Consider the following 56,618-nt stretch of genomic DNA (forward strand, 5'->3'; position numbering starts at 1 on the left):
TGGCTTCCAGAGCCTGGCCCGAGGCATTGGCGTATTCCGTGGCCTCTTCGATCCGGGCCACGGCGTCGTCCACCGAGGTCGTGCTCTTGGCCGTGCTTGCCTGAATGGCGCTGATGGCGTTGCCCACATCCTGGGTGGAGCTCATGGTCTTTTCAGCCAGTTTGCGCACCTCGTCGGCCACCACGGCAAAGCCGCGCCCGGCGTCGCCCGCGCGGGCCGCCTCAATGGCGGCGTTGAGCGCCAGCAGGTTGGTCTGGTCCGCGATGTCGGAAATCACGTTCATGATCCGGCTGATATCCTGGGCGTGTTCGTTGAGCTGTACCATGTCAGCTTTGAGTTCCACGGAAACCTGGTGCACCTTGTTGATGCTCTGCAGGGATTTTTCCACAATGCGCGCGCCGTCCTCGGCCTTGGCCTTGGTTTCGGCGGAAGCGCCGGAAGCCGCGCCGGCGTTTCTGGCGACTTCCTGCACGGTGGCGTTCATTTCGTTCATGGCCGTGGCCGCTTCGGAAAGGCGCTGGGCCGACTCCGCCGCGCCCCGGTCGGATTGCTCGATCTGGGCCGAAAGTTCGGTGGAGGCGGAAGAAACCACGCCGGCCACCTCTTCCAGTTTGTCGGCGGCGATCAGCATGGCCTCGGTCTTGGCCTGGGCCTGCTCTCCGGCGGCTTCCGCGCGGCGCATGGCCTCCTCGGCTTTGCGGGATTGTTCCCTGGCGTTTTCCGATTCCCGGCGGGCGGTTTCAATATGGCCCTCCAGGGCTTTGACCATGGCCACAATGGAGCCGTACACGCCGATTCGGGGGCTGCCGTCGTCAATATTGTAGTCGCCGTGTTCCACGCGCATGGCGATGTCGTTCAACTCGCCGGGGTCCTTGCCGAGCTGGCGGATGACGTTGCGCACGATCAACACGATCAGCACGATTGCGGCAAGGATGGCCGCGATGGTCAGGCCGATGCCGATGTTCCGGGCCTGGGTGTAGACCTCGTCGCCCCGGCGGTTGACCCTGTCGGCGTTGTCCGTGGCGTAGGCCACCAGGGCATTGATGGTGTCGCAGAGTTCGAGATATTCCTTGTTCGATTCATTGATCAGGAAATTCACGGCCTGCTCGTTTTTCTGCTCCCGCGACATGGTGAGCATTTTGTCCGAGCTGGCGAAGTAGTCCCGGCTTTCCTTCTTGACGTTATCCAGCTTTTCCCTGCCTTCCGGGGTGTGGATCAGGCCTTGCAGGGTGTTGAGATACGCGGAGAGCTTTTCCCGCCCTTGGGTGATTTCCTTGTCAAGGCGGGCGATGACCGCCGGGTCCGTAGCATAGATGTGCCGCACTTCGGCGATGCGGTGTTCCGACATGTCGTTGTTATATTGACCGGCCACACTGATGGTGGGGATGTTGCGGTGGGCCAGGGTGGTGACGAAGTCGTTGACCCTGTCCAGTTCCATCAGCAAAAATCCCGCCAGAATTGTCATCAGGATCGTCAGTACGGCCATGCTCAAACAGATTTTTGTCGACAGCTTCATGGCTGTTCCTCGCTAGAGTATATTTTATTGGGATATAGTGCCTTTTCAGCCGGGAAAGCGTGCGCTTCCCGCTGCGCCTCTTCTCCATCGGTCGGAAACGGTCTTTTTTATTTGCGGTGTTCACAAATGCCGCATGTCCCGCCCGGATATCAGAGCATTTATCGCTTGAAACGCTCTAAAAACAAAAAACACGGACGCATGGTCCGTGTTGTGCATGAATTTTCATAAAGACAAACAACCAGCCTCAGCCCGCCCCGGCGCTCGCCGCGCAAGGCTGTTCGCGCCGTTTTTTTCTTCGGCGTCTCTTGCTGGATACCACAGCGCCTGCCGCAAGACAACGGCATCCCTTAGCGGCCGGTCCGCGCGTGGATTCCATAAAAAACCCGCTGAAGTGAAACCTCAACGGACGCATAGGAGTCGAATATACAAGTTATTACATTGATATTATAAAATAAAATCATTCAATTTTTCTTTTATACCAACATATTCTATTGCTTCCCACTTTGCGGGAACACTCCCCGCCGTATGGTTGATTTTGTAAAATAACCCCTTAGAACCGGTCATAGGCGTCTGTTTTGTTGTGGGGAGTGGTCATCTGCTTACTCCTCACAAATATTCACCCAAGCGCGGATAGCCGGTGCGCGCCCAAGCGCTGTACTCCAGCGCGCCGAGTACCTTCGCCATATTGTCGGAATCAATATCGTCGGCGCTGGACTTGCTCAGGATAGCGGTGAGGGCGCAAAATGGGTCCAGAGCTTTTGCCAGAGTTTCCCTGTCGATGCCGCACGGTAGCGAATTTTCATCATTCTCCTTGTGCCGCCGGATCTCCCTGCCAATCAGCCCGGCGATGCTGAATGTTGTGGCATTACCGGGAATAAAGTTTTTCGAAGCGTCAGATTCTAAAAGCTCTGTTTTTTTTGAAACTCGTTTTCAGCAAAATCCATAATGGCTTGAAGATGGTGATATTCTTTTGTTTCGCTCACTGCTCGCACTCCTTTGTGGGCTCGGGATGATGTTTTTCCAGGAGCTGCATAAGCGTGTACGCGCCGTAGCCGCCGACCCTCTGAATTTCTAATTCCTTGCGCGCGCCATGTACCATCAAGCCAAGGAGGTTGCCGACGCTTCGGCAAAATTCCGCATCTCCCATGGAGAAGCCCCCTTCATCCTCATCATGAACGGTGGTTAACAAGCCGGCCAGCAGCCCAAAGGGATTGATGATTTTTCCGTCTATGCTTGTGGCCATGTCAGCGCGAGCTTCGTCTTCGGCTTTGGCAATGGCTCTGTTTCGCTCTATTTCGGCGGGAGTGGGGTTGGTGGACTCGACAGCGTCGATGGCGATGGAGACTCGTGCGTCCTCGCTGTACGGGGTGCGCTCAGAAGCTGTCTTTCCGGTGTCCATTATGCGCACACCTCCGGCGTAGCGGTTTGAAGCAGGGGGAGCAGAGTTTTAGCCTGTGCGATAAGGTGCGTCAGAGCAGAGGCGACCTGTCGCATGTCGTCGGTGGGCAGGGAGGCTTGCCGGTTTTTGTGAACAACCTTGCCGGTAGGTCCGATGGTCAGAGCAGAGAGAAAGGCCACAGCTTCATCCATTCTGGACTCGGGAAGAAGCCGGTGCTGTGGGATGGAGAAGTTCCGATTGAAAGCCGTCCAGGCTGATTTCCATGCCAGGGCGGCCGGAACGTGGGTCAGTTTGGCGAGCAGCAGTTCGGCAAGCTGTTCTCGTCGCGCCCTGGGGAGAACCTTGACCTGAAGAAAGGGGGTGAGGAGCGGAGGTTTGCGTGTGGCAACTCCTTTGGTCCAGTCATTCCACAGGGCGTCATCGCACTCGGCTTGATAGAGTTCGATTTTTTCCCGAAGTTCGGGGCGTACCTTCTTGGAGTTGATCGAAGCCATGAACGCGGGAAGCTTGCGCACGGGCATGCAAAGAGTCTGCTGATCTCCGCCTTCGGAAGGTAGCACCATCATGGTGATACCCCATCGCTCGTTGTTATCGGTGAGCTTGCGTTGTTGCGTCTGCCATGCCAGCCCCATGTTTTCAACAATGGGCTTCATGGGCGCCAAGGGTTCACCACCATGGGGAATGACGAAAATGATATCGCCGTGGAAAGTGACGGGGGAAAGGCTAGACATGATGCACCTCACTGGTTTGGGATTGGGAACAAAAAAGGCAGAACAACGCTCCCCGGCCCAGTGAGACCGCCGGGGCCTCTCGGACACCCGGACGTTGTTCCGCCAATATGTAACCAACGCCCGTTGAGGCGCTTTGGTGGCAGAAACTGAAAACGCCGCGATTTTCACCCGCTTGGGACGGGTAAAGGCTCCGGCAATGCCTCACTGGTTTAGGGAAGTCCAGCATGCCTTCCACCGTCGAGGCTGTCAGGGGGGCCGTCCGGGCGCTGAGGGTCGTGAGTTTTACGACCCTCCTCATGTGTTGTGCGCAAGAGTTGACCACGAGGGGATGCCTTGGATTCGTGCCGCCGAACTTGCCCGCGCCTTGGGGTATAAACGCGAAGACAAGATTGGCCGCCTTTACCAGCGCAACGCCGATGAATTCACGCCGGGCATGACGCAAGTCATTGAAATCCTCGCGGAACCCCATTTTGGAACACAGGGCAACATGATGTCTCATAGTGCCCTCCCTACCAGCCGGCCGCGGCAAACAGCGTAACGGGAAAGTCGATCCCGGCAGCTACGCCGTAATCATCTTCCTCCGCCTCGGGCATATAGCGGCGTATAACCTGGACCACAGTACAGGCGTCGCCGTCGTTGGTGTAATCGGTGACGCAGCTCTCAATCTCGTCCAGGCTGCGGGCCGGGCCGTTGAAGTCGCCGTCATCGGTCAGATTGTAATAGCCGGGGGCAAGCTCTTCGATCTGCTCGCGGCGAGTATCCAGCAAATGCCGGAGGCGGAGGTTTTCCGATTCAAGCTGTCGGATGCGCTCGTGAGCCTTCAGCAGGGAGGGGGGAATTGACGATTCCGCAGGGGTGTGGGAACTTGCCGTAGCCATTATTCGCGCCTCGCTAGTGTGGTTGATGGTTTGCCCGGTTGGTGTTCCAGCACCGCCGGGCGCTTTTATTTTTCGCCCTTGCTAATCCCGCCTTATGGCTTCTCTCGCACCTTCCTACTGATCCGCGTCCCCCGTATAGGGCTCCGCGTCGTTCGGGGCTCTGGAATCCTGCCCGGCGGGTTGCCGCTGGGGTTGAGCTTGGCACTCTGCCTGCTGGCGCTGTGACGAGCCTGTTTCCCCGTTGGCAATGTCATATTGCGTAATCGTAAAAATAAAGTCAATATAAATTTGTTTTTTCGTAAAAAATGATATAAAAAATCACGCCGGGAATTTCGGCGTGATGGCGGCCCGGTCAGCGGGCGCAAATTAAGGAGGACGAAGATGAGCGCAGAAACGAAAGCACCTCGGGTGAGGGGCGGAAAGGAGGAATGATGAAACTGGATCAGTTTATGAGAACGCTGAAAGAAACAGCGGCTTATGTGCGGCAGGGAGAGGGGGAAGAACGAAGGGACGGCATTGCTTGCCAGTTATGCCTGACTGCTGATGGTGAGGTCAGCAGCGAACAGACAGCCATCACCATCAGCTTTTTTGTGCGGGGCGCTATCTAAGGCCGATTTTTTTCGGCAATCGCATTTGAGTATCCTACGATTTTCTTTGCTTTCAATGTAGGCTGCCAAGAGTGCACAGACGCCTTCAACCTGAAATCGACAGGAAGGTTCTTTGCATTCCCAAAAGGCTCCCATTGGGACTTGATTCTGTTTGTTGACCAGTGGGCAGGTACGCATACTGTACATAGAAAATTCTCCTGATTAAAAATTGTCGGATACCCTTTCATATCAGGAGGCCCGGCCTTGGGGCAAACTCGGGGCCGGGCACAAAAGCCCCTCGGGAGAGGGGCTTAATTTCTATTGTGAGACACGCTTTAAAGCCAGTTCAATTAATCGTGGTGGAAAGTATTTTAATTTTCGATCTCCCCATCCTTCTTGATTATCTTTCCATTTTGCTAGTGCATCTATAATCTTTTCCTGTTCGGGTTCAACATGGTCATGAACAATAAGCCAATGGACTGTGGCTAGCAACTCGAGCCCAAGTGGGTTTTCAAAGCCCATAAATATCTTGTCAATTTTTTCAAGCGCAGCTTCGTAGTTATCTGGCAGAACAGTATTTTTCGCAACCTTTGCTGCAGGTAGTAAGGAAAATGTTTCAAATGCCTTTCGTGTTCCATCGCCAAAACCGTCAATCCAGATGCCCTCCATGTCGCCAAGAATATGTCCCATGTTACGAGCCCACGGACCATATTTCCAAGCTTTAAAGTCTAGGCGCAGATCAGCTCCGCAAGCGCATTGGAGCAAATAGCCAAGCTTGTGAGCTTCAACAAAGGTAATTTCAACAGAAGGGACAAGATTCATATATTTTTCAAAGCAACGAAGGAAAAGCGCTTTTGCATTTGTCATCTTTGTCCTAGTGCTGACGACAGGTGATGGATTTTTGCCCTTAAGAGGTGCAAAAACTATAATATCTGCTGCATCAAAGTCTGAAAATGTCATGTCTATTTCGCGCTTAACAATGTTCCAAGAGAGTCCACCAAGGCCGCAGCCCAACGGTGGAATGGCAACACTTGTTATTCCAAGGGACACTATTTCTTTTTTGAGAGCCTGTAAACCAGAAACAATATCTTCAATTTTGCTTTTATTTCGCCATGAGACTTTGGTGGGAAAATTGATGAGATATTTAAGACCTTCAAGGCCATTGTAGGGTACTATAAACATTTTGCCTATTTTGACTTCGTTGCGCTTGCAAGCAGCGGCATAAGCTAGAAAATTTTCAGGAAAGCGCCTTTTAAATTGAAGCGCTAACCCTTTGCCCATTATTCCTTCAGTATTGACCGTATTCACTAGAGCCATTGCGTCAGAAGCGAAGATGTCGCCATTTGTATATTTCAGCATGGCAATCTCCTCAAAAATACCAATCATTTTTTACTATTACGTCTTTGCGTTGTGATTCACACATCATATCATAAACTTTAACTTTTGCTGCTTCATTATAAACGGCGACACCTAAAAAGTCATCCCATGCTACTCGTTCGTAAACTAGGAATTCTGCCATCCTGCGTTCCATTCTGTCAGGATATGCATCTGTATTATTCCAATATTGTGTAGAAAATATTTCCCAAGATAACTCTTTTTCAAGGTCTTCAACTGTTTCAAAAAAACTGGTATCGTTTTTTGCTGCATTCATATTGCTACAACACCATTTATATTTAGGTATTAAGTCATGCGCATTTGCAACAAGATATATTGTTTCATCATTTTTAATGATATCATTTTTAAATTGTGTATACATCATTGGGGATCGAGGAGCAAAATAAAATGGGACATAATTCGCAACATATCCACCGAATGGGACAGACATTGTCTTTCGTCTGTTTTTTATTTCTACATTTCCTATATTTTTATATTTATCACAGTCAATACTAGCGTCGGCCCATAATCCTTCATTGAGGATAGCGGGGAAATTATCCACATGGGTGAAATGGAATATAAATACTTTTTTTGCGTTATACGCCATGTTCTCACTTCTCCCGCACGTCCGCCCAGGCCCAGATCACGCGGCCCACAATGGCCTTGTCCCAGTCGTCACAGAAGTCTTGCTTCAGGCTGTAAATCATAGGCGGCCATTTTGATCCGTTATCACTGTAATAGGTGACCTGGAAGTCATCTTTTCGTTCTGTGACACTGACGCGCTTGATCATGCCTGACCCGTCGTCAGGATCAAGCACCAACATCATATGGCCGGGTTTGGTCACGTCGCGATCATCGCGGTCAACAAGCACGATGTCGCCGGGGTTCAGCGTGGGCTGCATGGACGTGGACGTCGGCCCGATTTCCACGGCGATCAAATTTCTGCGGTGCCGGATAGCGGGAAGGTTCTTGTAGGCCAGGAACCAGCTCTTGACCTCATCCTCCGGCAAATAGCCCGGTCCGGCCCCCACCTCACCCACCATAGGGGCCGCAATATAGTCTTCGGCCACCGGTGGTGTGGCATATTGCCCAGCTGGAACCACCTTGGCGTTGACGAAGCAGACGTCGCGGGATGCTTCGGCGTCTGGTTTTGTAATGTTTATTTTTAACACATCCAAAAGAGGAGAAATCTCTGACATTCTAGGGGATTGTATTTTGTTGATCCACCTACTCAAATTTGCATTAGAGACGCCAGCAGCCTTCGCAAGCGCTGTTGCGCTCCCATACTGAGTTACGCCTTCTTTCAAGACCCGCAAAATTTTTTCCGAAAAAGTATCTTCTTTCATACCAACCATTTTACTTGAAAGTAAAAAAGCTGTCTAGTTACGTTTTTATTTTTATTGCTTGATTTTATTTTTCGTTTTCGTAAAATGGGCCGCATGGAAACACGTATCGCTATAGAACTCAGAGCTTTCTTGGCAAGGACCTCTTTTAGCCAATCTGAATTAGCTCGCGCGTCCGGCGTAAATCCAACCTACATCTCTCGGCTAAAAACTGGCGTGCAAAGAGACATTTTTTCAGCCTACGCCGACGCCCTCCGTGATGCCATGCACCACCTCATAACCAGCCCCGCTACTCAACCCGAACCGCCCGGCGGTGAAGAAGGCAGCCATACTTCGTAGCCTATTCGAGCCCTGCGCATGGGCCGCTGCCGGACTGTATGCCCTTAGCCTCCTGATGGCGCTGTGGTGGCTGCGGGAACAATGGCGGGAACGACGGAAGCACAAAAAACATCAATAAATAATAGGAGGCGTAACAATGAACACAGAGCGTGTTGAAAGTATCGTCACCGAGTATCACGGCAACAATAACGCTTCGCTCAAGGCTCTGCTTATTGATGCCTGCACCATCAGTGCCGGAAGTCCTTCCATCACCGTGGCCTCGCGCCTGGCCCTGCAATGGGCCAAAGGGCAGCCGGAAGCCTTCAGCGAACGCACGGGCAAACCGGACACGCGCGGGGCCTATGGCCTGCTGGGTCAGGAGATGATCGGTTGGGTGACGCCGTTGCAACACATCGGCAGCCGCAACGTGTGGTTCGTGGGCCTGCTGGACGAAAAGCGCGATGACTTCAACCGCCCCTACTACGAGCCGCAGATCGAAGGGAGCAAGACCGGCTTGGAACTGCCCGGCATTGTGGACGAGGTTGTCACCATGACCGAGCTGAAGCCGGAAGGCGAAAACGTACAGCCGTACCGCGCTGTTGTCTGCTCACGGCCCAATCCCCGGGGCTATCCGGCCGGGGACCGCGGCGGCAAACTTGAGCAGGTGGAAGCGCCGCATCCGGGGCGGCTCATGGCCAAGATACGCGACGGGCGGCGGCCCGCCGCAGCGGACTATACCTATAACATCCAGTAATGAGGAGAAGAGCCATGCATGATTTTAATACCGCGGACCGCCAGCAGAACGGTTTCGACCTCATCCCGTCGGGCACGGTGTTGCCCCTGGTCATGACCATCCGGCCCGGCGGCGCGGGCGAAGGCGGCTGGCTGTGCGACTCGCAGTCTTCCGACGCGCAGATGCTGGACTGCGAGTTCACTGTGGAGTCCGGCCCCTACGCTAAGCGCAAGGTCTGGCAGATGTTCACCCTGACCGGCGGCAAGCTGAACGAAAAGGGCGAGTCCATAGGGGGCAACATCAGCCGCGCCACGCTGCGGGCCATTCTGGAAAGCGCGCGGAATATCCAGCCCGACGACATGAGCGACGCGGCGCGCGCGGCCCGCTGCATCAACGGCTGGCAGGATTTCTGCGGGATTACGTTCTGGGCCCGACTGGGCGTGGAAAAGGACAAGACCGGCCAGTATTCCGACAAGAACAAGATCGCCTGCGTGCTGACGCCGGACATGAAGGACTACGGCAAAATGGGTGAAGCCCCGGCCGGAGGGCGGACGGGCGGATCGTCCAGCGCGGCAGCGGTTCCGGCCCCCGCCTGGGGCGCGGCCGCCCCGGCAGTATCCTCCGCCCCGGCTCCGGCCCCGGCGCAACCGGCGGTGCAGCCTTCGGAAGCGGCAGCCGTTGCCCGCGCCAGCGGGCTTACGGATGGCGACAGCGGAGCTAACGCGGCCCCGGGCCAGATGCCGCCCCCGCAGCCCGCCCAGGGAGCGCCCGTGCCCGCTTGGGCGCGCTAGCCGTTGCGACGAAGGAAGCTACGGATGGCGACAGCAGAGATGCGCTAGCCGTTGCGACGAAGGAAGCTACGGATGGCGACAGCAGAGATGCGCTAGCCGTTGCGACGAAGGAAGCTACGGATGGCGACAGCAGAGATGCGCTAGCCGTTGCGACGAGGGAAACTGCGGCTGGCGACAGCAGAGATGCGCTAGCCGTTGCGACGCAGGAAGCTGCGGCTGGCGACAGCAGAGATGCGCTAGCCGTTGCGACGCAGGAAGCTGCGGCTGGCGACAGCAGAGATCAGCTGGAATCTTCTCCTCCAACCCTGTAACCCCTGCCCGCCCATGAAGCGGGCAGGGCCACCCCGACACGGGCTTGAGCCCGCAAACTTCAAGGAGTTGTTATGAGCCAAAACGTTGAAAACCCGCAGACCCCGGCCAACGGCCTGTATGTGGGCGAAATCCGCCTGCTGCCCTTTCGGCATGACGAATTGCCCTTCGGCTGGCACTTCTGCAACGGCGAGCGCTTTCTGCTCACCTCGCCCCAGGGCGAAGTCCTGAGCGGCCTTTCCGAGAACTTCCGCGCCGACTGGGGCCTGGAGGAAGATCTGTGCAGCATCAGCCTGCCCAACCTGTTCCACGAGGACGGGCGCGGCTGCTTCTTGCGGCCCGTGGACGGCCTGACGCGGCAGGTGGGCGCGGTGGAAGGGGATGCCATCCGGAATATCACGGGCGAGCTTTCCGATGACTCGGCCTATGGTCCCCTGCTGGCCGTGAACGTCCCGGAAGATCCGAACAGTGCCATCTATGCGAAACAGAAAGGCAAGGGCGCTTCTCTCAACGGGTCCAACGGTTGCTGCAACCTCTACTTCGACGCCTCGCGCGTGGTGCCCACGGCCCCGGAAAACCGCCCCCTGAACCTGGGCATGACGCCTGCCATTTACCTGGGGGTGTAATCATGAACCACTACTTCACTGAAGACGGCCTGTATTCGCATTCCCTGCCCGAAGGTAAAGGGCGCATCCCTCGCAATGCCCGCCGCGCATCCCTGCCCGCCGATCCCTGGACCGGAGTCTGGCCCCGCTGGAACGGCAAGGTATGGGAAATGATTGAAGATCACCGCAAACGTGACGGCGCGCATGCGCAGGAGGGCACGCTGTACTGGCTGGCAGGCGATACGGCGGACACGCCGCCCCGGTATATGACCACGATCGGCCCTCTGCCCGAAGGCGCTCTGACCACCCGGCCTGAAGGCGAGCCCGAAAACGGCTAAGGCCGTCGGCCCCTTCCTTCCCCCTGACCTGCCGGGCGCAAGCCCGGCAGCCAACGGGCGAGGGATGCAACCTCTTTTCTTGCAAAGGACTACGCCGTGATTCTCCGCCCCTATCAACAAGCAATGGTCAAGCGCGCCGTGGACGCACTGGCCGCGCGCGGCAACACTCTGGCCGTGGGCAGCACCGGCTGCGGAAAGACCATTATCTTGTCCGCCGTGGCCGGAAAGATCGGCGGCAAGCAGTGTGTGCTCCAGCACCGGGACGAGCTGGCAGCCCAGAACCTGCGCAAGTTCCGCGCCGTGAACCCCAGTCGCTCCACAAGCCTGTACACCGCCGACGCCAAGAGCTGGCGCGGAGACACCACTTTCGCCATGACGCAGACCTTGACGCGGCATTTGTCCTCCATTCCCAAGCTGGACGCTCTGATCATCGACGAGGCGCACCACGCCGCCGCCGCCGGTTATCTCAAAATAGTGGAGGCCGTGAAGGACAAAAACCCGGACTGCAAAATTTTCGGCGTCACGGCCACGCCCGCGCGCGGCGACGGCAAGGGCCTGCGCGCCGTGTTCGACAACTGCTGCGACCAGATCAGTCTGCACAGCCTTGTGGCCATGGGCTTTCTGGTCAAGCCGCGTACCTTCGTCTGCACCTTGGGCGGCACGGACGAAAAGCTGGCCTCGCTGCGCAAGACCCGTTCCGGCGAGTACGACATGCACAAGGCCGCCGAGGTGCTGGACCTGGCCGTACACAACGAAGCCGTGGTGCGCGAATGGCGCAAGCTGGCAGGAGACCGCAAAACCATTGTTTTTTGCTCCACCGTGGAGCACGCCCGCCATGTGCTGGAAGCCTTTCTGGCCCAGGGGGCGCGCGCCGCGCTGGTCACCGGCGACATGCCCGCCGGTGAGCGCAAGGCCCTGCTGGAGCGTTTCGATAGAGTGGACGCGGCCAACGGCGTGCAAGTGCTGGTCAACGTGGCCGTGCTTACGGAAGGCTACGACAGCCAGCCGGTGAGCTGCGTGGTGCTGCTGCGGCCCTGCTCGCAGAAATCTACCATGCTCCAGATGATCGGCCGGGGCCTGCGTACTGTTGACCCGGCGATCTATCCCGGCGTGGTCAAGAAAGACTGCATCGTGCTGGATTTCGGGCGCTCCCTGGTCACGCACGGCGACATGGAAAGCAAGGTGCGCCTGGACGACAAGCCGAAAACCTGTCCCGAGTGCGGGGCGGAGATTCCTCGCGGAGTCATGGAATGCCCCATCTGCGGCCATGCCTTCAAAGCGCCGGCACGGGGCGCGGGCGGCGATCCTGACGGCGAGGACGGCCCTGAGGCCGTGAGTAACGTGTCCATGGAGGAAGTGGACCTGCTCAACGCCTCACCGTTCCGCTGGTGCGATATCTTCGGCTCCGGCAAGGTCATGCTGGCCAGTGGTTTTGAAGCCTGGAGCGCAGTGTGTTCGGCCGATGGGGATGCCTGGCTGGCCTTGGGCAGGCTCAAGGGAGAAGGCGGACTGCGGCGTCTGGCCGTGGGCGAACGCATCCCGGCTCTGGCCGCCGCGGACGATTTTTTGCGCCTGAACGAAAGCGACGACGCGGCCAAGAAAAATCGCCGCTGGCTCAACGACGCCTGCACGGACAAGCAATGGGGACATTTGCAGCGCCTGGGCTATGGACAGGGCAACATGCTTTCCTTCACCAAATACAGCGCGGCCTGCACGCTCAATTTTTTCTGGAACCGCGGACTCATTGAAAGGGAGCTTTTGCATGGTTGATCTGAAGATGCTGGGCCGGTCGCTGGCTGAATCCGGGCTTATGGGCAGGAGTTTCGCCGCCATGAGCGAAGCCGAGGTGCGCCAGGTGGCCCGCATGATTCTGGACCACAGCAAAAAACGCTGCATCCTTTGCGACCAGTGGGAGAAGGTTCCCGAAGCCCCGTGGTGGATAGGCAGGTGCCGCATCGGCGGGCATGGCATCAGCAGGGACAGCTTTTGCACGCTCATCACTGACGAACCGCCGTTTTAAGCGCTCATGGTGCTGCGGAGGCGGCTATCCAGCCGGGAGCGCAAGGCGCTCTATCAGAATTATCTGAAGACGGAGCACTGGCGGCAGCGGCGGGAGCTGGCCCTTGAGAGGGCCGGGCGGCGCTGCCGGGAGTGCGGCAAAGGCGGGCCGCTGGATGTGCACCATCTGACCTACGCGCGGTTGTTTCAGGAGAAGGACGAGGACTTGCTGGTGCTCTGCCGTGACTGTCACGGCAGACGGCATGGCTACAGAGGAGAAGAAGACATGCAAGATTTTACTATGCGCAATACCGGCGGTCGCGTGGCCTATCTGGTGGATACGGCCATGCTGCATGTGCAGGAGGCGGCCGACGCCGAACGGCTGGCCGCGCGCACACCGCGCATCGGGGCGTCCCGGCTGGGCGAATCCTGCCTGCGCAAGCTGCAATATGAATTTTTCAAGGCCCCCAGGGACAAGCCCTTTACAGGTAAGGCCCTGCGTATTTTTCACCGTGGGCATGAAGGGGAAAACTGGATGGCCCGATGGCTGCGCCAGGCCGGTTTTGATCTTTATACGCACAATGCCGATGGCCAGCAGAGATGCTTCCGCGCTCTGGACGGCAAAATTCTGGGCTACGCCGACGGCGTGCTGCGCGCCGGTCCGGAAGAGTGCGGGCCGTATCCGCGCCTTTGGGAAAACAAGGTTCTCGGTGCCAAGGGCTGGAACAAGGTAGAGCGCGACGGGCTCAAGAAGGCCTATCCCGTTTATTACGGACAAATGCAGCTCTATATGGCCTATTTTGAACTGACCGGCGCCCCCGCGTTGTTCACGGCGCTCAATGCCGACAACATGGAAATCTGCGCCTTGGACGTGCCCTTTGACGCCCCGGCGGCACAGGATCTTTCGGACAGGGCCGTCAACCTGGTCAGGGCCTGCGAAGCCGGGCAGTTGCTGCCGCGTTGCGCGCAGGATGAAACATGGTTTGAATGCAAATTTTGCGACTGGCATCAGCGCTGCTGGTCCGGTCAAGAAATCTGAAGCCGGAGCCGGCAATCATGAACGCCGTCTTCGCTTCAAGAGTTGTGACGAAGGAAACTACGCTTGAAGACAGCATGCGTAACGATACGGTTGCATCGGCGCAATCGCTGTCGCCATCCGTGCGTCAGCCGTTCGAGCGCGGTGAGTTACTGATGACGACAGCAATTGGTCACGCCAATGGGCAGCCGACAAAACTGCTGTCGCCATTCGTAAGGCTCGGAGACTCGCCGACGACTGGCGCAAGCCCTGCGGGCAACGGCTGGTGCGACTTCAACACGGCCGCGCGGCAGGATGCCCGGCCCGCTCGCAACCGGGCCCATGGCGTTGCGAATCCCGCCGCCGCGTTCCGTGAGTTCCTGCTGTCACATGGATTGCACCCCGATGACAGCGTCGTTCCCACCGGAAACCGAGTGCAACGGTGCCCTGTGGATGACGACAAACCCGGCCGGACGTCCGGCTGGTATGTGCTGTATGTGGACGGCCTGCCCGCCGGAGAGGCGGGCGACTGGAGAACCGGCGAAAGCTGGACGTGGTGCGCAAAAGAAAAAGACTCGCTCAGCCTTGAGGAGTTGAAAATCGCACAGGCGCACCTGGAGCGCTCCCGCAAGGCGCGGGAGCAGGAGCGCGCGCGGCTTGCCGCTGAGGCCGCCGCGCGGGCCGCTGACATCTGGGCCAAATCCAATGCGTGTGAGGCCCATCCTTACCTGAGCGCCAAGTGCAATGCGTCCTGTGGGCTCAGGCTGTCGGCCGGGAAACTGTTAGTACCGGTCATGGACATGGCGGGGACAATGCGTTCCCTGCAATTCATCGACGCCGGCGGGAACAAGAAGTTTCTCTTCGGCGGCGCCATCGCCGGATGCTTTCACCGCATTCCCGGCACAAACGACGTTGTGGCCGTGGCCGAGGGCTACGCTACGGCGGCGAGCATTCACATGGCCACGGGCTGGACCGTGCTGACGGCTTTCAATGCGGGCAATTTGCTGCCTGTGGCGCGGGCCTGGCGCCAGGTTCATCCCGAATGCCGTATGATCATCTGCGGTGATGATGACCGTTGGACAAAAGGCAATCCCGGGCGCGCCAAGGCCGAGGCCTGCGCCAGGGAAGTGGGGGCTGCAACGCTGTTTCCGTCCTTCGCGTCGGGCGCGGGCAGGCTCACGGACTGGAATGACCTGCACCAGCGTGAAGGGCTGGAGGAGGTGAAGCGGCAGTTGCTGGCGGGCGCGGGCCAGCGGAAGCGGGACATCCGGTCATGGGGCCTTGAGCGCTTTGCCGGGCAAGCTCCGGAGCGACGCTGGCTTGTGGAGAATATCATGCCCTGCGGCGCGGTTTTTGTGCTGGCCGCCATGGGCGACGCCGGCAAGGGCATGCTTACCCTGGATCTGGGGCTTAAGGTGGCGGGCAAGACGCCGCTGCGCAGGGGCAACGGTGGCGAGCGTGACTTTAACCCTGATCTGACCGCCTTTGGGAACCGCATTTTGCGGCAGGGGCCGGTGGCGGTCATTTCCGCCGAGGACAGCGCCGATGAGGTGCATCGTCGTCTCCAGAGTATCGGCGTGGGTCGGGCCCGGGAGATGTATGTGCTGCCGCTGCCCAACGCCGGGGGGCCGCTGCCGGTCATCGTGCCCGGCAAACACGGCCCGGAGCTGTCCGCCGACTGGCTGGAGCTGCGCGCCCAGCTTGTGGAACTGCGGCCTGCGCTTATCGTCATTGACCCGCTGGCCAGTTTCGTCATGGCGGATATCAATACCGATCCCGCCGTGGGAGCTTTCACCATGGGACATATGGCGCAACTGGCCCAGGAAACCGACGCGGCCGTGGTGCTGGTGCACCATCTGGCCAAGAGCAAGGCCAACGTGGTTACGCCGGAAGAGGCCCGCGCCCTGATCCGGGGCACCTCGGCCATCGTGGACAACGCCAGGGCGGCTTATGTGCTCTGGGGCGTAGAGGAAAAGGCGGGCAGGGCGGCCTGCTCCGCGCTGGGCGTGGAATGGGCGCGCAACAGCGTCATGAAGGGCTGTCTGGTCAAAAGCAATGGCCCAGGTGACCGGGAGATCAAGACTTGGATACGCAACAAAGCGGGACTGCTGGAGGTGCGCAACGAGCAGTTGCGCAGCGTCGCCAGGGAGCGCACGCCCGCGCTGCTGGACAGCCTTGCGGCGGCCTGCGCCGAAGCCGCGCAACGGGGACAGCCCTTTACCAAAACCGGGGCCAACGGCCTGTTTACGCGGCGGCAGGAGATGCCCGCGGAGTTGCGCGGCTTGAGCAAACATCTGCTTGACCAGTACGCGCAGCGGCTTCTGGAGGCTAAGCGGCTGGTGCTCTGCATCGCCAAGGGCAGCACCAGCAAGAAATGGTTGGACGTGCCGGACGGCGACTTCGCCCTGGGCCTGGGCCAGTTCGCTACAGGAGCGACGGAGGACAAGGAAAATGATTCGTAACACCGTTCCCGGCGTTCCCGGAAAAGTCTTCCCGGAAGATATCAGGAAAATTAGAGCGTTTTGATATTGAAAATATCTCAACGCTCTGTGCGGATTTTCACAGAAAATCCGCACCGCGAAAGTATCGCAAGGCGAATTTACTTCGCCGTTAAGCGATAATTTCAAGCGCAAAATGCTCTAAGATGTTAAAAATAATTCCCGGCCATTCCCGGAAAAACATTTCCGGAAATTTTGCGACATCCCCGAGGAAAAGTGCCATTCCCGGGAACGTTTCGGGAACGGCCGGGAACGCGGGAACGTTTTTATAACTTATTGAAATTAAAGAAAAAAATGCACACCCAACGACGGGGGGTAATATATAGGCTTTAGCCTATATATACCCCACCCCGGAGGAGGGTGTGCAGGGTGCGGGAACAAAGGAGCGGGAAAATGTGCGATTACGAATACTCCGTGGCCGTGCTGGCGGACAATCCCGGCATGTACGGGCGGCAGTGGTGGGAACAAGAACAGCGGGCCGAGGAAAAAGGTCTGCCGGGAAAGGGAAAAGCGGAATCCGTGGAGGAGGTGCGGCATGACGGCGAATAACAACGCGCGGCCTGTGGTGGTGAGCTATACGCCCAAGATTCTGCGGAACATGACCGAGATCTGCGAGGAGATGGGCGTGGGGCCGAAGACGGTCAAAAAGTGGGTGGAACAAGGTGCCCCCATCGCCGTGGGGGGCGAAGGGGGCAATTCGCGCTACAGTGCGGAGGCGGTCAGGCTTCAGGCCTGGAGGACTGGGCCGTGCGAAACCTGAGCGTGGCGCTACACGGGCAGGATTTCCAGGCGAATGGGCTGGCCCACGGCCTTGGCATACCGGGCGATGGTTTTCAGCGAGATATTCTTGCCGGATTCTATGCGGGCGATGGTGGACTGGGTAACCCCCATCTTACCGGCGACATCGGCCTGAGTCAGGCGGGCGTTGGCACGCGCCTGAATGAGTGCGCTGGCAATGGAAAATTCCTGATCCAAAGCATCGTAGGCAGCCCTGAACTCTTCATTGCGCATCAGTTCGGGCAGTTCGTCGAGAACACGCTTGCGCATATCAATCGACCTCCTTCGCCCTTCTGAGGGCCAATTTGATTTCTTCCTGTGGTGTCTGCTGCGTTTTTTTGACGAATGAACGGGCAATGACCACACGTTTGCCAGTGGCGGTTACATAAATGCTCCGAGCAATGCCGTCCCTGCCGCGTCCACGTATTTCCCATAATTTCTCCTGTAGGTGCCTGACATAGGGCATCCCTACACGCTCCAAGCCGTATGCTTCGATTATTTCAACGATTTTGAGCATAGAAGCCAGCATGTCGGGAGGCAAAGCGAGAAATTCATTTCGCACAGTCTCGTTGAGGTATTCTACCGTCCAGTTCATGATGAAAATATCGCATATATGCGATGAAGTAGCAATGTCTAAAATGTTGTCAACCCCTCCCACGCTATGCCCACGCCCCTCCCACGCTTATCCTACGCTTACCCAGCCCGGAGTGCCATGCTACGCTTTTGCCAAAAGCAGGAGCGTAGCCCATGCCCATCTTCACCGATTTCATCAGCGCCTTTCTGACCCGCATGGAAGAGCGGCATTGCGTCGCCTACATCCCGTGTAAGCGGCGTAATTTCGACGGCCACGGCAATGCCGGTGACTGCGGCGAACCCGTCGGCCAGTCCGGCGTGACCATCGGCGCGGGCCTGGACCTGGGGCAGCAGGGAGAAGCCGATTTGCGCCGTATGGGGTTGGAGATGGAACTCATCAACCTGTTCCGCCCCTATCTCGGCAAAAAGCGGCACGGCGCCGTGGCCGCCCTGGGCAAGTCCCCCCTGACCATCACCGAATCACAGTGCGACGCCGTGAACCGCGCCGTGCATACCGACTATATCCGCCGGGGCGCCGACCTCTATGACCGCTATACCGAAAGCAAGTCCTTTGCCGACTGCCCCGCGCAGGCCCAAGCTGTTATCGTATCCCTCTTTTATCAGCTTGGCTTGCCGTTCCCCAGCGCTGACCGTCACGGCTATCCCGTGCTTTACGGCCATCTGTGCCGTGGCGACTGGCAGGCCGCCGCATTGGAGCTGAAAACGGGATTCAAAAAGTACATCTACCGCCGCCGTCAGGAAGGCGAACTGCTTGAGGGGATTGCCTGATGTTCGATCTGCTCAAGTCCTTGTTCGGCATCGGCGGAAAAGCGTTAGATAAAATTTTTCCCGACCGGGCCAGGCTCCAGGAAAAGAACCTGGAGATCAACGCGGAAACGGAGCGGGCCAGCGGCGGGCGCATGACTCCGCGCAAGCTGCTCATGTATGTTTTTGCGCTGGGCCTCGCCTGGGAACTGATGGTCAGGCCGTTCATCGTCACCTACTGGCCTGCGGCGACATTGCCACCGTCCATGCTCAAAGAACTTATGGCGGCGGCCTCCGCCATGTTCGGCATGGGGTTCTGACGTGAGCGCCACGGCAGAAGAGCGCCTGGCCCGCATCGAGGCCCAGCTCGCCGGGCTCAACCAGCGTCTGGACGAGGTGGTCATCAGCCAGCTCAGGGACCACGGCAAACGTCTGGCCGCCTTGGAGCGGCGGCAGATCTGGGTGGGCGGCTGGATCGCCGGGGCCGGGGCCGCGGGCGCGGGCCTGACGTATCTGGTCAAATTTCTGGGAGGGCTGTGACACTCTCTCGGAGTATGCCGGGATATCGCGTTTCCACTGTTGAAAACGCATTTACCAAACCTCACACAGCAACAATCTACCATTGGAGGGAAAAACATGAGCCAGCAATGCGACTGCGAAAAAGCGACTGTGAGCGTGCCCGTGCGGGGCATCACGCTTGCCCTTGATGAGGAAACCCTGGCCGGTATCGTGGGCACCGGCTCGCCTGTTTCCCCCATCGACAGCGTCAAGCTGATCGAAGGAGGGAACAATCAGACCGTGGCCCTGCCCGAGGGCGGCACCTGGGCCTGGCTGTGCCAGCGGGTTGATGTGAATTTCAACAATATGAGTGGGGTCAAAGTTTCCAGAGGTTTCTCCGGCGCCGGAATTGCCGAGGGCGGGACCATTGTGAGCCCCAAGGCTGAGCCCGGATATGCCTACCAGGTCGTCTGCATGCGCGTGGCCTAGCGGGCCCTGCAAAAAGACTGGGGACGTCGTCGTAGATCCCAATTTGAGCGTGAGAACGGCGGCGTCCCTGACGAAATTGCTCCCAGATCTGGAGCGGATCGCAACAGGGCGCGCCCGCTGACAAGCCTTTTTGCCCCATTGCCGTTTTCAACCAACAAAGGACAATATCAATGAGCCAGACTGAACAGCATTGCGCCTGTGATCCTTCCAATCTTGTCATGCTGCCCGTGCGCGGCTTCGGCCTTGCCGTGGACCCCAGCGGCCTTGTGCCCGCACCCGCCCCGGTGCTGACCTGCCGTGAGCGGGTGGACCGGGACATGCACATCTATATCAACGGCAACCTTGAAACGTCCGGCGACGGCCTGGGTCCGGAAACAGCGGTGAAAGGCTATGCGGACGCCGTGCTGGCCCTGTCGAAGTACGACGGGTGCAATCAGCACGCGGCGCATCTGCATTTTCTGTCTCTGGAGGACACGGAGGCAACCTATCCGGATTTTACTGTATTTTCTAATACATACAGCACGTTTACATCACTTCGTATCAGCGGGGAGTCCTACGAAACGACGCATCTCGGCGTCTGCTCATTCCAGATGGGAACAGTCATTGCTGTCTCTGAGGTCAGTATGCGCTCCCTTGCCTCTCTTGGATCGCACACATCTATTTCCGGCGATGTGGCTTTCAAGGCGAACGGGGAGAGTTATGCGATGAACGTGAACTACGGAGGCTGCCTCTACATTCTGGAAAATGTGAATGTCTATTTCCATGCAGGCTCATGTACAGCTTACATGAAAATCACAAGTTCGATGATGCTATTATGTGAAAATTCAAAATTTCATACAATTGGAAGTATTGTCGCGAGCGTAGCCTTCCTTTATGTCCAGTATAATGGCTCGATTACAATCGGAAATACTGTGGATTTTTCCGGATGTACATCTGTTTTAGGCAGAAAATACTATTTGATGGGCCTGTCATATATTAATTCAAACGGCACCACGTTGCCTGGGACGCAGGCGCCCATGCTGGAAACCGGCAGCATTTACGTCTGATTTTCTGAAATCCCGTGCGGCACTTCTCCACCACAACCTTGTACTATTATAAGGAGTTTTACATGTCCCAAGACAATCACTGCGCCTGCGGCCATCCCGAACTTGTCATGCTGCCCGTGCGCGGCTTCGGCCTTGCCGTGGACCCCAGCGGCCTTGTGCCCGCGCCCGCCCCGGCGCGGTCCTGCCGCGAACGCGTCGATCAGGACATGCACATCTACGTTGACGGCAACCGCGGCGAGTCCGGCGACGGCCTGACGCCGGAGACGGCGGTGAAAGATGTTTCTGACGCCGTATTCGCTCTGTCGCGTTATGACGGCTGCAATCGGCACCATGCATACTTCCACCTGGTCTCTCTTGAGAGCCCGGACGCGACCTATCCGGAGATAGCCGTCGGCCTCGGCAGCTACACCACGTTCGGTGCGCTGCATATCAGAGGCGAGTCTCATGAAACGACCCGCCTGTGTCGGTTCAATAACCAGGTGGGTTCATTGGTTTCGCTCTCCAACATCAGTGTTGCTTATACGCAGACGGTGGCGTCGTGGTTGGCGATCGAGGGCAAGGTCGCACTCCGGCCCACGCCGGAGCAGTCCTCCGCGTTTCATGCGACATGGGGCGGATGCGTACGCTTTTCCGAAGACGCGGAAATATACCTTTATCCGGGGGAATATAAGGCGGTGTGCGCCACCAGCCATGGGATGATCGGCAGTGGGGAAAGAGTCAAATTCCGCACGCTGGGCAACATCAATATCAACAGCGGGTTCGCCTTGGCCTTGCATTGCGGAAGCATACAGTTTCCGGCCAGCACGGACTTTTCGGGCTGCACCGCTGTCACAGGCCGCAAATACTACCTCGAAAAACTTTCCTGTCTTTGTCTGGATGCCGGGATATTGCCCGGTTCCGTCGCTGGTGAAGCAAAGAACGGCAGCGTGTACATCTGATTACCCGAAATTTCCCCCCCCACGGCGGACGGCAGGCCTGCGGTCGGGCCGCCCGAGAAGAGCGAGACAGCCATGGCTGGAAAAAAAAGAAAATCTCAAACCCGTGCAAAACACGGAAGAAGCACGGGAGCGCGGACGCAAGGGCGGCGTCGCATCCGGGCAGGCCCGGCGCAAGAAGCGCGCCCTGCGCGAGTATCTGGAGGCGCGTCTGGAAATCATGACCGGCGATGTGAGCACCGCCGAGGCCATTACCGCAGCCCTGGTGGACAAGGCGCTTTCCGGTGACATGCGGGCTTACGAAACCATCCGCGACACCCTGGGGCAGAATCCCAGGCAGATGGTTGAAACCGAAGTCTCCGGCGGGCTGGGCCTGCACCATGAGGTTACACCTGTGGTGGGCGCTCTTTTGGCTCGGTTGGTGAAAGAAGAGGAAGGCCAGGCATGACGGAACGCGAGCGAGCCCAAGCCGCTTACGCCCAGGCGCGCCACTCAGAAGACCTGCGGGCTCTGTGCGCCGGAGACCTTTTTTTCCTGCTGGTTCACGGCATGGGTCGGGCGGACATGGACAACGACTTTTGCTTCGCCCGCTGCCGCGAGGTGCAGGCCGTGCCGGACGGCTGCCTGGATCTCTGGGCGCGCGAGCACTACAAGTCCACCATCATCACCGTGGGCCTGACCATTCAGAACATTCTCAACAATCCCGCTCTGACCGTGGGCATCTTCAGCCACACTCGCCCCATTGCCAAGGCCTTTTTGCGCCAGATCAAGCGTGAGTTCGAGACAAACCGACTTTTGCGAGAGCTCTTCCCGCACATTTGCCCGCCGGGCAGGGGAGAATCCCGCACCTGGAGCGAGGACAACGGCATTGTGGTGCGGCGGGAAAACAATCCCAAGGAAAACACCGTGGAAGCCTGGGGATTGGTGGACGGCCAGCCTACGGGCAAGCATTTCGACCTGCTGATCTATGACGACGTGGTGACGCTGGAAAGCGTGAGCACGCCGGAGCAGATCGCCAAGACCACCGAAGCCTGGCGCCTCTCGCTCAACCTGGGTGCGCGCGGCGGGGCCCGGCGCATGATCGGCACGCGCTATCACGCCAATGACACCTATGCCGAGCTTATCAAGTCCGGCTCCGTGTCCGTGCGGCTGCATCCTGCCACCAGCGACGGCACATTTGAGAGCGAACCCGTTTTGCTGCCGCGTGAGGTGCTTGATGAAAAGCGCCGCGACATGGGGCCTTACGTCTTTGCCTGCCAAATGCTGCAGAACCCGCTGGCCGACAAGGCGGACGGCTTCCGCACGGAATGGCTGCGCTACTGGCGGCCCGCTGAAAATCTCTGGCGGCCCATGAACCGCGCCATCCTTGTGGACCCCGCAGGAAGCAAGAAAAAGGCCGGCGACTATTCCGTATTCTGCGTTGTCGGCTGGAACGTGGACAAGGGACTGTATCTCATTCACGCCGAGCGCTCCCGGTTGAATCTCACTGAGCGCACAGCAACGGTGTTCCGTCTGGCACGGGAGTTCGATCCGCTCTTTGTGGGCTATGAGCAGTACGGCCTGCAATCGGACATCGAGCATATCCAGGGCGAAATGGACCGGCTCAATTACCATTTTGCCATCCGCCCTCTTGGCGGCAGGACAGCCAAAATCGACCGCATCAGGCGGCTGATTCCGTGGTTTGAGCAGGGACGGCTTTTTCTTCCGGCACAGGCCAGTTTCCGCGACGGGGAAGGCCGCATCCGCGAATTCACCAGGGAATTTGTGGAGGAAGAATATGAGAGTTTCCCGGTCTGCATCCATGACGACATGCTCGACTGTCTGTCCCGTGCCGTGGACCCGGAAGTGAACGTGCCCTTTCCCGACGGGGCGGACGGCCGTAGCGCCGTGGAAAAAGAACTGGACCGCATACGCGAAACCAACCGGGCGCTGAATGGAGAGCGCCACGGCCTCAAATACGGCTATACGGCCGGATCGGGGGCGTCATGGTGACATATCGCTTCGTGGAGGCCGACACGCCCGCGCTGCGCCGTCTGCCCTTTGAGCGCATGGAGTCCGAAGGCATCGCGCGGGCCGTGATCTGGAACCGCGTCGATCCCTGCCTGCTGGACTGGCTGGAATGCGTCAATCCCCAATATGCGCTCTGCTGGCTGGCCCATGACCGGAATAATGCCCTTGCGGGAGCCGTCTGGCTCAATCCTGTCATGGGCCTGTGCGGTTGCGTGCATTTCTGCATCTTCAAGGCGGCGCGGCCGGACTGGAAAAACCTCGGGCGTCAGGCCATCGCGCATCTGTTCCGGGCGCGGCCGCTGGCCGGGCTGCTGGCCGTCTGGCCCGCGCACTACCGCTCTGTGACCAGGGCGGCCAAGGCCTGGGGTTTCGGCAAGCCGGTGTTGCTGCCCAAAGCCTGCCACATGCCCGGCGTCCATAACCCGTCACGCTGCCGCGACGGCTTCATGGCCGTGCTGCGGCGCTCCAGCCGTTGTGACGAAGGAAACTACGGATGGAGACAGTAATTGGATACTCTCTATGCGACGCAAGGAAATTGCTGTCGCTATCCGTAAGCGGCAGAGCCGCTAACGGCTACCGCAGGAAGATTTTATGAACAAACAGGAGGCATAACTATGGGCAGTGTGATTTCATCCATTTTCGGCGGCGGCCAGAGCAGCGCTCCGGCTCCCGTGGTCTACGAGGCCGAGGCCGCGCCGCGCGAGGCGGAACAGGAAGCCGAAGCCTCCAATGTGCGCGACGAGGAAAAGCGCAAGCTGCGCCAGCGGCGGCAGATGGGCGGCACGCTGCTCACGTCGCCCCTGGGCGTTACCGGCGGCGCCGACAGTGCGGGCGCGTCCCTGCTGGGGCGCTCCGGCCTGGACGGTTGAGGGTTGCGCGCATGGATTTGAAAGAGGTCAAGCAACTCGTCGGCCATCTGGAAAGCCTGCGCGCCAAGCGCCTGGCCCAACAGCGCGAACTGGGGCGGCTGATCCTGCCCTCGCGCGGGCTCTTCCAGGGTGAGGACACGGAAAGCCTGCGCGAGTCCAACCTGTTCAATCCGGCGGCCAACCGCGCCTTGCGCAAGGCGGCCGCGGGCATGACCCAGGCCATCACTCCGGCCGGCAATCCCTGGTTCAAGCACGCCTTTCTGCTGCGCCGGGACCGTGAGGCCACGGGCGGCAACGAGTATGTGGATACGGTCGACAACATGCTGCGCACCGTGCTTTCCGCCGGGGGCTTCTATCGGGCCATCCATTCTTTCAACAAGGAGTTGTTGGGCTTCGGTTGCGCTCTCCTGGGTTGCGAGGAAAGCCCGCGCACGGTGGCCCGCTATTTCTGTCAGACCTGCGGCACGTACTGCGCGGCCCTGGACGAGGACGGCAATCTTGACGCCGTGGCCCGCCGCCTGCTGATGACCCCGCGCGAGCTGGCCCGGCGTTTCGGCGAGGACCGTCTTTCCGACGTAAGCCGCCAGAAGCTGAAAAAGGATTCGTATGATCCCGTAGCCGTGCGCCATGTGGTCCAGCGCCGGACGGCGCGCGATCCGGAGCGCGCTGACCGGAGCAACATGCCCTGGGGCTCCTGGTGGTATGAGGAGGGCGGCGCGGCCGATTTTCTGGACGTGGGCGGTTTCCGCTCCATGCCTTTCTTTTTCACCGTCTGGGAGGAAGCGCGCGGCGTGTACGGCACCGGGCCCGGCGACGAGGCCCTTGCCGACCAGAAAGGCATTGAAGGATGGGAATTGCGCAAGGCCGTGGGCGTGGAAAAGATGATCGACCCGGTGCTTGTGTCGCAAGGGCCGCTCAAGGCCTATGTGGACACCTCGCCGGGTGCCGTCATCCCCTCCGGCGGTTTCGGCGCGGACAGCCTCAAACCGCTTTATGAAGTCAATTTCGGCCCGGCCGTCCAGCATGTGCAGGAGGAGATCAGCCAGATTTCCCTGCGTCTGGAAGACGTGATGATGGCCAACATCTTCGCCAGCATGAGCCTGGAGACGCGCCCGGCGGGCATGACCATGACCGAGTACATGGACCGCCGCAGACGCAGCGCCGAGCTCATGGGCCCCACGGTGTCCGGTTATGAGCCGCGCATCCTCTCCCCCGTGCTGGAGAACACTTTCGGCCTGCTGGAGGAATACGGCCTGCTGCCCGGGCCGCCGGACGGCCTCTCGCCCTTTGCCTCGCTCAATGTCTCCTATCAGTCGCCCATGGCTCAGATGCTTGAGCAGAGCGGGGCCGTGGCCATCCAGAGCCTTTTCGAACTGGCCGCGCCCATGCTGCGGGCCGTACCGGACCTGGCGGACAAGATCGACTTTGAGCAGGCCATTGACGAGCTGGCCCAGCGTCTGGGCGTGCCCGCGTCGGTGGTCCGCTCCGATGAAACCGTGGCAGCCATGCGGCAGCAGCGGGCTGAAGCGCAGGCCGCTCAACAGCAGCAGATGGCGGAAGCGCGGATGCTTCAACAGGTGGCGGCCCTGGGCAATGTGAAGACGCAGGGCACTGTGGCCGGTGAGGTTCTGGGAACAACGCAGGGAGGCGAGTCCGCATGAAGACGCCCGCAGAGGTGGCCGCCGAACGGCAATCTCAGGAAGATGAAGCCCGCCAGGCGCGCGTGGACCTGCGCGACGTGCTGGACACGGAAGCGGGCTGCCGCGTCTTTGCCCGCTTGCTGCATGAATTGGGGGCTGGTTCCCCCATGAAGAATGAAACCGACATGCGCCTGCGCAACGCGGCGGACTGGCTGCTGCACCAGGTTGCGGCCGCCCATCCCGCGGCCTGTCTGCGGCTTTTGGCGGAACTGCGCGGCATAGGCGGCGCTGAACTTTTAGAGCAGATTAACTTTGAGAATTGACATTCTCAAAGTTTTTAAGACGCCCACTCCGGCGCTTAACCGCGCAAATAAATTGCGCTTACGCCTCCGTGGCGGGCGTCTGCTCACGCAGCCGCCAGAGCAATTTCATTTTGAAATTGCTCTAAAACAGGAGGAAACTCATGCCTGAAGACATCATCCCCGGCGCGACGCCCCCGGAAGGCGGAGAATCCGCGCAGCGGAGCGAGCCGGAAACCACGCTTTCCGGCGAAGCGAGAACGAGTGCGGCGCAGGAACGCGCCGCCGAGCATCATCCCGAAGACTGGCGAAGCTCTCTCCCCGCCGCCTGGGCCGACAAGCTCAAGGACGTGGCGGGCGAAGAGGATGCCGTCAGGGCCCTTGAGCGCGGCCTGTCCTACACGCCCGCGCTCAAACCCGAGGATGTGGAGCTGGACTATCCCGACGGCATTCAGGTGGACGAAGGCGTGCGCGACAATTTCCGCCAGTTCTGCGTGGACAAGGGCATCACGCCTGTTCAGGCCCAGGCGCTGCTGGACTGGCAACTGGCCGCCAACAAGGAAATTACGGACGCGGTCATGGCAAAAGGCAAGGCCGAGCTGCAAAAGCTCTGGGGCAGCCGTTTTGAAGAGAACAGCGCCAAGGCTCTCAAGGCCGTGGTGGCCCTGGACAAGCGCATGGGCGGGCGGCTTTCCGAAACCATGGCTTTCAGCGGCATGAACAACAATCCCGTGCTGGTGGAGGCTTTTCACGCCATCGGCACGCTTATTTCCACGGACGCCCTTTCCGGCGGCCGGGCCGCCCCGGCCCCGGACAAACCGGAAACGGCCGAAGAAACCTACAACGGCATGTTCAATAAGTGAGGTGACCAACCATGCCCGACATGATCCCGCAGACTCTCAAGGAAATCGCCCTGGACAAGGCGAAAAAGCGCCCGGAACTGGTGGACTACCTCACCGAGGAGTCGCCCATCCTGGCCATGCTCAAATGGATTCCGGCCACGCACGGCCTCTGGAACGTGGAAGAAGTGCTGGCCAACGTGCAGGGCCCGGCCTTCGGCGAACTGGGAGCGCCCCTGCCCAGCATGAAGGCCGACACCAATTTGCGCCAGACCTACGTCTCCGTGCTGGGCGGCGAGATGGAAGTGAGCAAGGACAAGGCCGACCAGTTCGGCGGCGCGCCCAAGTATTTCGCCCGGCGCGAATCCGCCATCCTTAAAAAGGCGGGCAGCGACACCGAGTTGGCCATCTGGCGCGACCACTGGCGCAAGGCCGCTCTGGCCAGGAAACTCGTCAGCAAGGGCAAGGCCGCGAGCAACGCCTATACCGTCCTGGTGGTGCGTTTCGACAAGGAAATCAATATCGGCATCTATGATCCCACGGGATTCAACCAGGGTCGCCTGGTGGACATCACGCCCATCAACGGCGGCAGCCTCTATCACCTGCGCAGCCAGGAAGGCGTGCTGGGCTACGGCGTCGAATACCGTGGACGTTTCGGCTGGCAGAACCTTGCGCCCGAACGCGCGGTGCACGCCATCGTCAACGTCAATGCCGATAACCTGCCCGGCCTGGGCCAGTTGGAAGACGCCATTGCCGCTGTGCGCGGCACGGCGGAAAACACCTACATCTTCGGCCACCACAAAATCCTGCAGAAGACCATGAGCTCCATCAAGAAGGAATACCTGCAGATGACCGTCAACGACGGCTCCATGAAGACCGTCATCGGCGACATCAACGGCGTGAGGCTGGTGGGTTCCTATAATCTGCCCGACGGCACGGAAGCCGCCGTCAATTAGGAGGGGGAAGAATGAACAAGACCTTTGGATACGGCGCGGAAAACCGCTGGCATGACCAGTATTTCGAGAAAGGAATCACCTTGCCCGGCTCCGCCGGCGTCGTGTGCGCCAACGCCCTGGCCGTGGGGCAGCATCACGGGGCGCTTGCCGTCACGCTGGTTGCGGACGGCGCGGTGAGCATTCCCGCAGCCAAAAAACTGACCGTCACCATTCAGGGCAGCGACGCCGAGGGCGGCGCGTTCGCTGATATTGCGGGGGCTCCCGAAATGAGCGTCAGCGGCGGGGCCGGTGCGGCCACAATCTTTGGAGACGGTGAGACCATCGGAAAGCTGGTGCTGCCGGACATGGCGGCCTTCGCCAAGATTAAGCTCACCACGGACGGCGCGGCCACCGGCAAGGTGGACGTCTTCCTTAACTATCTGGCCCGCTAGGAGCATTCCCATGATTGCCCAGACCAGCGTCGTTGTCCGCTACATCGTAACCGCCGGGGTCTTGTCCTATGCCGTTCCCTTTCCCATCTACAGTGAAAAGGACGTGCGCGTAACCTTTTCCACGGACGGCAGAACGGAAACGGCGCTGGTTCCGGGCGCGGAGTATACGGTGACCGTACTGTCTTCCGGCGGCGGGACTGTCACGTTGGGTTCTGCCGGGATTGTTCCCATAGAGGCGGTACTGGCCGTGGCTTCCGCCATCCCGGCAACCCAGGAGGCGGACTTTTCCGCCACCACGGACGTGGACACCGGGGCCCTGGAAACGCAGCTCGACCGCCAGGTGCAGATGATCCGGCAACTGGAGGCCGAGCTTGACCGGGCGGTCAAGGTTCCGGCGGCCTCCGAGGAGAGTCCGGAAAGTGTCGCACGGGATATTTATACCGCCCGGGACGCGGCGGAAGCCTCCGCCGGGGCCGCGGGCGACAGCGCCGCGCGGGCGGCCCGGAGCGCGGCAAACGCGGCAAACAGCGCCGGGCAGTCGGCGGGCGCGGCCGCCGATGCCGAGTACTGGGCCGGGCGCGCCGAGGACGCCGGCAACAACGGCCCGGCCACGCCCGGGCACATCGGCGGCGTCAAACCCCGTCACGGCCTGTCCGTCATGGAGGACGGCACCCTGGACCTCAATACGGGCGACGGCCTGGAAATCGACGCAACGGAAAACGCCCCGCGCGTCAACGCCTCCGGCATCCGGCACGGCGTCCTGGCCGTGGCGCACGGCGGCACCGGGGCCGACACGGCCCAGGGCGCGCGGGACAACCTGGGTCTCAGCGCCTGGCAGAAAGGCATGGAAGGCACCAATCCCCAGCGCCTGCGCAACGTCATCCTTTCCGGCCGGGAAAAGGACGGCTATCCGGCCTACCTCGTCGGCCAGGAATTCATTGACATGCAGCACGAGGACGGCGTGTACATCAGCAAGCGCGGCACGGTCAGCGCCGGCGGGGAATACAGCGCCTCACACCGGGCCACCAGGCCCCTGCGCAACCAGCTTGTCTACCAGGCTCAAGGCTGGCTGACGCCCAACACCGTGACCAGCGGCCAGTGGGAATACGCCTTTGCCGACCGGGCGCACGTGCTCACGGGCCTCTATCTCCAGAACCGGGATAACGAGCCGCAATGTTTCCCCCGGAAATGGCAGCTTCAGGGCTGGAATGAAAGCAGCGGCCTCTGGGAGGACATCTACCGCCGCGACAATGACCAGGCCCTGCGCGGCAGTTCGGACAATCTCAAGGACAACGGGCGGATGTACTGGTTCACGGAAAATGCCACGGCCTACCGGCGCGTGCGCATCAATATCGAAAGCAACCACGGCGGCGCGTACTCGCAGCTTGCCGTCATCCGCCTGTACGAGGCGGTCATTCCCGGCCTGCACAAATATGACCCGGCCCTGTACGCCACGCCCGAAACGCCCTTTGCGGCCTCCGTGGCCTGCGGCCTGAGCGCGGACGGCACGGCCCGCACCCTGGACCGGCCCGTGAAAGTCACGGAGCATGTGGTTTTTGACGGGCGCAAGCTGGCGGAAATGAGCCGCAATTACATCTACGTCGTCCCGGCCGATGAAAGCACCGGCCGACTTCCGGACAATCTGGACGCGGACAGGGCCGTGCCCCTGCCCGGCAATGCGGCCTTTCTGTACGCGGACACCCGCAAACTGCACTACGGCACGCGCGGCGACATTGAAAAAGAGTGTTTCGCCCTGCTGCAATCCCGGCACACCGTGGCCTACGATCCCGTGCCCAACGGCATGTTCGAGATGAACCAGGGGGCCTGGAACCATCCGCTGTACTTCCAGAACGTGCGGGTGGACCCCACGGAAAAGCCACGGGGCGCGGCCTCCAGCTACCGGTTCACGGGCGTTGACAACTGGATCGGCCCCAATGCCGACCTGACGGCGGCCCTGCTCGGCAAAAACGCCCATCCCTACAGCAACGAATGCACCGTGGAGCTGGATTTCAAGTGGAACGGACCGGCCCCGGAAACGACCGACGATTATTTTATCCTCTTTGACAACGGCTACTCTGCAAGCCGGGGCTGGGCGCTGGCCTATCACAACCGCAAAAAATGCCTGGCCCTGCATTGGGGCAGCAAAAGCATCAGCAACTGGTGCTACCACGCGCCGTTCAATGCCGCTGACGGCACATGGCATACGGTTTCCGTGAGCCAGCGCGATTCCAACCTGTTCATCCATGTGGACGGCGTTTGCCTCGGCGCGTTCAATTATGTGTCGCTCTGCAATCCCAATTACCGCTATTGGTTTCTGGGCCGCTGGATACACTCGGGCAGCCACCAATGGTACGGGCATCTCAATAATCTGCGCGTCACCCTGGGCACGGCCCTGTACCAGGGGCGGGATTACGCCGTGTCCCCGGCTTTCAACCGTGGCCCGATTCCCGACAAAACCCTGTGGTACGACGCCGCCGAAGGGGTGGTCAAGGAATGGCAAGCGGAGGCGGGCGTGTGGCTGAAAACGCCCATGCTGCCCGTGGGGCATGTGGATACCGGGCGAAAAGAGCACCTCATGACCGACCAGCCCAGGGGCACCTATCATCTTCAACCCACCAAATGGGTGACGGATTTTAAAACCGACAGCAGTTATGACGGCAATGCGGGGGCAAGCAGCCTGTTCAATCTCGGCTACGGCGGCGCACATGCCTTTTTGTCAGGGGGAACAAATGATGCGACGCATGCCGTGGAATTTATGCTTGAAAAGCCCCTGGCCTTTGAAAGCATGCTTGACTTTGTAAACACGCGCGGCAATTGGAACTCCTCATTGTGCAAATTCAGATTGTCAGGCCGCAACGCTGATGAGGAAGCATGGAATGTGCTGATCGACCGCAGCACTTTTATTGATGACGGAGCATTGCTCGGGGCGGGCGTATACGTAGCGCCCAACGGCACATCCCCCTATTTCGGCGGCTACAAGTCATTCGCCATCAGTGATCCCACGCCATATCGGCAGTACCAGCTGTACATTCTGCCCAAGGATGAAGTGCCGTTTTTCAAAGATTACAACTACACGTCGGTCCTGCTTACCTTCACCTTCCGTGACGCCCGGCCCGAGCTACTGGGCATTTCCAGCTACGCCACGGGCGGGGCGTGGACCATCGGCCCCGTCCCGCTGGGCGTGAACACGGAGGCTGAAATCCCGGTTCCCTTCGGCAATCTGCCCTTTTCCGTGGACGGCTCTGTGGAGGAAGAGCACGACTACCAGGTCAGAAAGCGCAGGCTGGGTGAGATGTCCGGCTGGTACAACAGCGGGTATTACGTCACCGGTGAAATCGTGTACCGCAAAAGCGACGCCGTGGTGCTGGTCACGGGAAACCATGCCGTCAGCCAATACAACGGCGCGTACTGGAACTCGCCGTCCGTGAATACGCAAAGCAACAAGGCCAACTACTATCTCAGCCTGCAACGGAGGGGCGTGTGATGCAAATTCTTACCTGGCTGACGCCCGAGGATGAAATGTATTGCGCCGCAACGCCGCGCGCGGGCCGCGACACGGCCATCGCCGACAGACCGGCGGACATGCCGCAGGGCCGCTACAACCGGGAAAACGGGCAGTGGGAACGGGTTTACGAAGCGCCCGGGCCGCAAGACATCAGCCTGGGCGAAGCCGAACGGCTGTGGGCCTGGGCCGAAGCCCAGGGCGAGGGCATGGCGGGCATCATTCTCAAGGCGCTGGGGCTGTAAGAGGTCGCCATGCGCGTAGTCCCGCAAAACCTTGCCATCGGAGCCACCTTGCTCCAGCCGTTGTGACGAAGGAACTTTAGCCGTAGGCGAACCTTGTGAGCCATACGGATAAAGACAGCAACGCTAACTACGGATGGAGACAGCAGTTGGCTACTCTGTATGCGACGCAAGGAAATTGCTGTCGCTATCCGTAAGCGGCAGAGCCGCTAACGGCTACCGCGAGATGGGGGAAAGATGCGTAATCAAAAACCCAGCCAGCCGAAACCCTTGGCCATGATGGCGGCCAAAGCGACCCAGCCGCCGATCTGCCACTTGAGCAGGCGTATTTCCGTGCCCTTGATTTCGCCGCGCACCACTTCGATTTCTTTCAGCAGGCGCATTTCCGTGTTCTTGATTTCGCCGCGCACCACTTCAATTTCCTTTTGTAGGCGCAACTCCGTCTCGCGCAGTTCCGTCTTGACGGAGGTAATGTCACCCTTGAGGTTGGTCTTGACGTCGCTCACTTCCTGCGAGGTGGCAAGCGAACCGTCGCGTTTTTCCAACACCTCCACCAGCGCGTCGAACTGTTCCTTGGTGAACGCCTTTTCGAGCTTCTTTCCGGTGTCAAACAGCAGCATGCGGCCTCCGATGCCCCAGATTAGCTATAATATCAACCCTTGCCAACAGAAGAGTTTCATGCGTCAGAACCGCATCGGCAGCACTGCGGCCCTTGTGCGCGTGGGCGGGGCATACTCACAATGCAAACAGATCCGCATGGCTGCCCGTGCGCTCAAAACGCACAAAGCCGTCGCCGCGCGTGTAGAGCAAAAGCCAGTCTGGTTCCATGTGGGCGTCCATAACGCCCTTCCATGGGCCCGCGAGCATATGTTCACGGCAATGTCCCGGCAGAGGCTTGCCTTCCATGATCAGGAACATGGTTTCCTTGAGCTTGCCCATGTCTTTGCCCCGCCGTTGTGCCAATCTCACGTCCCGCTTGAACCGGCCCGAATACGCAACGCGCATGTCTTATACGCCCAATTGTCTGAAAAGATCGTCAGCGTCAGCGGCCGTGTGGACATCCTCGCCGCGTGCGGATTTGTCCAGCGTTTCCTCAGTCATGGCGTTGGGAATCAATTCCAGGGGAAAGCGTCCGTCGCGGGCGATGCGCGTCAGAAGAATACGTACCGCGTCCGAAACCGAGAGGCCCATTTCGCCCAGCACCACTGCCGCTCGGGTCTTCAGGGCGGGATCCACGCGCGCCTGTACAAGATTGTTCATGATGTTCACCTCCTTGAAAAATGTAATTCATTTGTATGCTATTGGCAAGATCTGAACAGGGGAAGTTAGCTATGCGCCACAACCGTACCAGCATCATCAATACGGCCCTCATGCGCGTGGGGGCCCAGGGTGTCACCGCCGCTTTTCAGGATGCGCCCGCGGCTCAAACGGCTGCCGCCGCTTATGACCGGGTCCTGGCCTACTGCCTGTCCCTGCATCCGTGGAGCTTCGCCATGCGGCATGCGGCCCTGGCCCGAGGCACGGAAAGCCCGGCGCCGGGTTGGCGTTACGCCTGGCCCCTGCCCGCCGACTGCCTGCGGGTGGTGACTGCCGCGGCGGACGGCGGGGAACAGCATATTTGCTACTCCCTGGCCGGAGATGCCCTGCAAGCGGATGCCGCCGCCGTGATTGTCAGTTACGTCAGTTCCGAAGCCGCATCATTCCCGGACGCTTTCGCCGATGCCCTGGCCTGGCGCGTGGCCCTGGAGATCGCCCCCTACGTGCAGCAGGGCGGCGGCAATGCCCGCGACTATCTGGAAATGTTCGAGCGTGCCCTGGACCGGGCCAAAGTGGAAAACGACATGCAGCGGCCCGAACGCGTCTGCCGGTCCTCCTTCCTTAAAGAGCGGATGGTTTTCTGATGCCCCTTTACCATATTCAGAATGTCCTCAACGGCGGCGAGATCACCCCCCTGATGCGCGGGAGGGTGGATCAGCCCCGCTGCGGCAGCCGTCGGCGAGTCTTCGAGCCTTACGGATGGCGACAGCAGGGTTACAGGAGCGTTTGATATGCCCTTATATCACATTCAGAATGTCCTCAACGGCGGCGAGATCACCCCCCTGATGCGCGGGAGGGTGGATCAGCCCCGCTGCGGCAGCCGTCGGCGAGTCTTCGAGCCTTACGGATGGCGACAGCAGGGTTACAGGAGCGTTTGATATGCCCTTATATCACATTCAAAATGTCCTCAACGGCGGCGAGATCACCCCCCTGATGCGCGGGAGGGTGGATCAGCCCCGCTGCGGCAGCCGTCGGCGAGTCTTCGAGCCTTACGGATGGCGACAGCAGGGTTACAGGAGCGTTTGATATGCCCTTATATCACATTCAAAATGTCCTCAACGGCGGCGAGATCACCCCCCTGATGCGCGGGAGGGTGGATCAGCCCCGCTGCGGCAGCCGTCGGCGAGTCTTCGAGCCTTACGGATGGCGACAGCAGGGTTACAGGAGCGTTTGATATGCCCTTATATCACATTCAGAATGTCCTCAACGGCGGCGAGATCACCCCCCTGATGCGCGGGAGGGTGGATCAGCCCCGCTGCGGCAGCCGTCGGCGAGTCTTCGAGCCTTACGGATGGCGACAGCAGGGTTACAGGAGCGTTTGATATGCCCTTATATCACATTCAGAATGTCCTCAACGGCGGCGAGATCACCCCCCTGATGCGCGGGAGGGTGGATCAGCCCCGCTACGGCACCGGCGCGCGCGAGATGCGCAACTTTGTTCCCATGCCCCAGGGCGGCGTCACGCGCAGGCCCGGCACGCGCTTTTTAGGCATGGCGCACGGCGACGCGGCGCGCCTGATTCCCTTTGTCTTTTCCGCGACGCAAGGGCGCATGCTGGAATTCGGAGATAAAACCTTGCGCGTCTGGCTTCCGGATGGCCGTTTGGTGGCGGATGAAAACGGTGAGCCGAAGGTTTTCGAATCCCCCTATGCCGTCGGCGACCTGCACGAGCTGCGCTTTGCCCAATCCGCGGACGTGGTCTATCTCGCCCATCAGGGCTATGCCCCGCGCAGGCTCTCCCGCCATGCCGATGACGACTGGCGCTGGAGCGAGCTGGCCTTTGTGCCGGCCATCGCCGCTCCCGACAACGTCAGCCTGCAGGTCATCGACCGGGGATACAATGGCGACAACGCCACGCGCGTTTACACCTATGCCGTTACGGCCGTGGATGAGAAGACCGGGCAGGAATCCGGCGCCGGAGCCGAGGTCAGCATCACGGCCAAGGCCCTCAATTCCGTGAGCTACATCATCCGCGCCGCCTGGCCCGCCGTGGAGGGTGCGGCCTACTATCGGGTGTACAAAAAGAAATACGGCGTGTTCGGCTATATCGGCAGGTCCGACGCGGAATGCTCCTTTGACGATGAGAACATCGGCGCGGACACCGAGGACACGCCGCCCGAGCACAAGAATCCGTTCGCTTCGGAAGGCGACTGGCCTTCACAGGTCTTTTTTCACCAGCAACGTCTGGGCTGGGCCGCTACGGCCAACAGGCCGATTACCATCTGGCTCTCGCGCCCCGGTGACTTTGAAATCATGGCCGCGTCCACCCCGCCCAAGGATGACGACGCCATTGAAGCCACCCTGGCCGCCACCCAGGCCAACCGCATCGTCTGGCTGCAGCCGGACCGTCAGTCCCTGACCTTCGGCACCGAAGGCAGCGAATGGACGCTTTCAGCCGGTGAGGGCGTGGCCCTGACGCCCTCCAATGTCAGCTTTGAAATGCAGACCGCCAACGGCGGCGACAACGCGACACAGGCCGTTTCCGTGGGCGGCGGCGTGCTCTACCTCCAGCGCGGCGGCAAGGCTGTGCGCCAGTTCGCCTACAATTACAGCGCGGACAAATATCTGGGCCAGGACGTTACCATTCTGGCCCGGCACATCCTGCGCGACGCGGTCGTGACGGCCTGGGCCTTCCAGCAGGAGCCCTACGCCGTGCTCTGGTGCGCGCTTTCCGACGGCACCCTGGCCGGACTCACCTACATGCCGGAACAGGACGTCATGGGCTGGCACCGCCACGACACGGACGGGCGCTTTGAGGACGTGGCCGCCATGCCCGGCACGCCCGACGACCAGACCTGGTTTCTGGTGCGGCGGGGTTGCGGGCTTTGTGTGGAACGGCTGGACAGCTTCTTTGACTCCGATGAGCTGGCGGAAGCCTATTTCCTGGACAGCGCGCTCAATTACCAGGGCGCGGCGGTCACGCGGTTCAGCGGGCTTGATCATCTTGCCGGACGCACGGTTCAGGTTTTTGCCGACGGCGGAACCATTGACGGCCTGGCAGTGGATGCGGACGGCGGCCTGACCCTGCCCCGGCCCGCGTCCAGCGTGCATGCGGGCCTGCCGTACACGTCGCGCCTTGTGCCCAATCTGCCTGAAATTCAGACCCCACAGGGCTCAAGCATGATGCACAACCGCAAAATTTCCGCCGTGCGGCTCCGAACCTACCGCAGTATGTCCTTCCTGGCCGGGCTGGAAGGAAACCTTACCCCTATTGTGGACAGACATATCCGCTCCGGGGCGTTCCGGACGCAGCCTTTTTTCAGCGACGGGACAGACCTTGCCCTGGACGTCTGCGGCGGCTGGGCCGACGAGTCGCCGCTTGTCCTGGAAGTGAACAGCCCTGCGCCGCTGACTGTTCTGGCCATCTCCACAGCCGTGGATGCTTCTCCGTATTCCGGAATGGGAGGGTTCTAAGATGGGCGCCACCGCGCTTGCGTTGACCATGGGCGGGCTTTCCGCCCTTTCCAGCCTGTCGCAGACGCGGCAGCAGAACCGCCAGGCCAAATACCAGCAGGCCCAGCTGGAAGCCAATGCGGCGGCCGCGCGCAATCAGGCCAAGATGACGGCTGAGAAAGGCCGCATTGAGGCGGAAAATCTGGACCGCGAGCGCTCGGCCCTGCGCCGGGAATACGCCGACGTGCAGTCCGGCAATGTGGCGAACCTCGGCGCGCTGGGCGTGGACATGTCCAGCGGCAGCGCGGCGGCTTCCCTGGAGGGCAACGCCAACCGCTTCGCCGCGGACTATGGGGCCAACCGCTACCAGAAAGCCGTGGGAGAATGGGAAACCCGCGAGAACGTCAAGGCCCGGCAGGCCAGCGCCCAGAATTACGAGAACGCGGCCTCCTGGTACGGCTCCACGGTCAAGAACCTGGGGCAGTCCCTGCTCACCGCCGGGGTATCCGGCCTGGTCTCCGGCATCAGCACCTACAGCCTGGCCGGTGGATTCGGCGGCGGGGGCGATGTGGCCCAGGCCGGTAAAGGCTTTGTAAGCGGCAGTCAAAGCGTGCTGCGAAACCTTCAGGCCGGAAATATTCTCCGCAATGGCCTCAAAGCAAGCAGGAGGTAAGTCATGGCCATCCGCATTCAGCAGTACAGCGCGCCGCCCCGGCATATTCAGGCCGGAGACGTTGATCCCGGCTTCTCCCAACCCCTGATCCGCGACGCCGGGCGCTCCGCCGACGCCGATCTGACCGACGCCATGCTCAAGGCGGGCATGCGGATCACGGAGGTGGGCGTCAGGGAGTATGTCAGCCGGGAAACCACGCGGGTGTCGCAGTCGCTTTTGCGTATGCAAGGCGATCTGAGCGCCGAGCGCGACCGATATATGGCGGAACACCAGGGGCAGAACGCCATCAACGCGGGAGAGCATTTCAGGAGCTTCGCCGACGAAGCCATGCGGCGGCACTTGGAGGACGGACAATTCTCCGGCCGCTTTCGCCAGATGTTTGCGCGGCAAGCCGTGGCTACCGGCCTGCACTTCACCGAGCAGGGGCAGGCCTACGGCCGACAGCAGAAGGAAACTTGGGAAGGCTCCGTGCTCAAAGGCGAACTCGCCCACTTTGAAACGCTGGTAGCCAAGAATTACGACAATCCCGAACTGATCACGTACAACCTTGGCCAGTTGCAGGGACGCATCAAAGACATGCGGCCCGGCCTGGACAACCGGGAGATGTTTCAGCAATTGGATTCGTTGGCGGCCAAGGGGCGTCTGGACGGCATGCTGGCTGACGGGCGCTATGACGAGGCTGAACGGCTGATGGGGGGCGGAACCGGAAGCGGCGGTACCATTGCGGAGACGTTTCGCAATCCGCTGAACCTCAAGAAGGCGGGCGCCAATACCGGCACACGGGACGATTTCCGGCAGTTCGGCAGCTATGCGGAAGGCTTCGGCGCGGCATGGGATCAGCTGAAAACATATCAGTCGCGAGACGGCCTGACCACGCCGCGCCGGATGGCGGGCAAATGGGCTCCTGTTTCGGACGGCAATGACCAGAACAAATACGTCGCGGCACTGCGGTCCGTGGGGCTGGACCCGGACGCCGAAATAGACGTGAACGATCCGGGGCAGGCGGCCTTGCTCATGAAGGGCATGGCCCTTGCCGAATCCCCTGTGGGTAAGCGTTTTTCGAAAGATGACATCGCCGCCATGCTGGCCACCGGCAAGGACGCGCCAGCGCCCGGCCAGCTTGAGGCCGGGAATATCAACCTGTTCAACCGGCCCGTGGTCAAGAATGCCGACGGCACCATCAGCACCGTGCGCAGCATGTCCGCCAATTTCGACGGCAAGGAAGTCCTGCTCCCCACCGTCAGCGACGACGGCAAAATCCTTTCCAACGAAGAGGCCGTGGAGCAGTACCGGAAGACCGGCAAGCACCTGGGCATCTTCGACAGCCCGGAACACGCCACCGCCTACGCCAAAACCCTGCACGAGGACCAGGAACGCCTGTATGTCCCGCAAGATCGGCAAGCGCCCGGCCTGGCCGGACTCACGCCGGCCGACCGGCTGAAGTATCAGGGTCAAATCAGAACGGCGCGCCGGGAACGAGTGCTGGAAGCGGGACTTACCGCATCAGCCTTTGAGAATCAAATCTCCTACGGCATGGACAAAGGTGATTTTTCGGCCGCTGAAGCCACCGTCGCCAAGCTGGAAGGCATGGGCGCGCATAAGGAAGCCGGAGAGCTGTCCGAAAAACTTGCCGTCTCCAAACAGGCCCGCACGGCTCTGGACGGGACGCAAGGCTTGCCGTTGCTGGAGCAGGCGGCTGCCGCCAAGAACGATCTGGATGCTCTGATCACGCCGGGCAACGCTAAAGCTGTCGTGGCCATGCGCGAGAAAGTGGATTCCGTGATGGAGAAAAGAAAAAGCGCTTTTATCAAGGACCCGGCCGGATACGTGGCGATCCTGCCCGCCATGCAGGGAGAAATGGATTTTCAGGAGAGAGTGCGCCGCAGTCTCGCCTTGCAGGAGGAAACGGGGAAGGGGCTAGGTTTCACGCCGCGCGTGCTCCCGGACGCGGAGAGCAAGCGCCTGCGCGCGGTGTATGACAAGCAGACCACGCCGGAGGGAAGGCTTCAGAACCTCCGGGGATTACAGCAGCAGGGTGGCATATATTCGCAGCGAATGTTGACGGAAATGAAGATGCCGGAATCGGTTGTGGCTATCGCTCCGGCACTGCCAATCCTGCCGGACAAGGATTCTGGACTCTGGCTTACAGCCGCTGAAATTAAGCCGTCCGATATCCCCAATGTAAATGAAGACGCAAAGAAGAATGCCAGGGATGCCATAGCCAATTCCAGTGCCATGAGCTTTTTCTACGGCATGGCGCGAAAGTTCCCTACAAATACAGTTCTTCGGGACTTGGCAAAAAACATGGAAGCAACCGTTCAGAACGCCTTGCTGCTGGGCATGGAACCCGGCGCGCTGGACAAGGCATGGTCTTCGGAGACAAGCGACAACTGTCTACTGTTGATCCCGAAAAATGCCAATATTGACGCCAGTGATGCCGAAACTGCGTTGGCAAGCCAGCGAGAAGAGATCGCTGCCCGCCTGATGCGGGAATACCCCAAAAGCGGCGACGCCGCAAAAGACCGCACAGCCATGGCCAACCGCCGCGCACTGGCGCGGGAAGGCGTTTTTGTGTCCAGTAATAACGGTTTGTCCGCATCACTTCTTGATCCCTGGACCGGCGATCCCGTGTTCTGGCAAGACGGGAGCCCTGTGACGGTTGACCTGAACGACGCCTTGGCCGCCGCGCTTTCGGAGGAAGAGGAAGACGAAAATGATCTTTGAGCTGGCCTTTGCACACAAGAAACCATTCGACCTCCGGAAACTGGACGAAATGTCCCTGATGCCGACACCTTCCGCCGGGGAATACCTGGGCGAGCATGTGGCCCAGGCCTTTGACCGGACCATCCCCGGGCGCGTGCTGGAAGAGCAGGCCATTCTGGACGCCGAAAAGGCCGAGGGCACGTATGATCCCGACTATCTGCCGCAGCGGGAAGCGCGCGACATGTTCGGCTCCTTTCCGGATATGCCGGAACTGCGTCATGCGCACGCTATACCGGAAGATGAGTGGAAGGCGTCTCCTTACTATCGCAAGGGGGTGCAATATCGTCCGGACATGACCGCCACGCGGGCTCGCATCCTGTCGGAAAATTACGATGAGCGGCGCTTCCGGGAAGAACTCATTGCCAACGGCGACGCTGCCTACGGTCCGGGCGTGAAAGCGGCGGCTTTCGGGGCCATGTTGCTGGGCAGCCTGCCGGACCCGGTGAACGTTCTGCCCCTGGGCGGCGGCGTGCGGGCCGCTTCTTTGCTGGGCAAGGCCGGATTGAAAGCGGCCATCGGAGCCGGGGCCAAGGCGGGCATTGTGGAGGGCGCTGCGGGCGCACTGCTCTCCGACGCGCTGACTCTGCCCGATCTGGCGGCCCGGGGCGAAGACGTGGGCTTTGTCGATGTGATGCTGGACACTGCCTTCGGTGCTTCCCTGGGCGGTGGGCTGGGAGCCCTGGGCGGCGGCATCGGCGGCTATCTGGGCAAACGCCGAGCCCAGGCGCAAGCGCTTTTGGCAGAGCGGGCGCTGCTTCGGCACGCGGAACTGCTGCGTGAGGCCGATGTACGGGAAAAAGCGGCTTTGGCCGTGACGACGGAGTTCGGCGCGCTGGACAATAATTTCCTCAATTCCGGCTGGCATGCCTTTGAGGACAACCCGGACGACTTCTTTCTGAGCCGGGCCGGACGCGACGGCGGGCCCGGCGCGTCGTTGGCGACACGTGCCGAGACTTTTTTCGGTCTCCTTGATGAAGTTGATCTGGGCATCGCCCGGCGTGATCGCTGGCGCATCTGGACAGCCGAGTTTCAGAAGCAGCTCGAAGATGCCGGGTTCTCTTCCCAGAAGGCGGAATCATTCAGTGACGTGCTGGGCGCGCACGCCGAGGTCATGGCCCCCATGTACGGCATGGAGCCGGGGCAGTGGCTGGAGCACAGGCTTGCGGGTTTCCGGCAGATGAGTCCGGAAGAATTTGCCGCAGTACGCGAGGGCTTTTTATATGACGCGCCCGGACGCGAAGCGGCGGACTTGCGGCAAGCCACAGGCGAAGGACGGGGCGCGAACCCCATTGCCGACGCCGTCTGGGGGCAGCTTGACCGCGCGGCTATCCGTGAGGGCTATGGCCAGGACGTTGTACGGGCCATTGAGGAGCGTTACGGGCGAGGCGTGTTTGCCAAGACCAGCGGCGGGAAGGCCAAGGACCGCGCGACCCTGAGCAATGACGGTCTGGCTTCGGAGCTTTCCCGGCGCGGGCTTTTGCCGGAAGGCTCCAGCCTGGACGATATGGTAAACTATCTGGCCACGGGCGAAGGCGTGGACACGGGCCGGGCGCTGTATCAGCCCGCCGACATGGTGCGCCCCCTTCCCCAACGCTTCGCGGATATGCCCACCCTAGAGGCCGACAGCTCGCACTGGTTCGGCAAGGGGAAGGAGATTGAGGCCGACAAGAAGAATCTACGCAAGAATATCAAAGAATGGGCCAAAGAACATTTTTCCAGAGATACAACTGTCTCCAATGCGGATACGGGATGGGATGTGCGGGTAACGCCCAAGGGTATCGAAAACTCGCTTTCGCATGGATTTGATGAACCACTGGCCCGTTCCGTGCCCTTCATTCCGCAGATTGTGGAAGGCGGCATTCATGTTGCGACCACAGAGAAAAAAGCCGGCCTCATGTCGCATATTTTTGCGAACAAGGTCAGGCTGGACGGAAATGACTATGTAGTGGGCTTTGTGCTGCGCGAGGATGATAACGGGAATCGTTTTTATGACCATGAGCTGACGGAAATAATCGACCCCGGTTGGTTATACCGGGACCCGCTCTCCAAAAAGGAAACGTTGTACACCGGACCGGCCAACCGGGGTCTTGACCCCGATCGGCTCGCACCGGGCAGAGACACTTCCGAAGAAGCCTTGGGACACCGGACCAATCGGGGTGATGTGATGAACATACTCCGGGAAAAGCTGGGCGTCAATGACGGCAGCGGGCGGATTCTGTTTCACGCCGCGGACGGCGATCCGGCCAACGCGCGCGGGGCCCTCGTCTTCCGGCCCGAGGATGGCCAGGCGCTCATTGCCCTGTTCAAGGGCAAGCGGGACATTTCCACAGTCATTCACGAGGGCGCCGACCGGGCCGCCAGAGTCGAGAGATACGGGGAACTTGGGCAAACCGTGCTGGAATGCGTCATGGAGGTGGCGGAATAATGGCCCTGAACAAGAGAGACTGCATTGCCGCCGTCAAACAGGCCGGGGCGTCTGAGCTGGAGGCCCTCGACATCGTGGACATGCTGCTGGAGCAAAAAGCCCGGTTGAAAGCCTCCGGCGACCTGACGCCGCAAAACCTTTCCCGCGCCTGGAGCGCCACCGCCGAAGGCCTGGCGCGCCAGCGGGCGATACAGCGCCGCCGCACTGCCCTGGGGCTGGTCAAGTTCCGCGAGGCTGCGGGCTTCGTTGATTCCGCCAAGGCCCAGGGAGTTTCGGCCATGGAAGGCATTCAAGCCCTGATGGTGGGCGTTTCCCGACGGTTTGACGGAGCGCGTCGTTCTGTATCCGCCTTGCGGCAGGGCATCTTCAAATCCTGGGCATCACCCATGCTGCGCGAACTGGAGGCCGTCGACAACGGCGCGGCCCTGCGCCTCATGCGCGAAGACAAGGCTTTTCATGACAGCGTATTCCGCGAAATGCGCGAACCGGACAGCACGGGCGACAAAAACGCTCGCGCCATTGCCGACATCTTCAGCCGCTACACGGAGCAGAGCCGCGTCCGGCTCAACGCCGCCGGGGCGGACATCGGCAAACTGGACGGCTGGACGCCGCAGACCCATGATCCCTATAAGCTTATGGCGGGCGGCGAGGCCGGGCGCGCGAAATGGGTTGATTTCATGCTGCCCCGTCTTGATCTGGAGCGCACTTTCGACGGCGTGGGCCTGGTGGACGCAAACCGTGCCCGCGAGTTGCTTAACGGCGTGTACGATACCTTGACCATGGGCAGGAATCCGCACATGCCCGGCGACTTCACGGGCGGCGGCGCTTCCGTCCCCGGCCCGCGCAATCTGGCGTCCGGCATGGGCAAGAGCCGCGTGCTCCATTTCAAGGACGCGCAAGGCGCGCTGGAGTATCATGACGCCTACGGACGCGGCAACATTTTCGACGCCATGCTCCGGCATCTGGAGCAAGACGCGCGGGCCCTGGCCCTCATGGAACGGCTGGGGCCAAATCCGCAGTACACGCTGGAAAGACTTCTGGCTCATGAAAAGCGCGCGCTCAAGGACAACGCCGTCCTGACTCCCGAAGAAAAAGCGCGGCAGATGCGGGAGTTGGACAATGCCTTTTCCGGCGGCATCATCCGCCAGGGCAGGGTTTCCGCATGGCTGGCGGAGCTGACAGGAGAAACCAGCTGGGCGGTGCATCCCACGCTGGCCAGAGTCGGGGCCGTGCTGCGCGCGTCGCAAAATCTTTCCAAGTTGGGCGGCGCGTCCCTCTCGGCCATTGCCGACGTATTCACCAAGGCGGCATCCATGCGCGTCAACGGCGAGACATGGCCCGGGGCAATAGGAAAAAGCCTTGCCCAGTATATCCAGGGATTCAGCGGCAAGGAAAAGGACGTCGCCCGGCAGTGCGGGGCCTTTCTGGATCATGTGCGCGGCGACATCGTTGCCCGCTGGGATGACGCCAGCGGCATGCCTGGAGTGCTGGCCGACCTTCAGGACAAGCTTTTCCGCTGGAGCGGTTTGAACTGGATCACCGAGCGCGGCAAGGCGGGTTATACGCTCTGGTTGTCGGAGCACCTGGGAGAAGTGTCCGGCAAGGCCTTCGATCAGTTGGACGGACCGCGCCGGGCCATGTTGCAATACCACGGGGTGGATCCGGAACGCTGGGAGGCCATGCGCAAAATGAGCCACCAGGCCGAGGACGGCAAGGCCTACTTCACGCCGGAAGCCGCTGCGTACTTAACGGACGCCGACCTTGCGCCGCTCTTGCCGGAGCATGCGAAGAACGCGCCGCCGGACGTCCAGGCGCGTGAGCTGGCCCGTATCCGCGACAGCCTGCGCTTTGACAGCATGGCCATGCTGGCCGATGAAACCGCCTTTGCCATCATTGAGCCGGACGACGCTACCCGCGCCATCATGCGCCAGGGCACGCGGCCCGGAACCGGGGCGGGCGAAGTCTGGCGGGCCATAATGCAGTTCAAATCCTTCCCCATAGCCTACATGCAACGCGTGCTTGGCGGCCGCCGCTGGGTACGCGGCGATTTGCAGAGAGGCATGCGCTACGGCCCGCGCAATCTGCCGGGGGCGGTCGAGGATGCGTTGACGCGGGATATGGGCGGGCTCATGGGGTTTGTGCTCAGCTCCGTGGCCTTCGGCTACGCGTCCATGACGCTCAAGGATCTGGCCAAGGGCCGGGAGCCGCGCAGTCTGGCCCACAGGGAAACCTGGCTGGCCGCCGCGATGCAGTCCGGCGGAGCGGGCATTTTCGGAGACATCCTTTTCGGCAAGGTCAACCGTTTCGGCAACAGTTTTGCGGAAACCGCAGTGGGGCCGCTGGGCGGGCTCATCGGCGACGCGGCCACCTTGGGCGGCCAGCTTGTGCGCGGCGACATGGCCGATGCCGGAGAGGACACGTTGCGCCTGGCCATGGGTAACGCGCCCTTCATCAACCTCTGGTACACCCGCGCCGCCCTGGACTGGATGCTGCTCTACCATGTGCGGGAAATGATGTCGCCGGGAACCCTGCGACGCACGGAACGCAAGATGAAAAAGGAGTTCGGGCAGGAGTTTCTTTTTCCGCCGTCGCAATTCATCCGGCGGGGTGGGGGATTCCGGTAGAAGCTTCGGGAGGCTCCTGTAGAAATTTTCGGCTCCGTCTAGAAGAGAGCCCCATGAAATCCGAGGGAACTCAAAGCTAGTTGAGAAGGCTATCAATGGTTCTTTTGAAATCCTTGATTCTGTCTTCGAGATTACGGAGCTCGTCGTTGTTCTGATTCTTTTTTGGGGAAGGCTTAGTTGACTGCGTTGAAAAAATTTCTTCCATTACTGGAAATTTGATTTTTTGGTTTTGTTTTTCACGTAACTCTTGAATGTATGGACTATATTCAGTAGCAATACTTGCTTCTATTTCTTTGTATGAATGATCTATAAGTATTATATCAATAAAAAATATAATTATTACGATAAGTAAAAAATTAATTAGAATTTTAAAACTTTTTCTTTCTCTTATTATATAAAAGTATCGCATTGATATAAAAATGAATATTAAAATTGAAATAGAAATAATGGTTAGAGTTATACTCTTCTTTTTGTTTTTTATCTCTGACAGCATCACTTGTTCTGTGATATACGGTGATTCATCTATATCTTGTGGGGTTAGGCCTGGTCTATCTGCAAAAGCAGATTCAAACACACCGATCTGAATATAATTCCCTGGTTGTTGCGAGGGCGCAGAGGTGTCCGCTCGAGCCACCGGCGCAATCACGCACAAAAGGAGAAGCGCCAGCAGCGCACAGCCCACAAGTCTTTTCATGGCTTAATTTTAAACGGCCTTGGGGGCTTTGACAACCACAGAGGGATAAAAGGACGGGCCGGGGGATGGAGGTCATCCTCGGCTCGTTTCTATGCCAATGAGGGCAGTATGGCTTGTTGCTGGTGCTTGTTGACGGGGGTTACATAGGGTTTGTCTTTGATGTTGACGGGGTTGAAATTTATTTACATCCTGGAGTAGCACAAGCTTAATCTGCTTGGTTTTACTAATAATACTTCTTAATCCTGTATGATTATTAATTATATTAATGTGTTACTTTCAGTGTGGAAATATCCTACGGAAAGCGAGGTTAAAAATGGATCTGTCTTCGCTGGTAAAAGATTTCAGTACAACGCCGTTCCTTTTTGTGGGGTCTGGTTTTTCTCGGAGATACTACGGTCTTCCCGACTGGAAAGGCCTTTTGCAGATTTTTGTCCAAAGAATGAGCAACGATGAGTTTGCGTTCAACAAGTATATAAGCAGGGCTGAAGGCCTTATAAATTCTGGAAAAGAAGGAATCCTGCTTGCCGTTACCGCCGGACTCATCATGCAAGATTTTGACAGACTTTGGTATGAGGATTCTTCTTTCCGTCAGCTGAGGGATTCCTACAAGGTGTTTGTGAAGAATGGGCAGTCACCATTTAAGGTAGAGGTAGCCCAATATATTGATAACCATTCCGTCCCTGTGGAAACCATGCGAGGCGAGCTGGCAAAATTGAAAGAACTTTCCCGCCGTAGCTTGGCTGGCATTATTACCACCAATTATGACTGCCTTCTTGAGATGGAAATGGAGGATTATAAAACCTTCGTTGGGCAAGAAGAACTTATCTTCTCCGCGCTCCAGGGCTGGGCGGAGATATACAAGATACATGGTTCTGTTACCAATCCGGGTACTATTATCATTACAGATAAAGATTACAGGGGATTTAAGGAATACAGTCCTTATCTTGCGGCAAAACTTATGACTATATTTATTGAGTTTCCAATTATATTTATTGGATATTCAATAAATGACCCTAATATCCGTATAATATTGGAAGAGCTTGGTAGATGTCTTTCGAAGGAAAATCTTCAAAGGCTTCAGCGCCGCTTTATCTATGTGGAGCATAAGAAGGATAAACATGATATAGAATTTTTTGAACATTCCATAGTGATTCGTGACGACTATATCCATATGACTGGCATTAGAACAGACAATTTTATGGCAATTTATGAAGCACTTGCTGAAAAACGGGCTTCTCTTCCTGCCAAGCTTATTCGTATGTTCAAACAGGAATTTTATACTTTTGCGCTGACTAGCGAACCTACGGCCAGAATACGGGTAGCTAATATTGATGACGCACGAGTAAGAGATGAAGATCTCATGATTGCGATTGGGAAAGCGTCGGAGTTTGGTTTGAGGGGATTGTCCGGCATGACGATGAAAGAATGGTATCAACATGTTGTTCTACATGATCTTGAATTCTCTGCTGACGACATCCTAACGTATGCTTTTCCTGTCTTGCATAGAAAAAACATGGCCCTGCCGTTGAACATGCTGCTGAACGAGGCAAACAGGTCATACCCTGAATGCGAAGCAAACAGATGTGCTAGTTTTGATTCTATACTAAACTCAAATTATAGAAAAGGAAGGAATAGAACTATAGAGGTGAGAAGCATAAATGGAATCATTAAATGTTTTAATAATGATATGCATAAAATCATATATGAGATTCCGTATCTCAAGGAATCAGAGATTGATGTAGAGGAGTTGGAAGCCTATCTGAGAGGACTCTTTTATCAAAAAGGGCTTTATAATAACCTAGATAACAATAAAAGGTCAGATCTGCACAGAGTGGTACGGATATTTGATTATCTCAAATATGGCAGATAACAAAAAGCCTTGGCCTAGTGGATACTCTCTATCCACAAAGAACCAAGACTTCTTGCACATAAAATACATTAAGTTGGGGCACAACAAATACGCAGTCCCCCTCTCCGATAGTGGACATTTCGTATCCTGTACCCGTGCAAAAAATAGATGAAAATTGAGTTTTGTCAACTCATACGCGCCTGCAGGTCAGGCGCGGTGGTCAAAGTAGACTTGCCGCTCAAGCATCCTTTTCCCGGTATTGAAGCTGTCATTGGTGGTATTTCCGGAGGCCAGAGCCATGATCGGCAGCGCGATCAGGGCAAGGGCAAGGATGATTTTTTTCATGCTCATCCCTAACAAATAGCCGATATTGCCGCAAGACGGGATATTGCGGGCACGAAAAAGCCGCCCGTAGGCGGCTGGGGAGATATGCCCTGCGTTTTTCTGATGAGCGCGGGGATGGGGAAAGTAGGTAGAGGGGGCGCTTTTCGCCCTTGGCGTCGGTGCATTCAACCAGCTCAAAGTTGAGCGCGTTGAATGATTTTGCACAGTTATGAATACTCTGTTCAGGCAGATATGAGGAGCGCTTAAAATTCAGCAGTCCTCCGACGAGTGGAAGGACCGGGAACCGATTCCGGTCAGGTCCGAGAGCGGTGTAGGACAAGAACTTGAAATGCGCATCATCTCCGAGTCCGGCCTGTCCGCCCTTGTCTTCCGTAGCGGTGCTAGCAATTTGCTAACATGCTGCTTCTTTCAATGTTTTTTTGTTCACTGAAAGCGCGATCTTGTTTCACTATAAGCGCTTGTTTTCATGCATATTCACCATGAAATATAAAGTAATTTCGGCCCTTTGAAGGCCCGCAAAGCGCTTTTGCGCACTGGCTCCGGCAAAACAAAGCCACCGCGCTTTATCAGAGCGCCGGCGGCTCTCCGGCTCAACCCAAGCCCGCCGAGGCGGGGCGTGTCTCTGAACTCAAGCAGGGTGGCTTTGAACACACACTAGCTGAAGAGGGCGGCACTGACAAGAGTCCCGGTGACGCCTCCGCCATACCCCGTCGGCGTGCGCCGGTCATTGAGGTTCGCGGCGATGAGCTGGGCGTGCCGGAGGGCGCGCCCAGCAGGGAGTACCAGAAAGCCGCCCGCGAATTGTACCGGAAATTACAGAAGACGCCAGCGCAGCGGGAGGATCTGGGAGAAATCAGGTTTACCAAGGCAGGGTGGAGCGAAGCGGCGCGCACCGGCGCGGATCCGAGAAAGTGGCGGCTTTTTCCGAAATTGAAAGAAATCATCGAGGGCGCGGCGTACATTGAGCGCCATGAGCTCAGGAAGCAGCGCAAAGATAATATTATCGCCTTTCACTGGCTGGAAACCGATGTTGCATTGGGGGGCGAAAATCTTCGCGTGGGGGTGCAGATTGCGGAAGATGCCGACGGCAACAAATTCTACAACCTGAACCAGGATTTGGAGGGATGGAGTCAAAAATACGAAGCTCCCGGAGCAGATCCGGCTCTATCGGATGCCGGCCCCCAGGAGCTTCGCCAGAACGCGACAGCGCCTGTTGAAAACAGAATAGTTCCTGACGCCGACAGCGTCAACCTGCATATCCTGCCGCAAGAGGGAGGGCAGGGCGGCCCTGTGGTCCGGGGCTCCGTCACCCTCTCGCCCGAGAGCGCGGCCGCCCGCATTTTCAAGGAGGCCAATCTCTCCACCATCCCGCACGAATCCGCGCATATTTTTCTGGATGACCTCATGCGCGTGGCCGCGGACGACGGCTCCATCGCCCTGGGCAACATGCGCCGCTCCCTGGCTGATGCCCTCAAGGGCGAGGCCCCGGCCGTCCGCCGGACCGTGGACGCATTGCTGGCGGATGCCGCAAAATCCCCGGCCTATAAGCGCATTGCCGCCCTGCGCACAGCCGTTGCCGAACTGCGCGCCAATGCGCGGGACGCCCGCGCCGCCTCGCGCGCCCATGCGGCGGCCGTGGAGGAGCTGCAGCGCCGGGCCAGGGAAAAGGGCGAAACCTTCCAGCCCGGCCAGACCCCGCCCTGGTTTGGCCACCAGGCCGCGCGCATCCTCTCCCGCGACCATGCTTCCGCCAACGCCCGCGCCGCCAACATCGTCAGCCGTGCCGTGGGCCATCTCCACGCCCTGGACCAGGCCCGGGCCGATCTGCGCGCCCTGCGCCAATGGGCTCAGGTTCCTGTGGAAGGCGAGCTTGCCCAGGGCTCGGAAGAATGGACGAAATTCCATGAAACCGTGGCGCTCGGTTTCGAGCAATATCTCAGGGAGGGCAGGGCCCCCAGCCGCAAGCTGGAAGCGGCCTTCGCCCGCCTGCGTTCCTGGCTGCTGAAAGTGTACGGGCAGGCCCGCGACATTCTGGGCCTGCCCGTCAGCGACGACGTGCGCCGCGTTTTCGACCGCATGCTGGCCACGGACGCACAGATCCGCCGGACGCGCGGGATGCGAAATGTCCTGGCCGCCGAGAGCGACTTCATGGGCAGCGGCCAGCTCCGGCATGACGAGTGGGACGAACTCAACGCCATGCGCGGCCAGGCCGAGCGCGAGGTGCAGGCCGCCATGGACCGCGCCACCCTGCGCGAACGCAACATGCGGTATAAAGAATACTACGCCGAGGCCCTGGCCGGGCTGGATGCGTCGCCCTTCTGGCAGATGGTGGGCGACCTCTCCGCGCGCACGCGCACGCCGGAGGGGCAATCCCTGGGCGGCCTCGACCGCGCCGGTGTCGCCCGCCTCATCGGCGAGGAGCAGACGGCGGAGCTTTCCCGCGCCCGGCACGGCATCATCAACGCCCGGGGCAATGGCTCGCCTGTGGACATGGCCGCCATGGAACAGGGCTATGAAGACGCGGACGCCCTTGTCCATGATCTCTACGACGCACTGGTGGTCCGGGGCGAAAGCAAGAAAAAGCTGGCCGTCGCCCTGGCCGAGCAGCGCCTGGCCGAGGACGACAGGGCGGCCGAAGCCGATGCCCTGCTGCACGGCGGCGAGAGCTACGCCGCCTATCTGGACAAGGTGGACGAGGTGGTGCTGCGTATCGCCGCCCGCAAGGGCTACCGCGGTGTGGAAGAACAGGACCGCTTTGTGCGCAACTCCATCACGCCCCGCAGCGTCGTCCGCAATCAGGCTTTCCAGATGTTGCACAACAGTCCCCTGCGCGACATCACGCCCGAACGCTATCAGGCCATGCTCGACAAGGCGTTGCGCGACCGCTCCCGCGCCCTGGTGGACGGCGACGTGATGGCCGCCGTGCGCGCTGTGGACAATGCCCGCGTGGCCAACGAACTGATCTGGTCCTCCCGCGACCAGTTGCGCCGCAGCGACGAACTGCTTGAGCTGGCCGCCAGAACAGCGGCCGCCAAGCCCGGAACTTTCCCCACCATTCACCGCGAGGCCTTGCGCAAACTGCTGGAGCGTTACGGCCTGGCCCATATGCGCGGCCTGCCTGACCAGACGCTGGGCGCTTCCAGCCTGCGCGAGCTGGTGGAGAAAACCCTGCCCGGCGACGACGTGGCGGGCATTCTGCCCAGCTTTGCCGACTGGCTGCTCGACGGCGTGAATCCCGATACCGGCGCAGCCCTGCAGAACGGCCGTCAGTCCTGGCGTGATCTCACCCCCGCCCAGTTGCAGGAGGTGGAAAACCTGCTCCACTATCTGCGCCATGTCGGCTACGACGCCCGCACCGATGCCCGCAACAGCGAGGCCGCCAGGGTGGAGCTGACGGCCAACCAGGCGGCGGCGCGCATGCGGCCCCTGAAGGAAATGCCCAATGCCCCGGCGGACAGCCTGCGCCGCAAGGCTCAGGACGCCGCGCGCGGGCTTTATTCCGCCGTGGACGCCCTGCGCTGGGAGTTCCGCAAGGCCGACGGCTTCAGCAATGTGCCGGGCGAAGGGGAGGCCGGCCCCATGGAAACCATGCTGGACCAGATCCTGGGCGGCGAGCAGCGCGTCCGTGAGCGCGTGGAAGCCGTCAATCAGGCCATGGCTCCACATCTGGTCCACCTGGCCGACAGCGTGCGGCAGTGGGAGAAGCGCTACGGCAAAAATCTCATGCTCAAGGACGCTGTCGGCAGGCCCGTGGAATTGCCGCCCAGCCTGCACCGGGCCTACGGCAAAAAACACTGGACGGCGGACATGGTCCTGGCCCTGGCCCTCAATTGCGGCAACCGGTCCAATATGGCCCGCCTCGCCAGAGGGTATCCGGATCTGAACTATGAAACCCTGGAGACGCTGCTGGGCGATCAGACGGCCGCACGCATCTTCAATGCCGCCAGAGGACAGGACGCCGCCCCCACTCGCTCCGGCGGCAACCGTCCCGGCCTGCTCAGCCTGGACGACTGGCGGGCCGTGCAGGGCATCTGGGATGCTCTGGCCACCCAGTGGGCCGACACCCAGGCCGTGCACGAGCGCATGTTCGGCTTCAAGCCCCAGGGCGTGGAGCCGCGGCCCCTTGTCCTCACGGACCTGACCGGCAACGCCGTCACCCTGCCCGGCGGCTACTACCCCGTGCGCTATGATCCCAACGTCTCCGACCGCGTGGCGGCCTGGAATGAAAAGGAAGACCTCATGGCCCGCAACGAGGCCATGTTCTCTGTTCCGGCCGCCAGGCGCGGCTATACCCAGGCCCGCACCGAGCGCGCGCCGGTCCTGCCCCTGCGCCTGGATACCGGCATCATCATGGAACACATCAACGACGCCGTGCGCTTCATTGAATTGGGCGAGATCGTGCGCCGGGCGGACCGGGTCACCCAGAATCCCGCCTTCCGTGTGGAGTATGCCCGCGTCTACGGCCGGAGGGATTACGACGCCATCCGGCCCAACCTGCGCGGTCTGGTGCGGCAGGAGCCGCCGCCCAAAAGCGACTGGGTGGTCTCCGTCGCCAATGCCATGAGAAAATACCTTGTGCCCTGGGGCCTGGCCTGGAATCTCAAGGTGGCCGCCCTGCAAATGACCGCCGTTTTCCCGGCCATGGGCGATCTGGGCGCGCGGCCCGTGCTGCGCGCCATGGGGCATATGTCCCGTCACGGCCTCTCGACCATGCGCCGGATCTGGGAGGTCAGTCCCTATATGAAGTCCCGCATGGACAATATCGACCAGGACCTCCGGCGCCATATGGCCAATTTCAATCCGGCCCGGCGTCCCAAATCCGTCCGCATCGGCAAACGGGAGATTGCCTGGGAAGATCTGGTCAACGCGGGCATGCTGCCCATCGTGGGCGTGGATATGGCCGCCACCGGCGCGGTCTGGCTGGCCGCCTACGCCAAAAAGCTCTCCCAACTGCAAGGGGAGGCCGCAAACTACGGCATCAGTACCGACAGCGAGTTCCACCGGCAGGCCGTGGACTTTGCCGACTCCATGGTCAAGCAGTCCAATCCGGACTATGACCCCTCGTCCCGCAGCGGCTTTCTGCGCGCCCAGAACGGCTATCGCCTCGTCAACGCCTTCGCCGGCGCCGTCACGCTCTTTGCCGCCCGCCACAAGTACATGTATACCGCCCATGCCAAGGGCAAAATCAGCCTGGGCCGCCTGGCCAGGTTCGAGCTGTACGACACCATTCTGCCCGCCGCCGGCATGTTCCTTTTCCTGGCCCTGGTGCGCGGCTACGCCGGTGACGACGACAATGAGGAACTGACCAGGCTCGCCATGTCTTCGCTCTGCGACTTCGGCTCCCAGCGCATCCCCATTTTCGGCAGCAACGTGGGGGACGGTCTCATGTCCCTCATGGGCATGGGCGAAGGCAGCCAGAAACGGGGCGGCGTGCGCACCACGCTGGATACGCCCGTGCAGCTCTGGAGCGTGGCCACCGGCAGGGCGGGCCGCGCCCTGCATGAGGGCGTCACCAACGACGAGCAGGCCAGGCAACTTGTCTACGCCGCGGCCGACATCGCCAGCTTCCTGGCCAGGGTGCCCGTCTCCAAGCCCGCCTGCAATGCCGAGCGCGGCTGGGACCAGTGGCAGCGCGGCAAGGGCACGCCCCTTTCCGTGCTTATGCCCCGGCCGGGGAGGTAGCACCAACAACAAACATAGCCCCGGCGGAGAATTCTCCGTCAGGGCTATGTTTGTGAAGCACGTTAACTGCTCTAAAAACGCTAGGATTTGGGAACGGACTTGTCCAGCAGCTTGTTTCTACAGGAGGAAACTTTGCCGCTATCAAGCATCCAGCGGAAGTAGGCGTAACAATCGCTTTTCGCGCCTTCTTTGCGCAGCATCTCCGCGTCGTTCATCCATACGAAGAAGACTTCTTTATCCGTGCTGAAAAATTTGAAAAACATGCGGTAACGAGAGGGCAACAGGCGTTTTATCCTGCGCCAGTCCCGGTGCTCGGTCCCAAGGGTATTCCCGAGCAGATATTCCGGGTGGGTGGGATCCTGACGCGCTTTTTCCATCCCTCTCACAGCGCCGACATAAAGCTGTATGTCAGGGTGATTGCGCAGATTCTGATTTTCCCGGCGCAGCCGTTCGATGTTCCGTTCGAGCTGCTTCAAGCGGCTGTCAAGGTGGCGGGTAATATATGCGGCCCACATATCGGCTAGTCCACGTACTGGGAAAGTTCGTCGGCAAACTTTTTCATTTCAGCCCACCGCTCGTCGCTTATTTTTGATGCCGTGCGCAGGTCATCTCCCGGCAAGGCTGCCTGCAGTCCGGCAACGGCTTTCTCATCGTTCTCGCCGTCAATGCTCAAAAGTGCTGCGGCTTGGGACAGCACAGGGCTGAAAATCCCCATTTGGGCGGCCGCATGTATGATGTCCGCCGCCGCATCCATATCGCCGATATCGACCGCGGTAACGATAAGGCTGTCGATGAATATCCAATCGTTCTGCTGTTTGCAGAGAGCCAGGCTTTCGCGGATTTCCTGGGATGCTTTTTCCGGATATCCGTGATTGGCGAGTAAAACCGCGTAATTGGCATGCACATCAAGGGAATTCGGCGCGATTTGAAGGGCTTCCTCAAAGCAGCGCATGACCGAAGCGGCATCCCCGTCAACGGACGCCAGCAGAGCCTGTAAAATAAGCGCGCATACGGGATCATGTCCCATACCGGCGTCGATAGCCCTTGTGATTTCATAGCGGTCAATATCGCCCAAGCGCCTGCCGTCCTTGATCACGGTATTGAGCTTGGCGACATATTCGTTGATCTTAAGCGCGGGAACCGGCATTGCATACCTCTCTGGCCCGGAGGATACTGTGAGGGCAGATGAAGCTCAATGAATTTTATTTTGCCCTCTGAAGCGAAGGCACGCTATGCCGCTGGCTTTCTGGCCCGCGTCCAAGCAGGCCTGCAACGCAGCGAGGGGACTCCACAATCTGTGGCTATACCGAGATGGAAAGGTAAAATAGAAAACTATGAAACAGCTCTACATAAATTTTGTCGAGCTCTCGGGGGAATTTGAATTTGTTCTCTTTTAAAAATAACAGAGCGTAAATCTTGTAAAAAATTATTTACACTTGGCATGGATACCCGCAAAGGGTCTATCTGACCTCTATTGATAAGCTCACATAGTGTTCTTGCTGAGTAGTCACCAATAACTTCTCTCAAAATTGCTTTTGCATAATGTGGACTCGTATCGCTCCCAGATAATTGAGTCTCTAATCTTGCACACTTTTGCGTTTGATAATTCTCTTTTAAGGCACATATTAACCATGCTTCAGAAGTTGGACATGGAACAATAGGACAAATATGAAAAATATTACTGTCTTGCGAAAAACAGGATGCTGTTTTTATTGAATTCCGAATTTCTGTATTTCGTCTAGTATCATGAGAGCGATTATCAGTATCGCGGAATAAGATAGGAAGTACATCATCACTCTGCTGCTGAGAGAGCGATAATGCCGCCGCCATTAAAGCGCGCGTCCTCTTTCTCCCTTCAGCGGAGTCATTTTCTCTTCCACTTGAAATTGCCATAGGCACAAGTCGCCTAGATATACCAGCAATATAAGTTCTAGGGGCAAACCAAAATTGTCCAACTGTTAGGGTAGATTCTATATGGGCTTGAATAAATTTTTCAATAAACAGTGTAATCGGACCAAGAGTCCAGCTACCAGGCGGGCATAAATCAGTGGAAGTCGCACATCCAATGTCTGTTGGCCCTTCTCCTGTAACCAAGACTAACATTATTCTAGCCCTTTTTCTTCAAGCGCGCTAATCTCTTTAGAAATTTCAGTTGAACTGGAATCAAGAAAAGCCTCTCCAGGTCCTAAAAAATCAAGTTTCTCATTGATGCCTGGAAGAGAGAAGAATTTAACTGCTCCTGAATTTCCAGCTTCCTTTCTATACATGAGAATCACAGAATCCCGTGCGATCTTCTCATCAATATAATTAAGAATAACAGGATTATGTGTTGTTATAAGTATTTGTTTGTTACAATCCATAATAAAATCTATAAGCTTTTTCATTACCTCAGGGTTAAGCCCATTTTCAATTTCATCAAAGATAATAAATGTATCAAGTGTTTCAATTTCTGTAAGAAAGGCAAGTATCCTTAATAACCCATCGCAGGTGTGTGTAGCCGATACTCTAATAATTCCAGATTCAGACTCTTCAGTAAATTCAATATCTGT

The 56,618-nt window shown here is 59.2% G+C and carries 54 protein-coding genes (2 of these 54 cut by a window edge); 36 read left to right on the forward strand and 18 right to left on the reverse strand.

Annotation, left to right across the window (positions count from 1 at the left end):
* The 4 genes from HMPREF0326_RS13965 to HMPREF0326_RS13985 all read right to left on the reverse strand — a co-directional run.
* Positions 1-1,516, reverse strand: the 5' portion of a protein-coding gene (locus tag HMPREF0326_RS13965; protein WP_008685620.1) for a HAMP domain-containing methyl-accepting chemotaxis protein. The gene continues 224 nt to the left of window position 1, outside the view; only the first 1,516 of its 1,740 coding nucleotides appear in the window; its start codon is at positions 1,514-1,516; the stop codon falls past the left edge of the window.
* A gap of 979 nt (positions 1,517-2,495) precedes the next feature.
* Positions 2,496-2,915 carry a hypothetical protein gene (locus tag HMPREF0326_RS13970; protein ID WP_020990659.1) on the reverse strand — a complete coding sequence of 140 codons (420 nt, stop codon included), beginning with the start codon at positions 2,913-2,915 and terminating at the stop codon, positions 2,496-2,498.
* Positions 2,915-3,646, reverse strand: coding sequence for a phage antirepressor N-terminal domain-containing protein (locus HMPREF0326_RS15660; protein ID WP_020990660.1), 732 nt, complete (start codon positions 3,644-3,646; stop codon positions 2,915-2,917). Before HMPREF0326_RS15660 ends, HMPREF0326_RS13970 begins: the two co-directional genes overlap by 1 nt.
* 509 nt (positions 3,647-4,155) lie before the next feature.
* Positions 4,156-4,524 carry a hypothetical protein gene (locus tag HMPREF0326_RS13985; protein ID WP_008685613.1) on the reverse strand — a complete coding sequence of 123 codons (369 nt, stop codon included), beginning with the start codon at positions 4,522-4,524 and terminating at the stop codon, positions 4,156-4,158.
* A gap of 431 nt (positions 4,525-4,955) precedes the next feature.
* Here HMPREF0326_RS13985 and HMPREF0326_RS17065 point away from each other — a divergent pair, with 431 nt between their 5' ends.
* A complete protein-coding gene (locus HMPREF0326_RS17065; protein ID WP_020990662.1) occupies positions 4,956-5,132 on the forward strand; it encodes a hypothetical protein in 177 nt (58 codons plus the stop codon).
* 297 nt (positions 5,133-5,429) lie between these two features.
* Here HMPREF0326_RS17065 and darG read toward each other — a convergent pair whose 3' ends face one another.
* The 3 genes from darG to HMPREF0326_RS13995 are packed head-to-tail and all read right to left on the reverse strand — an operon-like array spanning position 5,430 to position 7,831.
* Complete coding sequence (gene darG, locus HMPREF0326_RS13990; protein WP_008685611.1) at positions 5,430-6,470, reverse strand: type II toxin-antitoxin system antitoxin DNA ADP-ribosyl glycohydrolase DarG; 1,041 nt, start codon at positions 6,468-6,470, stop codon at positions 5,430-5,432.
* A 10-nt stretch (positions 6,471-6,480) separates the two neighbouring features.
* Complete coding sequence (gene darT, locus HMPREF0326_RS16410) at positions 6,481-7,092, reverse strand: type II toxin-antitoxin system toxin DNA ADP-ribosyl transferase DarT (RefSeq protein ID WP_020990664.1); 612 nt, start codon at positions 7,090-7,092, stop codon at positions 6,481-6,483.
* Between the two features lie 4 nt (positions 7,093-7,096).
* Positions 7,097-7,831: a LexA family transcriptional regulator gene (locus HMPREF0326_RS13995; RefSeq protein WP_147568342.1), complete on the reverse strand. Its 735-nt coding sequence runs from the start codon at positions 7,829-7,831 to the stop codon at positions 7,097-7,099.
* Between the two features lie 472 nt (positions 7,832-8,303).
* Between HMPREF0326_RS13995 and HMPREF0326_RS14000 the strand changes: the two genes are divergently transcribed.
* From HMPREF0326_RS14000 to HMPREF0326_RS14050, 10 genes are all read left to right on the forward strand, one after another.
* Positions 8,304-8,900 carry an AAA family ATPase gene (locus HMPREF0326_RS14000; RefSeq protein ID WP_008685607.1) on the forward strand — a complete coding sequence of 199 codons (597 nt, stop codon included), beginning with the start codon at positions 8,304-8,306 and terminating at the stop codon, positions 8,898-8,900.
* Positions 8,901-8,914: 14 nt separating this feature from the next.
* A complete protein-coding gene (locus tag HMPREF0326_RS14005; protein ID WP_020990666.1) occupies positions 8,915-9,670 on the forward strand; it encodes a hypothetical protein in 756 nt (251 codons plus the stop codon).
* 383 nt (positions 9,671-10,053) lie between these two features.
* The gene (locus HMPREF0326_RS14015; protein ID WP_008685603.1) at positions 10,054-10,605 is read left to right on the forward strand and encodes a hypothetical protein; all 552 of its coding nucleotides are present in this window, start codon (positions 10,054-10,056) and stop codon (positions 10,603-10,605) included.
* A gap of 2 nt (positions 10,606-10,607) precedes the next feature.
* Positions 10,608-10,922 carry a hypothetical protein gene (locus HMPREF0326_RS14020; protein WP_008685601.1) on the forward strand — a complete coding sequence of 105 codons (315 nt, stop codon included), beginning with the start codon at positions 10,608-10,610 and terminating at the stop codon, positions 10,920-10,922.
* 96 nt (positions 10,923-11,018) lie between these two features.
* Complete coding sequence (locus tag HMPREF0326_RS14025) at positions 11,019-12,692, forward strand: DEAD/DEAH box helicase (RefSeq protein WP_008685599.1); 1,674 nt, start codon at positions 11,019-11,021, stop codon at positions 12,690-12,692.
* Positions 12,685-12,942 carry a hypothetical protein gene (locus HMPREF0326_RS14030; protein WP_008685597.1) on the forward strand — a complete coding sequence of 86 codons (258 nt, stop codon included), beginning with the start codon at positions 12,685-12,687 and terminating at the stop codon, positions 12,940-12,942. Before HMPREF0326_RS14025 ends, HMPREF0326_RS14030 begins: the two co-directional genes overlap by 8 nt.
* A 6-nt stretch (positions 12,943-12,948) precedes the next feature.
* Entirely contained in the window at positions 12,949-13,959 is a 1,011-nt protein-coding gene (locus HMPREF0326_RS14035; protein WP_020990667.1) for an HNH endonuclease, read from the forward strand.
* A gap of 425 nt (positions 13,960-14,384) precedes the next feature.
* Positions 14,385-16,397, forward strand: a complete 2,013-nt coding sequence (locus tag HMPREF0326_RS14040) for an AAA family ATPase (RefSeq protein ID WP_232224956.1) — start codon at positions 14,385-14,387, stop codon at positions 16,395-16,397.
* Positions 16,398-16,826: 429 nt separating this feature from the next.
* Positions 16,827-16,982 carry a hypothetical protein gene (locus HMPREF0326_RS17260; RefSeq protein WP_020990669.1) on the forward strand — a complete coding sequence of 52 codons (156 nt, stop codon included), beginning with the start codon at positions 16,827-16,829 and terminating at the stop codon, positions 16,980-16,982.
* On the forward strand, positions 16,969-17,193 hold the full coding sequence (locus HMPREF0326_RS14050; protein ID WP_008685589.1) for a MerR family transcriptional regulator: 225 nt from the start codon (positions 16,969-16,971) through the stop codon (positions 17,191-17,193). Before HMPREF0326_RS17260 ends, HMPREF0326_RS14050 begins: the two co-directional genes overlap by 14 nt.
* Before the next feature lie 8 nt (positions 17,194-17,201).
* Here the strand turns inward: HMPREF0326_RS14050 and HMPREF0326_RS14055 are convergent, their stop codons facing one another.
* Entirely contained in the window at positions 17,202-17,480 is a 279-nt protein-coding gene (locus HMPREF0326_RS14055) for a helix-turn-helix transcriptional regulator (protein WP_009302139.1), read from the reverse strand.
* 1 nt (position 17,481) lies between these two features.
* A complete protein-coding gene (locus HMPREF0326_RS14060; RefSeq protein WP_008685585.1) occupies positions 17,482-17,805 on the reverse strand; it encodes a type II toxin-antitoxin system RelE/ParE family toxin in 324 nt (107 codons plus the stop codon).
* A gap of 152 nt (positions 17,806-17,957) precedes the next feature.
* Between HMPREF0326_RS14060 and HMPREF0326_RS14065 the strand changes: the two genes are divergently transcribed.
* From HMPREF0326_RS14065 to HMPREF0326_RS14145, 17 genes are all read left to right on the forward strand, one after another.
* On the forward strand, positions 17,958-18,572 hold the full coding sequence (locus HMPREF0326_RS14065; protein ID WP_020990670.1) for a pesticin C-terminus-like muramidase: 615 nt from the start codon (positions 17,958-17,960) through the stop codon (positions 18,570-18,572).
* Entirely contained in the window at positions 18,572-18,868 is a 297-nt protein-coding gene (locus HMPREF0326_RS14070; protein ID WP_008685581.1) for a hypothetical protein, read from the forward strand. Before HMPREF0326_RS14065 ends, HMPREF0326_RS14070 begins: the two co-directional genes overlap by 1 nt.
* Before the next feature lies 1 nt (position 18,869).
* A complete protein-coding gene (locus HMPREF0326_RS14075) occupies positions 18,870-19,088 on the forward strand; it encodes a hypothetical protein (RefSeq protein WP_008685579.1) in 219 nt (72 codons plus the stop codon).
* Between the two features lie 96 nt (positions 19,089-19,184).
* Positions 19,185-19,535: a hypothetical protein gene (locus HMPREF0326_RS14080; RefSeq protein ID WP_008685578.1), complete on the forward strand. Its 351-nt coding sequence runs from the start codon at positions 19,185-19,187 to the stop codon at positions 19,533-19,535.
* Between the two features lie 170 nt (positions 19,536-19,705).
* Positions 19,706-20,581, forward strand: a complete 876-nt coding sequence (locus HMPREF0326_RS14085) for a hypothetical protein (protein ID WP_008685576.1) — start codon at positions 19,706-19,708, stop codon at positions 20,579-20,581.
* A 62-nt stretch (positions 20,582-20,643) separates the two neighbouring features.
* Positions 20,644-21,519, forward strand: a complete 876-nt coding sequence (locus tag HMPREF0326_RS14090; RefSeq protein WP_020990671.1) for a hypothetical protein — start codon at positions 20,644-20,646, stop codon at positions 21,517-21,519.
* A 103-nt stretch (positions 21,520-21,622) separates the two neighbouring features.
* On the forward strand, positions 21,623-21,964 hold the full coding sequence (locus tag HMPREF0326_RS14095) for a hypothetical protein (RefSeq protein WP_020990672.1): 342 nt from the start codon (positions 21,623-21,625) through the stop codon (positions 21,962-21,964).
* Complete coding sequence (locus HMPREF0326_RS14100) at positions 21,961-23,508, forward strand: hypothetical protein (protein WP_008685570.1); 1,548 nt, start codon at positions 21,961-21,963, stop codon at positions 23,506-23,508. The genes HMPREF0326_RS14095 and HMPREF0326_RS14100 overlap by 4 nt, the downstream gene beginning before the upstream one ends.
* Positions 23,502-24,032, forward strand: coding sequence for a hypothetical protein (locus tag HMPREF0326_RS14105; RefSeq protein WP_008685568.1), 531 nt, complete (start codon positions 23,502-23,504; stop codon positions 24,030-24,032). The genes HMPREF0326_RS14100 and HMPREF0326_RS14105 overlap by 7 nt, the downstream gene beginning before the upstream one ends.
* A 108-nt stretch (positions 24,033-24,140) precedes the next feature.
* A complete protein-coding gene (locus HMPREF0326_RS14110; protein ID WP_008685566.1) occupies positions 24,141-24,395 on the forward strand; it encodes a hypothetical protein in 255 nt (84 codons plus the stop codon).
* Positions 24,396-24,406: 11 nt separating this feature from the next.
* On the forward strand, positions 24,407-26,056 hold the full coding sequence (locus HMPREF0326_RS14115; RefSeq protein WP_020990673.1) for a portal protein: 1,650 nt from the start codon (positions 24,407-24,409) through the stop codon (positions 26,054-26,056).
* A complete protein-coding gene (locus tag HMPREF0326_RS14120) occupies positions 26,053-26,358 on the forward strand; it encodes a hypothetical protein (protein ID WP_008685561.1) in 306 nt (101 codons plus the stop codon). The genes HMPREF0326_RS14115 and HMPREF0326_RS14120 overlap by 4 nt, the downstream gene beginning before the upstream one ends.
* Positions 26,359-26,498: 140 nt before the next feature.
* Positions 26,499-27,197 carry a hypothetical protein gene (locus tag HMPREF0326_RS14125; protein ID WP_008685559.1) on the forward strand — a complete coding sequence of 233 codons (699 nt, stop codon included), beginning with the start codon at positions 26,499-26,501 and terminating at the stop codon, positions 27,195-27,197.
* A gap of 11 nt (positions 27,198-27,208) precedes the next feature.
* Positions 27,209-28,129: a major capsid protein gene (locus HMPREF0326_RS14130; protein WP_008685557.1), complete on the forward strand. Its 921-nt coding sequence runs from the start codon at positions 27,209-27,211 to the stop codon at positions 28,127-28,129.
* An 11-nt stretch (positions 28,130-28,140) separates the two neighbouring features.
* Positions 28,141-28,560 carry a hypothetical protein gene (locus tag HMPREF0326_RS14135; RefSeq protein ID WP_008685555.1) on the forward strand — a complete coding sequence of 140 codons (420 nt, stop codon included), beginning with the start codon at positions 28,141-28,143 and terminating at the stop codon, positions 28,558-28,560.
* Positions 28,561-28,570: 10 nt separating this feature from the next.
* The gene (locus HMPREF0326_RS14140; RefSeq protein WP_020990674.1) at positions 28,571-32,044 is read left to right on the forward strand and encodes a hypothetical protein; all 3,474 of its coding nucleotides are present in this window, start codon (positions 28,571-28,573) and stop codon (positions 32,042-32,044) included.
* Positions 32,044-32,307, forward strand: coding sequence for a hypothetical protein (locus HMPREF0326_RS14145; RefSeq protein WP_009302155.1), 264 nt, complete (start codon positions 32,044-32,046; stop codon positions 32,305-32,307). The genes HMPREF0326_RS14140 and HMPREF0326_RS14145 overlap by 1 nt, the downstream gene beginning before the upstream one ends.
* Positions 32,308-32,549: 242 nt before the next feature.
* Here HMPREF0326_RS14145 and HMPREF0326_RS14150 read toward each other — a convergent pair whose 3' ends face one another.
* From HMPREF0326_RS14150 to HMPREF0326_RS14160, 3 genes are all read right to left on the reverse strand, one after another.
* Positions 32,550-32,924 carry a hypothetical protein gene (locus HMPREF0326_RS14150; protein ID WP_008686471.1) on the reverse strand — a complete coding sequence of 125 codons (375 nt, stop codon included), beginning with the start codon at positions 32,922-32,924 and terminating at the stop codon, positions 32,550-32,552.
* A 115-nt stretch (positions 32,925-33,039) separates the two neighbouring features.
* Entirely contained in the window at positions 33,040-33,309 is a 270-nt protein-coding gene (locus HMPREF0326_RS14155) for a type II toxin-antitoxin system YafQ family toxin (protein ID WP_008686470.1), read from the reverse strand.
* Positions 33,310-33,312: 3 nt separating this feature from the next.
* Positions 33,313-33,564, reverse strand: coding sequence for a type II toxin-antitoxin system RelB/DinJ family antitoxin (locus HMPREF0326_RS14160; RefSeq protein ID WP_020990676.1), 252 nt, complete (start codon positions 33,562-33,564; stop codon positions 33,313-33,315).
* Between the two features lie 71 nt (positions 33,565-33,635).
* On the opposite strand from HMPREF0326_RS14160, the gene HMPREF0326_RS14165 reads away from it, so the two are divergent.
* The 6 genes from HMPREF0326_RS14165 to HMPREF0326_RS14190 all read left to right on the forward strand — a co-directional run bounded on the left by HMPREF0326_RS14165 (position 33,636) and on the right by HMPREF0326_RS14190 (position 45,499).
* A complete protein-coding gene (locus HMPREF0326_RS14165; protein WP_020990677.1) occupies positions 33,636-34,205 on the forward strand; it encodes a hypothetical protein in 570 nt (189 codons plus the stop codon).
* A 739-nt stretch (positions 34,206-34,944) separates the two neighbouring features.
* The gene (locus tag HMPREF0326_RS14170; protein ID WP_008686467.1) at positions 34,945-37,035 is read left to right on the forward strand and encodes a hypothetical protein; all 2,091 of its coding nucleotides are present in this window, start codon (positions 34,945-34,947) and stop codon (positions 37,033-37,035) included.
* 1 nt (position 37,036) lies between these two features.
* Positions 37,037-37,687, forward strand: coding sequence for a hypothetical protein (locus tag HMPREF0326_RS14175; protein WP_008686466.1), 651 nt, complete (start codon positions 37,037-37,039; stop codon positions 37,685-37,687).
* Between the two features lie 3 nt (positions 37,688-37,690).
* A complete protein-coding gene (locus HMPREF0326_RS14180) occupies positions 37,691-40,411 on the forward strand; it encodes a hypothetical protein (RefSeq protein ID WP_008686465.1) in 2,721 nt (906 codons plus the stop codon).
* Positions 40,401-42,875 carry a hypothetical protein gene (locus HMPREF0326_RS14185; protein WP_008686464.1) on the forward strand — a complete coding sequence of 825 codons (2,475 nt, stop codon included), beginning with the start codon at positions 40,401-40,403 and terminating at the stop codon, positions 42,873-42,875. The genes HMPREF0326_RS14180 and HMPREF0326_RS14185 overlap by 11 nt, the downstream gene beginning before the upstream one ends.
* Positions 42,875-45,499, forward strand: coding sequence for a hypothetical protein (locus tag HMPREF0326_RS14190; RefSeq protein WP_020990678.1), 2,625 nt, complete (start codon positions 42,875-42,877; stop codon positions 45,497-45,499). The genes HMPREF0326_RS14185 and HMPREF0326_RS14190 overlap by 1 nt, the downstream gene beginning before the upstream one ends.
* Before the next feature lie 76 nt (positions 45,500-45,575).
* On the opposite strand, the gene HMPREF0326_RS14195 is transcribed toward HMPREF0326_RS14190, so the two are convergent.
* Positions 45,576-46,193, reverse strand: coding sequence for a hypothetical protein (locus HMPREF0326_RS14195; protein ID WP_020990679.1), 618 nt, complete (start codon positions 46,191-46,193; stop codon positions 45,576-45,578).
* Between the two features lie 313 nt (positions 46,194-46,506).
* Here HMPREF0326_RS14195 and HMPREF0326_RS14200 point away from each other — a divergent pair, with 313 nt between their 5' ends.
* Positions 46,507-48,063 (forward strand): SIR2 family protein, encoded by a 1,557-nt coding sequence (locus HMPREF0326_RS14200; RefSeq protein WP_020990680.1) that lies wholly within the window; start codon positions 46,507-46,509, stop codon positions 48,061-48,063.
* Between the two features lie 186 nt (positions 48,064-48,249).
* On the opposite strand, the gene HMPREF0326_RS17265 is transcribed toward HMPREF0326_RS14200, so the two are convergent.
* Positions 48,250-48,564: a hypothetical protein gene (locus tag HMPREF0326_RS17265; RefSeq protein ID WP_198012628.1), complete on the reverse strand. Its 315-nt coding sequence runs from the start codon at positions 48,562-48,564 to the stop codon at positions 48,250-48,252.
* A 576-nt stretch (positions 48,565-49,140) separates the two neighbouring features.
* Between HMPREF0326_RS17265 and HMPREF0326_RS14205 the strand changes: the two genes are divergently transcribed.
* The gene (locus tag HMPREF0326_RS14205) at positions 49,141-54,069 is read left to right on the forward strand and encodes a hypothetical protein (RefSeq protein ID WP_020990682.1); all 4,929 of its coding nucleotides are present in this window, start codon (positions 49,141-49,143) and stop codon (positions 54,067-54,069) included.
* Between the two features lie 80 nt (positions 54,070-54,149).
* On the opposite strand, the gene HMPREF0326_RS14210 is transcribed toward HMPREF0326_RS14205, so the two are convergent.
* The 4 genes from HMPREF0326_RS14210 to HMPREF0326_RS16415 form a co-directional block, all read right to left on the reverse strand.
* Entirely contained in the window at positions 54,150-54,584 is a 435-nt protein-coding gene (locus HMPREF0326_RS14210; RefSeq protein ID WP_008686457.1) for a type II toxin-antitoxin system YhaV family toxin, read from the reverse strand.
* A 5-nt stretch (positions 54,585-54,589) separates the two neighbouring features.
* Positions 54,590-55,216 carry a tetratricopeptide repeat protein gene (locus tag HMPREF0326_RS14215; RefSeq protein WP_008686455.1) on the reverse strand — a complete coding sequence of 209 codons (627 nt, stop codon included), beginning with the start codon at positions 55,214-55,216 and terminating at the stop codon, positions 54,590-54,592.
* Positions 55,217-55,401: 185 nt separating this feature from the next.
* Complete coding sequence (locus tag HMPREF0326_RS17075; RefSeq protein WP_008686453.1) at positions 55,402-56,172, reverse strand: hypothetical protein; 771 nt, start codon at positions 56,170-56,172, stop codon at positions 55,402-55,404.
* A protein-coding gene (locus tag HMPREF0326_RS16415; protein WP_008686452.1) for an AAA family ATPase crosses the window boundary here: on the reverse strand, positions 56,172-56,618 show its 3' portion. The gene runs 708 nt beyond the window's last position; the window shows 447 of its 1,155 coding nt (coding positions 709-1,155); the start codon falls outside the window, past its right edge; the stop codon is at positions 56,172-56,174. Before HMPREF0326_RS16415 ends, HMPREF0326_RS17075 begins: the two co-directional genes overlap by 1 nt.

The organism is Desulfovibrio sp. 3_1_syn3 (assembly GCF_000145315.2).
GTDB classification, from domain to species: domain Bacteria; phylum Desulfobacterota; class Desulfovibrionia; order Desulfovibrionales; family Desulfovibrionaceae; genus Desulfovibrio; species Desulfovibrio fairfieldensis.

What these genes read in the sequence shown, in the direction of transcription:
- HMPREF0326_RS13970 (WP_020990659.1), bottom strand. Translation starts at nt 2,915, where the DNA reads ATGGACACCGGAAAGACAGCTTCTGAGCGCACCCCGTACAGCGAGGAC.
- HMPREF0326_RS15660 (WP_020990660.1), bottom strand. Translation starts at nt 3,646, where the DNA reads ATGTCTAGCCTTTCCCCCGTCACTTTCCACGGCGATATCATTTTCGTC.
- HMPREF0326_RS13985 (WP_008685613.1), bottom strand. Translation starts at nt 4,524, where the DNA reads ATGGCTACGGCAAGTTCCCACACCCCTGCGGAATCGTCAATTCCCCCC.
- HMPREF0326_RS17065 (WP_020990662.1), top strand. Translation starts at nt 4,956, where the DNA reads ATGAAACTGGATCAGTTTATGAGAACGCTGAAAGAAACAGCGGCTTAT.
- darG (WP_008685611.1), bottom strand. Translation starts at nt 6,470, where the DNA reads ATGCTGAAATATACAAATGGCGACATCTTCGCTTCTGACGCAATGGCT.
- darT (WP_020990664.1), bottom strand. Translation starts at nt 7,092, where the DNA reads ATGGCGTATAACGCAAAAAAAGTATTTATATTCCATTTCACCCATGTG.
- HMPREF0326_RS13995 (WP_147568342.1), bottom strand. Translation starts at nt 7,831, where the DNA reads ATGAAAGAAGATACTTTTTCGGAAAAAATTTTGCGGGTCTTGAAAGAA.
- HMPREF0326_RS14000 (WP_008685607.1), top strand. Translation starts at nt 8,304, where the DNA reads ATGAACACAGAGCGTGTTGAAAGTATCGTCACCGAGTATCACGGCAAC.
- HMPREF0326_RS14005 (WP_020990666.1), top strand. Translation starts at nt 8,915, where the DNA reads ATGCATGATTTTAATACCGCGGACCGCCAGCAGAACGGTTTCGACCTC.
- HMPREF0326_RS14015 (WP_008685603.1), top strand. Translation starts at nt 10,054, where the DNA reads ATGAGCCAAAACGTTGAAAACCCGCAGACCCCGGCCAACGGCCTGTAT.
- HMPREF0326_RS14020 (WP_008685601.1), top strand. Translation starts at nt 10,608, where the DNA reads ATGAACCACTACTTCACTGAAGACGGCCTGTATTCGCATTCCCTGCCC.
- HMPREF0326_RS14030 (WP_008685597.1), top strand. Translation starts at nt 12,685, where the DNA reads ATGGTTGATCTGAAGATGCTGGGCCGGTCGCTGGCTGAATCCGGGCTT.
- HMPREF0326_RS14035 (WP_020990667.1), top strand. Translation starts at nt 12,949, where the DNA reads ATGGTGCTGCGGAGGCGGCTATCCAGCCGGGAGCGCAAGGCGCTCTAT.
- HMPREF0326_RS17260 (WP_020990669.1), top strand. Translation starts at nt 16,827, where the DNA reads ATGTGCGATTACGAATACTCCGTGGCCGTGCTGGCGGACAATCCCGGC.
- HMPREF0326_RS14050 (WP_008685589.1), top strand. Translation starts at nt 16,969, where the DNA reads ATGACGGCGAATAACAACGCGCGGCCTGTGGTGGTGAGCTATACGCCC.
- HMPREF0326_RS14055 (WP_009302139.1), bottom strand. Translation starts at nt 17,480, where the DNA reads ATGCGCAAGCGTGTTCTCGACGAACTGCCCGAACTGATGCGCAATGAA.
- HMPREF0326_RS14060 (WP_008685585.1), bottom strand. Translation starts at nt 17,805, where the DNA reads ATGAACTGGACGGTAGAATACCTCAACGAGACTGTGCGAAATGAATTT.
- HMPREF0326_RS14065 (WP_020990670.1), top strand. Translation starts at nt 17,958, where the DNA reads ATGCCCATCTTCACCGATTTCATCAGCGCCTTTCTGACCCGCATGGAA.
- HMPREF0326_RS14070 (WP_008685581.1), top strand. Translation starts at nt 18,572, where the DNA reads ATGTTCGATCTGCTCAAGTCCTTGTTCGGCATCGGCGGAAAAGCGTTA.
- HMPREF0326_RS14080 (WP_008685578.1), top strand. Translation starts at nt 19,185, where the DNA reads ATGAGCCAGCAATGCGACTGCGAAAAAGCGACTGTGAGCGTGCCCGTG.
- HMPREF0326_RS14085 (WP_008685576.1), top strand. Translation starts at nt 19,706, where the DNA reads ATGAGCCAGACTGAACAGCATTGCGCCTGTGATCCTTCCAATCTTGTC.
- HMPREF0326_RS14090 (WP_020990671.1), top strand. Translation starts at nt 20,644, where the DNA reads ATGTCCCAAGACAATCACTGCGCCTGCGGCCATCCCGAACTTGTCATG.
- HMPREF0326_RS14100 (WP_008685570.1), top strand. Translation starts at nt 21,961, where the DNA reads ATGACGGAACGCGAGCGAGCCCAAGCCGCTTACGCCCAGGCGCGCCAC.
- HMPREF0326_RS14105 (WP_008685568.1), top strand. Translation starts at nt 23,502, where the DNA reads ATGGTGACATATCGCTTCGTGGAGGCCGACACGCCCGCGCTGCGCCGT.
- HMPREF0326_RS14110 (WP_008685566.1), top strand. Translation starts at nt 24,141, where the DNA reads ATGGGCAGTGTGATTTCATCCATTTTCGGCGGCGGCCAGAGCAGCGCT.
- HMPREF0326_RS14115 (WP_020990673.1), top strand. Translation starts at nt 24,407, where the DNA reads ATGGATTTGAAAGAGGTCAAGCAACTCGTCGGCCATCTGGAAAGCCTG.
- HMPREF0326_RS14120 (WP_008685561.1), top strand. Translation starts at nt 26,053, where the DNA reads ATGAAGACGCCCGCAGAGGTGGCCGCCGAACGGCAATCTCAGGAAGAT.
- HMPREF0326_RS14125 (WP_008685559.1), top strand. Translation starts at nt 26,499, where the DNA reads ATGCCTGAAGACATCATCCCCGGCGCGACGCCCCCGGAAGGCGGAGAA.
- HMPREF0326_RS14130 (WP_008685557.1), top strand. Translation starts at nt 27,209, where the DNA reads ATGCCCGACATGATCCCGCAGACTCTCAAGGAAATCGCCCTGGACAAG.
- HMPREF0326_RS14135 (WP_008685555.1), top strand. Translation starts at nt 28,141, where the DNA reads ATGAACAAGACCTTTGGATACGGCGCGGAAAACCGCTGGCATGACCAG.
- HMPREF0326_RS14140 (WP_020990674.1), top strand. Translation starts at nt 28,571, where the DNA reads ATGATTGCCCAGACCAGCGTCGTTGTCCGCTACATCGTAACCGCCGGG.
- HMPREF0326_RS14145 (WP_009302155.1), top strand. Translation starts at nt 32,044, where the DNA reads ATGCAAATTCTTACCTGGCTGACGCCCGAGGATGAAATGTATTGCGCC.
- HMPREF0326_RS14150 (WP_008686471.1), bottom strand. Translation starts at nt 32,924, where the DNA reads ATGCTGCTGTTTGACACCGGAAAGAAGCTCGAAAAGGCGTTCACCAAG.
- HMPREF0326_RS14155 (WP_008686470.1), bottom strand. Translation starts at nt 33,309, where the DNA reads ATGCGCGTTGCGTATTCGGGCCGGTTCAAGCGGGACGTGAGATTGGCA.
- HMPREF0326_RS14160 (WP_020990676.1), bottom strand. Translation starts at nt 33,564, where the DNA reads ATGAACAATCTTGTACAGGCGCGCGTGGATCCCGCCCTGAAGACCCGA.
- HMPREF0326_RS14165 (WP_020990677.1), top strand. Translation starts at nt 33,636, where the DNA reads ATGCGCCACAACCGTACCAGCATCATCAATACGGCCCTCATGCGCGTG.
- HMPREF0326_RS14170 (WP_008686467.1), top strand. Translation starts at nt 34,945, where the DNA reads ATGCCCTTATATCACATTCAGAATGTCCTCAACGGCGGCGAGATCACC.
- HMPREF0326_RS14175 (WP_008686466.1), top strand. Translation starts at nt 37,037, where the DNA reads ATGGGCGCCACCGCGCTTGCGTTGACCATGGGCGGGCTTTCCGCCCTT.
- HMPREF0326_RS14180 (WP_008686465.1), top strand. Translation starts at nt 37,691, where the DNA reads ATGGCCATCCGCATTCAGCAGTACAGCGCGCCGCCCCGGCATATTCAG.
- HMPREF0326_RS14185 (WP_008686464.1), top strand. Translation starts at nt 40,401, where the DNA reads ATGATCTTTGAGCTGGCCTTTGCACACAAGAAACCATTCGACCTCCGG.
- HMPREF0326_RS14190 (WP_020990678.1), top strand. Translation starts at nt 42,875, where the DNA reads ATGGCCCTGAACAAGAGAGACTGCATTGCCGCCGTCAAACAGGCCGGG.
- HMPREF0326_RS14195 (WP_020990679.1), bottom strand. Translation starts at nt 46,193, where the DNA reads ATGAAAAGACTTGTGGGCTGTGCGCTGCTGGCGCTTCTCCTTTTGTGC.
- HMPREF0326_RS14200 (WP_020990680.1), top strand. Translation starts at nt 46,507, where the DNA reads ATGGATCTGTCTTCGCTGGTAAAAGATTTCAGTACAACGCCGTTCCTT.
- HMPREF0326_RS14210 (WP_008686457.1), bottom strand. Translation starts at nt 54,584, where the DNA reads ATGTGGGCCGCATATATTACCCGCCACCTTGACAGCCGCTTGAAGCAG.
- HMPREF0326_RS14215 (WP_008686455.1), bottom strand. Translation starts at nt 55,216, where the DNA reads ATGCCGGTTCCCGCGCTTAAGATCAACGAATATGTCGCCAAGCTCAAT.
- HMPREF0326_RS17075 (WP_008686453.1), bottom strand. Translation starts at nt 56,172, where the DNA reads ATGTTAGTCTTGGTTACAGGAGAAGGGCCAACAGACATTGGATGTGCG.